Raw genomic sequence first — 56688 nt, 5'->3', positions numbered from 1 at the left:
TTGCAGGTTTCTTCACAATTGGCAAAAAAAGATCATAAAGTTCTATACGTTTCAGGTGAAGAGTCCCAAAAACAAATTAAGCTTCGAGCGGAACGCTTAGGCGTTGTAACCCAAAACCTATATGTACTATCTGAAACAGATTTATCTTACATAGCTAGATATATGGACGAAATGGCTCCAGATTTCGTTGTAATTGATTCGATTCAAACGATTTATTTACAAGAAGTAACTTCCGCACCGGGAAGTGTTACTCAGGTACGAGAATGTACTTCTGAATTAATGAAAATTGCTAAAACAAAAGGTATTCCAATCTTCATAGTAGGTCATGTTACGAAAGAGGGAGCGATTGCTGGACCTCGTTTATTAGAACATATGGTAGATGCTGTATTATATTTTGAAGGTGAACGACATCATACATATCGTATACTAAGAGCGGTCAAAAATCGTTTCGGTTCTACAAATGAGACAGGGATATTTGAAATGAAGGAGCTAGGGTTAGTAGAAGTTTTAAATCCTTCTGAGATATTCTTAGAGGAACGTCCATTTGGCGTTGCTGGTTCTACTGTCGTTTCTTCAATGGAAGGTACAAGACCTGTATTAGTTGAATTACAAGCACTTGTATCACCAACAAGCTTTGGAAATGCTAGAAGAATGGCGACTGGAATAGACCATAATCGTGTTTCATTAATCATGGCTGTTTTAGAAAAAAGAGTTGGTTTATTACTTCAAAATCAAGATGCATATTTAAAAGTTGCGGGTGGTTTAAAATTAGACGAGCCAGCAGTTGATTTAGCAGTTGCTGTAAGTATAGCTTCAAGTTTTCAAGATAAGCCGACCAAACCAACAGATGTTGTAATAGGTGAAATAGGCCTTACAGGAGAAGTTCGAAGGGTATCCAGAATAGAACAAAGAGTTCAGGAAGCGGCGAAACTTGGATTTAAACGTGCAATTATTCCTTCAAAAAATATCGGAGGCTGGAGTTTTCCTGAAGGAATGGAAATAATAGGTATTAATACGGTTCAAGAGGCATTAAAGCATGTGTTAGGAGGTTAGAAATGGAAGATCTAAAACAAAGGGCTAAGTTAATGCTGCCAGTGCTAGAGATGATTGCGCCAGGAACGCCATTAAGAGATGGCATTGATAACGTATTAAGAGCGCAAACTGGTGGTTTAATCGTACTTGGCTTCAATGATCAAACAAAGGAAATGGTCGATGGGGGATTTCATATTAATGATCCTTTTTCACCAGCAAGTTTATACGAGTTAGCGAAGATGGATGGAGCAATCATATTAAATGAAAATGGTTCGAAAATTCTCTTGGCTAATGCACAATTAATTCCAGATCAATCTATTTTTACAAAAGAAACTGGTATGCGTCATCGAACAGCGGAACGCGTTGCAAGACAAACTGGAAATTTAGTTGTTGCTATTTCACAAAGAAGAAATGTTATTACATTATATAAAGGGGTGTTTCGCTATACCCTTCGAGACATTGGCGTTATTTTAACGAAAGCAAACCAGGCAATTCAAACACTTGAAAAATATAAAAGTGTCTGGAATCAAGGGATTACTTCACTGAGTATTCTAGAATTCGAAGAGTTGGTTACTTTATTTGAAGTGGTCAATGTTTTACATAGCGTAGAAATGGTGCTTCGTATCAAAAATGAAATAAATAATTATGTAATCGAGCTCGGAGACGAGGGAAGATTAATCGAATTACAATTAATTGAAATTATTTCGGACCTTGAGGAGGAGGCATTACTCTTAATAAAAGATTATCATTATAATAAGGAACAGGATCCTAGACAGATATTGCAAAAACTTCAAGAATTAGCAAATGAGGAACTTTTAGAGGATCATGTCATTATAAAATTACTAGGTTTCCCAAATCACACGAATCTAGAAGAGATGGTAGAACCTAGAGGTTATCGAATGTTAATGAAAATTTCTAGATTACCTCCACTAGTTATCGAAAACTTAACACAACGTTTCAAACACTTAAAAGGTATCTATAGGGCTTCACTAGGTGAGTTAGATGATGTTGATGGAATTGGTGAAATACGTGCTAAAAAAATAAAAGAGGGTCTTAAGCGTATTCAAGAACAATTGTATATAAATAGACATAATTGAGTTCTATCGACTAAGATAGAATTAATTACAATTAAACTAGCTAATATTTGTAATTATATTTATGACAGGAGGTGGCGAAGTGATAAAAAGGATTGTACAGGTTGTTTACATCTTTGTAGGGAGTACACTTGGTTTAGTCTTATTTCCACTTTTAGATAATATCTTTAAAACTGAGATGCCTAGCATTTTATCTAGCTCTTACGTTCAAGCTTTAAGTGGGGCAGTGATCTTTTTCGTTTTATCGCTTTGGTTAGTTGATCCAACAGTAGCATTTATTAGATATATTGAGGAAAAATTATTAAAGGCTCCAATATCAATGATTTTATTCGGTAGTTTAGGACTTGTTTTTGGACTTATTCTTGCATATCTTATTTCCTATCCGCTTGATTTAATTAGATTACATTCTGTTTCATCAATCATTCAAATTGTTATTACGATTTTTTGTGGTTACTTAGGTTTACAAATTGGTGTTAAAAAGCGAGAAGAACTAATTGCTTTATTTACATTATCTTCGCGTTCATCAAAAAGAAAAACATCTGAAGATCAAGAGTCATTAGATATTCCTGTGAAAATATTAGATACGAGTGTAATCATAGACGGCCGTATTGCAGATATTTGTCAAACAGGATTTATAGAAGGAACAATTGTCATTCCACAATTTGTATTAGCAGAATTGCAATACATAGCAGATTCATCTGATACGTTAAAACGTAATAGAGGAAGAAGAGGGTTGGATATTTTAAATCGAATTCAAAAAGAACTAGCTATGAAAGTAGAAATTTATGAAGGTGATTTTGAAGATGTTCCTGAAGTTGATGCGAAGTTAGTAAAGCTAGCTAAGCTTAGAAATGGAATTTTAGTAACAAATGATTTTAATTTGAATAAAGTAAGTGAACTACAACAAATTAAAGTATGGAATATAAATGATTTAGCTAATGCAATCAAGCCTGTAGTACTACCAGGTGAAGTAATTACTGCATTTGTTGTAAAAGAAGGTAAGGAAAAGTTACAAGGTGTTGCGTATCTTGATGACGGAACAATGATTGTTGTTGAAGATGGAAAAGAATCGATTGGAAAGCGCGTTGAGACAATCGTAACGAGTGTACTACAAACTTCTGCTGGTCGAATGATTTTTGCGAAAGTAAAGTAATAAAGGGGCATTCATGACATGCAATATAAGGTCATCATCCCTGCGGCGGGATCAGGCTCTCGAATGGGAGCAGGCTTTAATAAATTATTTCTTAAAATAAAAAATACGCCTATTATTGAATTAACGATACGAGTATTTGGTGAAGATAAAGCCTGTAATGAAATCATTTTATCGATTAAGGATGATGAAAGGCAGTTATTTGATTCATTAAATTTGCCTAGCCATATTAAACAAAAAATCACTTTTGTACAAGGTGGTTCGGAGAGACAAGAGAGTGTCTATAATGGCTTATTGGCAATAAAGGACGAAAATAGTTATATTCTTGTACATGATGGAGCAAGACCGTTTGTCACAGAAGCGGTAATAGAGCGGATTCTTGAAAAAATGAATGAACAAAATGCGGTTATATGCGCTGTTCCAATGAAAGATACAATTAAAAAAGTGGTCGATCAAGTTGTTGTTCAAACAATTGATCGTTCCACACTGTGGGGAGTACAAACTCCACAGGCATTCTCGTACCAATGTTTACTTGATGCTCATAGTAAGGCTAAAGCAAAAGGTTTCTTAGGTACTGATGATGCAAGTTTAGTTGAATGGAATGGCAGTAAGGTTTTAGTAGTAAACGGAGACTATAATAATATTAAAGTAACAACAAAAGAAGATCTGTTTTTTGCTGAAACAATTTATGAACAATATCGAGATTAGAAGGTGTTAACATGTTTAGAGTTGGACAAGGGTTTGATGTTCATGCATTTGCAGAAAATCGCCCATTAATTATAGGGGGAATTGAAATCCCTTATGAGCTCGGTTTATTAGGGCATTCTGATGCCGATGTGCTTCTTCATACAATTTCTGACGCATTGTTAGGTGCTATCGGTGAAGGGGATATAGGTAGACATTTCCCCGATACTGATCCTGCTTTTAAGGACGCTGATTCTGCAAAATTGCTAGAACATGTTTATCAGTTAGTTAAAGACAAAGGCTATGAGTTGGTAAACGCAGATTGTACAATCATTGCGCAAGCACCAAAAATGGCACCGTATATCCAATCAATGAGAAATAGAATAGCAGAATTACTAGAGACATCGTCTGATCGAATCAATGTAAAAGCAACTACAACTGAAAAATTAGGTTTCACAGGAAGAAAAGAAGGAATTGCTTCTCAAGCAGTTGTATTGTTACAGAAGAAGGCTTAAACTAATAAAGTATAATTAATTATTCAGTGGAGAGTGTCTTAAATGTCAAATAGAGTAAGAGTTCGTTATGCGCCTAGTCCTACAGGGCATTTACATATTGGAAACGCACGTACAGCACTATATGTTTATTTATTTGCTAAACATTTTGATGGAGATATGGTTTTGCGTATTGAAGATACAGATATCGAGCGAAATGTTGAAGGCGGAGAAGAGAGCCAAGCAAAGTATCTACATTGGCTAGGTATTGATTGGAATGAAGGTCCAGATAAAGGTGGAGAATATGGCCCTTATCGTCAATTAGAAAGATTAGACTTATATAAGCAACACGCTTATGACCTTATTGAAAAAGGCCATGCTTATAAATGTTATTGTACGGAAGAAGAGCTTACAGCTGAACGCGAAGCTCAATTAGCTTCTGGACTTCCAACTACTCGTTATAGTGGTAAGTGTCGTCATTTAACAGCCGAGGAAAGAGCTACAAAAGAAGTAAATGGAGCGGAATATACGATTCGCTTCGCCGTACCAGCAAATGAAACATATGAGTGGGAAGACATTGTACGTTCAAACATCAAGTTCGAATCAAAAGATATTGGTGATTGGGTACTAGTGAAAAAGAATGGCATTGCTACTTATAACTATGCTGTAGTAGTAGATGATGCATTAATGAAGATTAGTCATGTTCTTCGTGGAGAAGAGCATATTTCAAATACACCTAAGCAATTAATGGTATATCGCGCGTTAAATTGGGATGCTCCTGAGTTTGGTCATATGGCAGTTATCGTTAATGAAAACCGTAAAAAACTTTCAAAACGCGATGAATCTGTATTACAATTTATTGAGCAATATCAAAACCTTGGGTACTTACCAGAAGCATTATTTAACTTTATTGCACTTCTTGGTTGGTCACCAGTTGGTGAAGAAGAAATTTTCAGTAAGGAAGAATTTATTAAAATTTTCGATCCTAGCCGTTTAAGTTCTGCTCCAGCGATGTTTGATAAGCAAAAATTAACGTGGATTAATAACCGATACATTAAAGAACAACCATTAGAAAAAGTTGTAGAAATTTCATTACCACATTTAATTAAAGCTGGTTATGTAAATGAAGAGCGATCTGCAGAAGAAAATCTTTGGGTTACTAATCTTGTTGCTTTATATCAAGACCAAATGAGTTTTGGTGCTGAAATTGTAGAGCTTTCAGGTTTATTCTTCAAAGATGAATTAACTTTTGGAGAAGAAGAACAAGCAGTAATTTCAGAAGAACAAGTGAAGGAAGTGCTTTCTGCATTAGTTGAAGAACTTAACGCTTCTGATGAGTTTACAGTTGATTCAATTAAAGCTTCTATGAAGAATGTACAGAAATCAACTGGACAAAAAGGTAAAAAATTATTTATGCCAATTCGTGTAGCTACAACAGGTCAATGTCATGGACCAGAACTTCCAGCTGCGATGACTTTATTAGGGAAAGAAAAAGTTATTTCACGTTTACAGCAAATAATTGGTTAACATTTTTTTAATAACGTAATATATATAAATAACATTCATATAGGTAAAATGTTGATAGGGAAAAGTAAATGTTCAAACGTTATACAGAGAGAATCACATTGCTGAAAGTGATTTTAACGTTCAACATGGAAGTGCCCCCTTGAGTCCTTAACCGAACGATATCGTTTTAGTAGGTTAAGGCGGTGGAAACCGTTATATTACTTGAGTTGAGATAATTTTTATTATCTAAACAGAGTGGAACCGCGCAAATAAGCGTCTCTGTGTATTAATTACACAGGGGCGTTTTTTATTTTCTGCATAATTAAAAATGAATAAAAAGTAATATCTTAATAAATTCTTTAAGGGGAAATGAAGGATGCTAAACTACATGAAGGAAGATGTAGCGACGATATTCGAACGTGATCCAGCCGCTACTGGCTATTTAGAAGTTATTCTTACGTATGCTGGTCTACATGCAATATGGCTTTATCGATTTGCACATTATTTCTATCGTAGAAGATGGTACTTTATTGCGAGAAGTATTTCACAGTTTGCTCGATTCTTAACAGGAATCGAAATTCATCCAGGCGCAAAGATAGGAAGACGGTTCTTTATCGATCACGGTGCTGGAGTTGTAATTGGAGAAACTTGTGAAATAGGTGATGATGTTACTTTGTATCAAGGGGTAACACTAGGAGGAACAGGTAAAGAAAAAGGTAAACGACACCCAACATTATTAAATGGAGTGCTTGTTGCTACTGGAGCGAAAGTATTGGGTTCAATAACAATTGGAGAAAATGCGAAGATTGGTGCTAACTCAGTTGTTTTGAAAGATGTTCCAAATAATACAACAGTCGTTGGTATACCTGGAAAGATTGTTGTTCAAGATGGAATTAGAGTGAATAACCAGTTTGATCACTGCGATTTACCGGACCCGGTTGCGGATAGATTGCTTCAACTAGAAGCGGAGATACAAGAATTAAAAAGTTTAATGAGTATATCTGAAAGGAAGTAGAATAAAATGGCTATTCAAATTTATAATACATTATCAAGGAAAAAGGAAGATTTCAAACCTTTAGAAGAAGGAAAAGTGAAAATGTATGTATGTGGGCCGACCGTATATAATTACATTCACATTGGTAATGCAAGGCCTGCAATCGTGTTTGATACGGTTAGACGTTATCTTGAGTATCGTGGATATGAAGTAAACTATGTATCAAATTTCACTGATGTTGACGATAAGTTAATAAAAGCTGCAAATGAACTAGGATCGGATGTACCAACGATTGCTGATAAATTTATTAATGCTTATTTCGAGGATGTTCAAGCGTTAGGTTGCAAAACGGCTACAAATCACCCACGTGTAATGGACAATATGGATAACATTATCGAGTTTATTGATGAACTAATCAAAAAAGGATATGCATATGAATCCGAGGGCGATGTGTATTTCAAAACAAAAGAATTTGATGGATACGGAAAGCTATCTCACCAGTCGATTGATGACCTTCGCATCGGAGAAAGAATTGAAATTGGTGAAAAGAAAGAAGATCCTTTAGACTTTGCTCTTTGGAAAGCAGCTAAACCAGGAGAAATTTCTTGGGAAAGTCCATGGGGGAAAGGTAGACCAGGTTGGCATATCGAGTGCTCTGCAATGGCTAAAAAGTATTTAGGTGAGACGATAGATATTCATGCAGGGGGCCAAGACTTATCATTCCCACATCATGAAAATGAAATTGCGCAGTCAGAAGCACTTAGTGGCAAAACATTCTCAAATTACTGGATGCATAATGGTTATATAAATATTGATAATGAAAAGATGTCTAAATCACTTGGTAATTTTGTGTTAGTACACGACATTATTAAATTAATTGATCCGATGTTATTACGTTTCTTTATGTTATCTGTGCATTATCGTCATCCAATTAACTATAGCGAAGAGTTATTACAAGAAGCGAAAAATGGTTTTGAGCGTATACAAACCGCTTATCAAAACCTTAAACATCGTTTAGAAAGTAGTACGAATTTAACTGAAGAAAATGAGAAATGGTTAAAAGAAATTTCTGATGAAAAGCAAGTGTTTAATAAGGTGATGGATGATGATTTTAACACAGCAAATGCTATTTCAGTATTATATCAGTTAGCAAAATTATCAAACCAATATTTAATGGAATCACACACTTCTAAAGAAGTTATAAATGAGTTTTTACGTACTTTTGATGAATTATCTTCAGTTCTTGGAATTAATTTAGTAAAAGATGAAGCAATTTTAGATGAAGAAATTGAAGCTTTAATTCAAAAACGTACGGATGCTCGCAAAAACCGTGATTTTGCTTTAGCTGATCAAATTCGTGACCAATTAAAAGAATTAAACATTATCATTGAAGATACTCCTCAAGGTATTCGTTGGAAAAGAGGATAACTTCATGATTGAAAGTAGTAATATTGATGTGAAACAGTTAAACAGTTTAGCACTTGCTTACATTGGTGATGCTGTATATGAAATTTATGTGCGCCATCACCTCCTTGAGAAAGGATCTGTTCGCCCTAATCAACTTCACAGGGCAGCAACTAGTTTTGTATCTGCGAAGGGACAAGCAAAAGTAATAAGAGAAATGTTATCAACTGAGTTCCTGTCTGAGGAAGAGATTGCAGTTGTTAAAAGAGGCCGTAATGCAAAATCAGGTACGGTTCCAAAAAATACAGATGTTCAAACATATCGATATGCAACTGCTATTGAGGCATTAATTGGATATCATTACTTATTAAAAAACGAAGAAAGACTCAAGACAATTGTTCAATTTTCTATTGAATTTATCGAGAGTGAAAAAGGAGTATAATATGTCAGAAGAATTTATAATTGGGCGTAATCCAGTAATGGAAGCTATTCGTTCAGGTAGAGATATTAATAAAATTTGGGTTAGTGAGGGAGCAAATAAAGGACAAATTCATAAGCTTTTAGAATTAGCTAATGAAAATAAAGTAATCGTTCAAACTGCTCCGAATAAAAAGCTGGATGGCATGGTCCAAGGAAATCATCAAGGAGTTGTAGCTCAGGTTGCTGCATATGAATATGTGGAGATCGATGATTTATTTGAAGTTGCAAGTAGTCGTAATGAACAACCCTTCTTTTTAATCCTAGATGAAATAGAAGATCCTCATAATTTAGGCTCGATCATGCGTACTGCCGATGCAGTTGGAGCGCATGGAATTATCATTCCAAAACGAAGAGCGGTAGGATTAACAGCAGCGGTTGCGAAATCTTCTACTGGTGCAATTGAATACATCCCGGTAGCTAGAGTAACAAACTTAGCAAGAACTGTGGATGATTTAAAGCAAAGAGGAGTCTGGATTTTTGGTACGGATGCAAAAGGTGCTGATGACTATCGGAACATGGATGGCGAAATCTCACTTGGATTAATTATTGGCAGTGAAGGTAAAGGCATGAGTAGGATTTTAAAAGAAAAATGTGATTTCCTAATTAAACTGCCAATGGTAGGTAAGGTTACGTCGTTAAATGCTTCTGTTGCGGCAAGTTTATTAATGTACGAAATTCACCGTAAGAGACATCCACTTGGATCATAAAAAGAAAGAAATATTAATTGTTGATGGTTACAACATGATTGGAGCTTGGCCAAATTTAAGAAAACTTCGGGACATAGATTTTGATAAGTCCCGAGATCATCTAATTACTTTACTTGCAGAGTATAAAGCGTCCACTGGTATGTATATTATTGTCGTTTTCGATGCTCACTTTGTAAACGGGATTGAAAAAGTAGACAAGCATTCCAAAGTAGAAGTAATTTTTACGCGCAAAAATCAATCTGCTGATGAAAAAATAGAAAAAATGGCGATCGAACTCCGTCATGTTAACCATCAAATCTATGTCGCAACATCTGACTTTACAGAGCAAGGGCAAATATTTGGACAAGGTGCACTTCGAATACCAGCAATGGAACTTTATCTTTCGGTTACTCAAAATAAAAAAATGATAAGTAGCCAAATTAACGAAATACCTGATCAAAGACTGACAATTAGCACAAAATTAAATTCAAAACAAACAGAAATTTTAGAAAAATGGCGAAGAGGGGAACGATGACTTATTGTTTCCTTCTTCTTTGTGCTGTATAATTAAGAAAAATTGTACGGTCGGAGGTGCTAATTTTGAACGTTGAACAGGAATTGAAGCTAATGGTAGAATATGGTCCTTTAGAAGATGAGGCAATACTCGAATATGTTCGAGAGGGAGACCAAGATGCACTAACCTTTTTAATCCAAAAATACCGTAATTTTGTTAAAGCAAAATCCAGATCTTATTTTTTAATCGGTGCTGACCGTGAGGATATCATTCAAGAAGGAATGATAGGTTTATACAAAGCAATTCGTGATTACAAAGAAGACAAGCTTTCGTCCTTTAAGGCGTTTGCAGAATTATGCATTACTAGACAAATTATTACAGCTATCAAAACGGCAACTAGACAAAAGCACATCCCACTTAACTCTTATGTTTCGTTGGACAAGCCAATTTATGATGAAGAGTCTGATCGCACATTATTAGATGTCTTAACTGAGACAAAAAACATGGATCCAGAAGAACTTGTTATTAACCAAGAAGAGAATATAGACATAGAACTTAAAATGTCAGAATTATTAAGCGATTTAGAAAGAAAAGTATTATCACTCTATTTAGATGGTCGTTCTTATCAAGAGATTTCAGAAGAGTTAAATAGACATGTGAAGTCGATAGATAATGCCTTACAACGAGTGAAAAGAAAGCTTGAACGATACATGGAAATTCGAGAGTTATCTGTGTAAAGCGTTTTGATAATTCAGTTTGACAGTTTTGAGGACACATGTTACATTTTTAATGGATAATTATATAAACTAGGTGGGTGTCATCATGAGAAAAAAAGTTGTCCTGTCGTGCACTACTTGCAATAATAGAAACTACTCCACGATGAAAAATTCTACTTCAGTAGAACGCTTGGAGATGAAAAAATTCTGCAAAACGTGTAATGAACACACCACACATAAAGAAACAAAATAAATGAATAATTGCGGGTGTCCTTGATCGGTTTATCATCATTGCTTTTCTGTATACAGTATTGTAAAAACGCTTTATTTGTACGGACAAGCGGGACGTTTACGCATTTCTCTAAACAAGTATATATTGGGGGTTGCGTCAATGGGTCGTATCGGTAAGTTTTTTCGCGAAATAAAAAGCGAAATGAAAAAAGTTTCTTGGCCTAAAAGAAAAGAAATAGTTAATTCAACGATTACAGTTTTAGCTACAGTGATCTTCTTTGTTTTATTCTTCTCTGTAATCGATACTGGTATTTCTAAGTTAATTCGACTTATTCTTGAATAAGTTAAAACTAATTGTGCTATAATGAATGATAATGTTTAACGAAAAGCCCGGAAACGGGTTTTTTAATTTGCAAAGAAAGTTGACCGGGGAGGGAAGGACAGTAGTCCTCTAACATGGAAAAAAGTTGGTATGTAGTTCATACTTATTCGGGATATGAGAATAAAGTAAAAGCAAATCTAGAAAAACGTGTAGAAACTATGGGAATGCAAGATAAAATTTTCAGAGTAATTGTTCCAGAAGAAACAGAAGTAGAAATGAAGAACGGTAAAGAAAAAGTTACAAAACGTAAGGTGTTTCCTGGTTATGTATTAGTTGAAATCGTTATGACGGATGATTCTTGGTATGTAGTACGTAATACTCCGGGTGTAACTGGCTTCGTAGGATCTGCAGGATCAGGCTCTAAGCCAACGCCTCTTTTAGAGGAAGAAATTACACATATTCTAAAACATATGGGTCTTGATGAACAAGTAATTGATATCGATTTAGAAATTAATGAAGTTGTTCGTCTGAAAGAGGGTCCATTTGCTAACTACACAGGCTCAATTAAAGAAGTTGATTTCGAAAAGAAAAAAGTTACAGTACTTGTAGAATTCTTTAATAAAGAAACTCCAGTAGAACTGGATTTACATCTTGTTGAAAAATTATAATACTAAACCTTGCATTTTTAGAATGAAAGTGTTAGACTTTTAAAGGTCAATATGCATCGAAAAGATGATATTAACTTCTGTATAAGAATATGCATGAGAATGCAAACGATATGAGTGGGAGGGTGAATCCCTATTACCACATCACGGACTTAAGGAGGTGTGTCTCGTGGCTAAAAAAGTAATTAAAATGGTAAAATTGCAAATTCCTGCAGGGAAAGCAAACCCAGCACCGCCAGTTGGTCCTGCATTAGGACAAGCAGGTGTTAACATCATGGGATTCTGTAAAGAGTTCAACGCTCGTACAGCTGACCAAGCTGGTCTAATTATCCCTGTTGAAATCACTGTATTCGAAGATCGTTCGTTTACATTTATTACGAAAACTCCTCCTGCTGCTGTTCTTCTTAAAGTAGCGGCTGGTATTGAGTCTGGTTCAGGTGAACCAAATCGTAAAAAAGTAGCAACAGTAAAACGCGATAAAGTACGTGAGATTGCTGAAACTAAAATGCCTGACTTAAACGCTGCTTCTGTAGAAGCTGCTATGCGTATGGTTGAAGGTACTGCACGTAGTATGGGTATCGTTATTGAAGACTAATCCCATCTTCAATAAGGTGTGATTGAGGAGGTTGCGAGCATCGCTTTTGGTGTAATATCGCAACCTTTATTCGTGGGAGGTAAAACCGTTAAAACCACATTAGGAGGAAATAAACATGGCTAACAAAGGTAAAAAGTACCAAGAAGCTATTAAATTAGTAGATCGTACAGCTGCTTACCCTGTAAGTGAAGCTGTAGAACTTGTTAAAAAAACAACAACAGTTAACTTCGATGCAACTGTTGAAGTGGCATTCCGTTTAGGAGTTGACCCTAAGAAAGCTGACCAACAAATTCGTGGTGCAGTAGTTCTTCCACACGGTACTGGTAAAGTACAACGTGTATTAGTATTTGCTAAAGGCGAAAAAGCAAAAGAAGCTGAAGCTGCTGGTGCTGATTTCGTAGGCGATGCAGAAATGATCGCTAAAATCCAAAAAGGTTGGTTCGACTTTGATGTAATCGTTGCTACTCCAGACATGATGGCTGAAGTTGGTAAATTAGGACGTGTATTAGGACCTAAAGGTTTAATGCCAAACCCTAAAACAGGTACTGTTACATTTGATGTAACAAAAGCTGTTAACGAAATCAAAGCTGGTAAAGTTGAATACCGTGTTGATAAAGCGGGTAACATTCACGTTCCAATCGGTAAAGTTTCATTCGAAAACGAAAAGTTAGTAGAAAACTTTACAACAATCTTTGAAACAATGGTAAAAGTTAAACCTGCAGCAGCTAAAGGAACATACATGAAGAATGTAGCAATCACTTCTACTATGGGCCCTGGTGTTAAGGTTGACCCTGCTAGTTTCTAAGAAAAACTAAGTTGACAATTCGTCGAGAGCTCTCTATAATGGAGATTGTCTTGCTAATTAAATAGACTACCGTAGACAGTAGGTGCTTATGCTTAAATATCCTACCGAGGTGTATAACTGATAAATTCGTGCATATACAACCTCCATGTCTTTTTTGAAAATTCGTGGAGGTTTTGCTATGGGTTACACTTTTGCGGTAAACACACTAAAATCCACAGGAGGTGTAATAAATGAGCGCAGTATTAGAAGCTAAAAAACAAGTTGTTACTGAAATTGCAGCTAAATTACGTGACAGTAAATCAACAATCGTTGTTGACTACCGTGGTTTAAATGTTTCTGAAGTAACTGAATTACGTAAGCAATTACGTGAAGCTGGCGTTGAGTTCAAAGTTTACAAAAACACATTAACTCGTCGTGCTGCTGAAGAAGCTGGCTTAGCTGGTATAAATGAAGCATTAACTGGTCCAAACGCAATCGCGTTTAGTATGGAGGATGTAATTGCTCCTGCTAAAGTAATCAACGATTTCGCTAAAAAACACGAAGCTTTAGAAATTAAAGCTGGTGTAATCGAAGGAAACGTTGCTACAGCTGGTGAAGTGAAAGCTCTTGCCGAACTTCCATCTCGCGAAGGTTTACTTTCTATGTTGCTTAGCGTGCTACAAGCACCAATCCGCAACCTTGCTCTTGCAACAAAAGCAGTTGCAGAACAAAAAGAAGAACAAGGCGCATAATGCCAAAATTTCATAAAAAATTATTGAAGGTATAAATAAGGAGGAAATTACAATGACTAAAGAACAAATCATTGAAGCAGTTAAAAACATGACTGTATTAGAATTAAATGACTTAGTAAAAGCTATCGAAGAAGAGTTTGGCGTAACTGCTGCTGCTCCTATGGCTATGATGGCTGGTGGCGGTGCTGAAGCTGCTGCTGAACAAACTGAATTTGATCTTGTATTAGCTGGCGCTGGCGACCAAAAAATCAAGGTTATCAAAGTAGTTCGTGAATTAACTGGTTTAGGATTAAAAGAAGCTAAAGAATTAGTTGATAACACTCCTAAAGCTATTAAAGAAGGAATCAGTAAAGAAGAAGCTGAAGAAATGAAAGCTAAACTTGAAGAAGTTGGCGCTTCTGTTGAAGTTAAATAATTTCTAATAGTTTTTACAAAAGCTCGCATTTATGCGAGCTTTTTTTGTACATATAGAGTTGTTTTTGGAAAGACTATTAGATAAGAATTTAAATGGAAGAAGGATTTAAATGGCGGATCATTATTTTACAAACAAACCAAGTAGTAAAACTGATAAAAAAGTATTTTCATTTACTTTAAAAGGGAACGATTTGAAATTCCAATCGGATTCCGGTGTGTTTTCACGAAATGAAGTTGATTTTGGTTCGCGTGTATTAATCGAAACATATACCCCGCCTGCAATTGAAGGGAATATCCTAGATGTGGGTTGCGGATACGGACCGATCGGGCTTTCGATTGCAAAAAGTGAACCGAATCGGATCATTGAAATGGTAGATGTAAACTTAAGAGCGATTGAATTAGCTGAAAGTAATGCGAAAGAAAATAATATTGAAAATGTTCGAATCTATGAAAGTAGTATTTATGAAAACGTAAATGGACAATACGCTGCAATTTTAACAAACCCACCTATTAGAGCTGGGAAAGAAGTAGTTCATGGGATTTTAAAAGGCGCATATGAAAAATTACTTTCACGTGGTGAGCTATGGGTAGTCATCCAAAAGAAACAAGGAGCGCCTTCAGCGTTAGAATTATTAAAAACTCTTTTTAATGAAGTAGAAGTGGTAAAAAAAGAAAAAGGGTATTATATCATACAATGTAAAAAAGATTGACTCTAATTTTTGTTTGTGATAGCATTATTAAATGCCAATATATATTTATTTTTGAAAATGAATTTTTGAAAGTAAGTATATTTCTATATTCTTTGGAAATGATAGTAAAATGACTGTCGTTGAGTTTAATAAATGGTTTTCATTTTTGAAACCATTTTATTTTTTGTTTAACAAGTAAGGGTTTTTGTGCTTATTTGTTACTATTTTTTTGTTTTAAATACTCTTAATTTAAGGGGTGAATATGTTGACAGGTCAACTAGTTCAATATGGACGACACCGCCAACGCAGAAGTTATGCTCGTATCAGTGAAGTTTTAGAGTTACCTAACTTAATTGAAATCCAAACAGCATCTTACCAATGGTTTTTAGATGAAGGTTTGAGAGAAATGTTCCAAGATATTTCTCCAATTGAGGATTTCACAGGTAATCTATCATTAGAATTCATTGATTACAGCCTAGGTGAGCCGAAGTATGTTGTAGAAGAATCGAAAGAGCGTGATGTAAACTACGCAGCTCCACTTCGCGTAAAAGTTCGCCTATTAAATAAGGAAACTGGCGAAGTTAAAGAGCAAGATGTTTTTATGGGAGATTTCCCATTAATGACGGACACGGGCACATTTATTATTAATGGTGCTGAGCGTGTTATCGTTTCACAGTTAGTACGTTCTCCAAGTGTGTACTACAGTGGAAAGATAGACAAGAATGGTAAAAAAGGTTACACAGCTACTGTAATTCCAAACCGTGGTGCTTGGTTAGAGTACGAAACGGATGCGAAAGACGTAGTTTATGTACGTATTGACCGCACTAGAAAATTACCTGTTACTGTCTTACTTCGTTCGCTTGGATTTGGTACAGACCAAGAGATTCTGGACTTGTTAGGCGAAAATGAATACCTGCGTAATACGTTAGAAAAAGATAACACAGATAGCGTTGAAAAAGCGCTTCTTGAAATCTATGAAAGATTACGTCCAGGTGAACCACCTACTGTAGAAAACGCTAAAAATTTATTAATTACTCGCTTCTTTGATCCGAAGCGTTATGATTTAGCTAGCGTAGGACGCTACAAAATCAATAAAAAATTACACATTAAAAACCGATTATTTAATCAACGTATCGCTGAAACATTAGTGGATCCAGAAACTGGTGAAATTATTGTAGAAAAAGGGACAACTCTCGATCGCCGTACGTTAGATCGTATTATTCCGTTCTTAGAGAAGAATATCGGTGAAAAAGTTGCTCAACCTGCTGGTGGTGTATTAGCAGATGAGATTTCTTTACAATCTATCAAAATTTACGCACCGGTTGAAGGTGATGGCGAACAAGTAATTCAAGTGATTGGAAATGCTAATGTAAGTAAAAGTGTGAAAAATATTTCACCAGCTGACATTATCGCTTCGATATCTTACTTCTTTAACCTGCTACATAACGTAGGTGACACTGACGACATCGACCATTTAGGTAACCGTCGTTTACGTTCAGTTGGAGAATTACTTCAAAACCAGTTCCGTATCGGTTTATCTCGTATGGAACGTGTTGTTCGTGAACGTATGTCAATACAAGATACAAATGCAGTTACTCCACAGGCGTTAATTAATATCCGCCCTGTAATTGCTTCAATAAAAGAATTCTTTGGTAGCTCACAGCTATCTCAATTCATGGACCAAACAAACCCACTAGCAGAATTAACTCACAAACGAAGACTATCAGCACTAGGACCAGGTGGTTTAACACGTGAACGTGCAGGCTTTGAAGTTCGTGACGTTCATTACTCACACTATGGTCGTATGTGTCCGATTGAGACGCCTGAGGGACCGAACATCGGATTAATTAACTCACTTTCTTCTTATGCAAAAGTAAACCAATTTGGTTTCATTGAAACTCCATATCGTCGAGTAGACCCTGAAACTGGCCGTCTAATTGATAAAATTGATTACTTAACTGCTGATGAAGAGGATCTCTACGTTGTAGCCCAAGCGAATGCTCGTTTAGGTGAAGATGGTAGTTTCTTAGATGAAGATATAGTTGCTCGTTTCCGTGGAGACAATACCGTTATTAAACGTGAACGTATCGACTATATGGACGTATCTCCAAAACAAGTAGTATCAGCTGCGACAGCATGTATACCTTTCTTAGAAAACGACGATTCAAACCGTGCGTTAATGGGAGCAAACATGCAACGTCAAGCAGTTCCATTATTAAACCCTGAATCTCCAATTGTAGGTACAGGTATGGAATACGTTTCAGCGAAAGACTCAGGTGCTGCAGTAATTTGTAAACACCCAGGTATCGTAGAACGTGTTGAAGCGAAAGAAGTTTGGGTTCGTAGATATTCAGAAGTTGATGGACAAAAAGTAAAAGGTGACCTTGATAAATACCGTATGTTAAAATTCGTACGTTCAAACCAAGGTACTTGTTATAACCAACGCCCAATCGTAAGTGTTGGTGATGAAGTAGTAAGAGGCGAAATTCTTGCAGATGGACCTTCTATGGAAAAAGGTGAATTAGCTCTAGGACGTAACGTGTTAGTAGCATTCATGACATGGGATGGTTATAACTACGAGGATGCGATCATTATGAGTCGCCGTCTTGTTAAAGAAGATGTTTATACTTCAGTTCATATTGAAGAATATGAATCAGAAGCTCGTGACACGAAGTTAGGACCTGAAGAAATCACTCGTGATATTCCAAACGTTGGTGAAGATGCTCTTAAGAATCTTGATGAACGCGGAATTATCCGAATTGGTGCAGAAGTAAAAGATGGAGATTTATTAGTTGGTAAAGTAACACCTAAAGGGGTTACTGAGTTAACTGCTGAAGAACGTCTTCTACATGCTATCTTCGGTGAAAAAGCTCGTGAAGTTCGTGATACATCTTTACGTGTTCCACATGGTGGAGGCGGAATTATTCTTGATGTGAAAGTATTCACTCGTGAGAACGGTGATGAATTACCACCAGGAGTAAATCAACTTGTACGTGTTTATATCGTTCAGAAACGTAAGATTTCTGAAGGGGATAAAATGGCTGGACGACATGGTAATAAAGGGGTTATTTCTCGTATTTTACCAGAAGAGGATATGCCGTTCTTACCTGATGGAACACCAGTTGACATCATGTTAAATCCATTAGGTGTACCTTCTCGTATGAACATCGGTCAGGTTTTAGAGCTACACTTAGGTATGGCTGCTAGATATCTTGGCGTTCATGTTGCTTCACCAGTATTTGACGGAGCACGTGAGGAAGATGTTTGGGGAACAATTGAAGAAGCTGGTATGGCGCGTGATGCTAAAACAGTTTTATATGATGGACGCTCAGGTGAGCCATTCGATAACCGTGTATCTGTAGGTGTAATGTACATGATTAAACTTGCGCACATGGTTGACGATAAGCTACATGCTCGTTCAACAGGACCATACTCACTTGTAACGCAACAACCACTTGGTGGTAAAGCACAATTTGGTGGACAACGTTTTGGTGAGATGGAAGTTTGGGCACTTGAAGCTTACGGTGCTGCTTATACGCTACAAGAAATCTTAACAGTTAAATCTGATGACGTTGTTGGTCGTGTAAAAACATACGAAGCAATCGTTAAAGGTGAAAATGTACCAGAACCAGGTGTGCCTGAATCATTCAAAGTATTAATTAAAGAATTACAGTCACTTGGTATGGATGTTAAGATGATGTCTGCTACAGATCAAGAAATCGAAATGCGTGATACTGAAGATGATGATGATCAAGCTTCAGAACATTTAGCGATGGATATGGAATACGTTAAGGAATAAGGATTATATAGGGTAAAACCTTAGGACAGAAAGGGAGGTAGGCCCCTTGATAGATGTAAACAATTTCGAGTATATGAAGATCGGACTTGCATCGCCTGACAAAATTCGCTCGTGGTCATACGGGGAAATTAAAAAACCTGAAACAATTAACTACCGTACATTAAAACCTGAAAAAGATGGTCTTTTTTGTGAACGTATTTTTGGACCTACAAAAGATTGGGAATGTCATTGCGGTAAATACAAGCGTGTACGTTATAAAGGTGTAGTATGTGATCGTTGTGGAGTTGAAGTAACTCGCGCAAAAGTACGTCGTGAGCGTATGGGTCATATTGAATTAGCTGCTCCAGTATCACATATTTGGTATTTCAAAGGTATTCCAAGCCGAATGGGACTTGTTTTAGACATGTCCCCTCGTGCTCTGGAAGAAGTTATCTACTTTGCTTCTTACGTTGTAACAGAAGCGGGAGATACTCCTTTAGAAAAGAAACAATTACTTTCTGAGAAAGAATTCCGTGCTTATCGTGAGCGCTACGGTCAATCTTTCCAAGCATCTATGGGTGCTGAAGCAATTAAAAAGCTTTTAAGCGACATTAATCTTGAAAAAGATGTTGATTCTTTAAAAGAAGAATTAAAAACTGCTCAAGGTCAACGTCGTACTAGAGCAATTAAACGTTTAGAAGTGTTAGAAGCATTCCGTAATTCTGGTAATGAGCCATCATGGATGATCCTTGATGTACTACCAGTAATTCCACCTGAATTACGTCCAATGGTTCAATTGGATGGTGGACGTTTTGCAACTTCGGATCTAAATGATTTATATCGTCGTGTAATTAACCGTAACAACCGTTTAAAACGTTTATTAGATCTAGGTGCACCAAGCATCATCGTTCAAAACGAAAAACGTATGCTTCAAGAGGCTGTTGATGCGTTAATAGACAATGGTCGTCGTGGCCGTCCAGTTACTGGACCTGGTAACCGTCCATTAAAATCTCTTTCTCACATGCTTAAAGGTAAGCAAGGACGTTTCCGTCAAAACTTACTTGGTAAACGTGTTGACTACTCTGGTCGTTCGGTAATCGTAGTAGGACCCAACTTACAGATGTATCAATGTGGACTACCAAAAGAAATGGCGATTGAGTTATTCAAGCCATTCGTGATGAAAGAATTAGTTGAACGTGGGTTAGCACATAACATTAAGAGTGCAAAACGTAAAATTGAACGTTTACATCCAGAGATTTGGGATGTATTAGAATCAGTTATCCGTGAGCATCCGGTGTTATTAAACCGTGCCCCGACTCTTCACAGACTTGGTATTCAAGCGTTCGAACCTACTTTAGTAGAAGGCCGTGCGATTCGTCTACATCCGCTTGTATGTACAGCATACAATGCCGATTTTGACGGTGACCAAATGGCTGTTCACGTTCCATTATCAAGTGAAGCTCAAGCAGAAGCTCGTATCCTGATGCTTGCAGCACAAAACATCCTTAACCCGAAAGATGGTAAACCAGTAGTTACACCATCTCAAGATATGGTATTAGGAAACTATTACTTAACTCTTGAGCGTGCAGGCGCTGTCGGTGAAGGTATGGTATTTAAAGATATCAATGAAGCATTAGTTGCATACCAAAACGGTTATGTACATTTACATTCTCGTGTTGCTGTTGCAGCTGGTACGTTAAATAACGAAACATTTACTGAAGAACAAAATAACTCATTATTAATCACAACTGTTGGTAAGCTTATCTTCAATGAAATCTTACCTACATCGTTCCCGTTTATTAATGAACCAACTCAGAGTAACCTTGAAAAGGAAACTCCGCAGATGTATTTTGCTTCTAAAGGCGCAAATATTAAAGAAATTATTGAAAGTAGAGAAGAAATTGCTCCTTTCAAAAAGAAAATCCTTGGAAATATCATTGCTGAAGTATTTAAACGTTTCAAAATTACTGAAACATCAAAAATGCTTGACCGCATGAAGGATCTTGGATTTAGATATTCTACTAAAGCTGGTATTACTGTTGGTGTTTCCGATATCATCGTATTACCTGAAAAGCAATTAATTATTGCTGAAGCTCAAGAAAAAGTAGATAAAGTTCTGAAACAATTCCGTCGTGGTTTAATCACTGAAGAAGAGCGTTATGATCGTGTAATCGCAATTTGGAGTGATGCGAAGGATGTAATTCAAGGAAAACTGATGGCTTCATTAAATAAACGTAACCCAATCTTTATGATGAGTGACTCTGGTGCCCGTGGTAACGCGTCGAACTTCACTCAGCTTGCAGGTATGCGTGGTCTGATGGCCAACCCGGCTGGTCGTATTATCGAGTTACCAATTAAATCTTCATTCCGTGAAGGTTTAACAGTACTTGAATACTTCATCTCAACACATGGTGCTCGTAAAGGTCTTGCTGATACAGCGCTTAAAACAGCCGATTCTGGTTACTTAACTCGTCGTCTAGTTGACGTTGCACAAGATGTAATTGTTCGTCAAGATGACTGTGGTACAGATCGCGGATTACATGTTAAAGCTATTAAAGAAGGTAACGAAATTATCGAATCTCTTTACGATCGTTTAGTAGGTCGTCATTTACGTGCTACTTTACGTCACCCAGAAACAGGTGTATTAATGGCTCAAGAGAACGATTTAATTACTGAAGACTTAGCTCGCGAAATTATCGACGCTGGTATTGAAGAAGTTAATATCCGTTCTGCGTTCACATGTAATACTAACCATGGAGTATGTAAAAAATGTTATGGTCGCAACTTAGCTACAGGTGCTGAAGTAGAAGTTGGTGAGGCAGTAGGTATTATCGCTGCTCAATCAATCGGTGAACCAGGTACTCAGTTAACGATGCGTACATTCCATACAGGTGGTGTAGCAGGGGACGATATCACTCAAGGTTTACCTCGTATTCAAGAGTTATTTGAAGCGCGTAATCCTAAAGGTCAAGCAGTTATTTCTGAAATTGATGGTATTATCTCGATTCAAACAGATGCGAAAGATAAACAAGAAATTGTTGTTCAAGGTACTGTTGAATCTAGAAGCTATCCAGTTCCTTATGGCGCTAGACTTAAAGTTCAAGATGGTGAATCAATCGAACGTGGTCAAGTAATGACTGAAGGTTCAATTGATCCAAAAGAACTTTTAAAAGTAAAAGGTACAAATGCTGTTCAAGAATACTTACTGCGTGAAGTTCAAAAAGTATACCGTATGCAAGGGGTAGAAATTGGTGATAAACACGTAGAAGTAATGGTTCGTCAAATGCTGAAGAAAGTTCGTGTAATGGATGCTGGTGAAACAGAATTATTACCTGGAACATTACTAGAATTACATCAGTTTACTGAAGCGAATAAAGAAGCTTTATTTGCAGGTAAACAACCAGCGACTGCTCGTCCGTTACTACTAGGTATTACAAAAGCATCATTAGAAACAGACTCATTCTTATCAGCCGCATCATTCCAAGAAACAACGCGTGTATTAACTGACGCTGCGATTAAAGGAAAACGTGATGAGTTGCTAGGATTAAAAGAGAATGTTATTATAGGTAAGTTGGTTCCAGCTGGAACAGGTATGAATAGATACCGCAGAGTAGATCTTGTTAAAGAGCTACATGCATCAGTTGAAACGAATGAAGAAGTATTAGTTGAAAAATAAACTTAAAATATTTTAAAACTTGAGTTGACATCATTTGATGAAAAATGATAAGATATTCAAGGTTGCTCCTAGACAATAGCACTGCTAATCTTAGCAGGTTAGACCCGGGGCTAATTTAGGAATATACAGTTAAAACTGTTTTTGTGAGAAGGAAGGCTTCTTCCTTCTTGCAAAAACTTTGTTTTCAACTAATTATGAACCACCTGGATGTGTGGTCTTATAAATATGTGAAGGGAGGAAAACTCATGCCTACTATTAACCAGTTAGTGCGTAATGGACGTACTTCTAAAGTATGGAAATCAAAATCACCAGCATTAAACAAAGGTTTCAACTCATTAAAGAAAAAATCAACTGATTTATCAGCTCCACAAAAACGTGGTGTTTGTACTCGTGTTGGTACAATGACTCCAAAGAAACCGAACTCAGCATTACGTAAATATGCTCGTGTACGTTTAACTAACCAAATCGAGGTTACTGCTTATATCCCAGGTATCGGACACAACTTACAAGAGCACAGTGTTGTTCTTATTCGTGGAGGACGTGTAAAAGATTTACCGGGGGTACGTTACCACATCGTTCGTGGAGCGTTAGATACTGCAGGTGTTAACAACCGTATGCAAGGTCGTTCTAAATACGGAACTAAGAGACCAAAAGCAGCTAAGAAGTAATAAATATCAACTAGTTGAAAGGAGGAAATAACATGCCACGTAAAGGTCCTGTTGCAAAAAGAGATGTATTGCCAGATCCACTTTATAATTCAAAATTAGTTTCTCGTTTAATCAATAAAATGATGATTGACGGAAAAAGAGGGAAATCTCAAGCTATCTTATACGGAGCATTCGAATTAATCCAAGAACGTTCTGGTAAAGAACCAATGGAAGTATTCGAAGCAGCTCTTAAAAATATCATGCCGGTTCTAGAAGTTAGAGCTCGTCGTGTTGGTGGTTCTAACTACCAAGTACCAGTTGAGGTACGTCCAGAGCGTCGTACAACTTTAGGTCTTCGTTGGTTAGTAAACTATTCTCGTCTTCGTGGAGAAAAAACGATGGAAGAGCGTTTAGCTAACGAAATTCTTGATGCAGCTAACAACTCAGGTTCTGCAGTTAAGAAACGTGAAGATACACACAAAATGGCAGAAGCGAACAAAGCGTTTGCTCACTACCGTTGGTAAGATTAAAAGCAATTTAGTTATTTCTGCACATAATGAATGTTGGTTAAGTCGTTCACCTATTTTCAAACTAGCTACCCTAGTTTAAATAGGTGAACGTCGGATTACATAACTTAGGATGACATGAAAGTTCTTTGCTTGTAGTACTTAACTCTATAACATGAAATATGTATAGGAATAACTTTTTCTTATACTAAAAAAAATCCTACTTACAATTGGAAGGGAGAAAGAACCCTTATGTCAAGAGAGTTCTCCTTAAATAATACTCGTAATATCGGGATCATGGCTCATATCGATGCTGGTAAAACAACAACAACTGAGCGTATCCTTTATTACACTGGTCGTATTCACAAAATCGGTGAAACTCATGAAGGAGCTTCACAAATGGACTGGATGGAGCAAGAGCAAGAGCGTGGTATCACTATCACTTCTGCTGCTACAACAGCTCAATGGAACAACCACCGTGTAAATATCATTGATACTCCAGGTCACGTAGACTTCACTGTAGAAGTTGAACGTTCTTTACGTGTACTTGATGGCGCAGTAGCAGTTCTTGATGCTCAATCAGGTGTTGAGCCTCAAACTGAAACAGTATGGCGTCAAGCAACTACTTACGGAGTTCCACGTGTAGTATTCGTTAACAAAATGGATAAAATCGGCGCGGATTTCTTATACTCTGTAGGAACATTGCATGATCGTTTACAAGCTAACGCACACCCAATTCAATTAGCAATGGGTGCTGAAGATAATTTCTGGGGTATTGTTGACCTTGTTGAAATGAAAGCTATTAAGTACAACAACGACTTAGGAACTGACATTGAAACAATCGAAATCCCTGAAGAATATCAAGAACTAGCTGAAGAATACCGCGGAAGATTAATCGAAGCAGTAGCTGAGCTAGATGAAGAATTAATGATTAAATATTTAGAAGGCGAAGAAATTACTATTCCAGAATTAAAAGCTGCAATTCGTACAGCGACTTGTTCAGTTCAATTCTACCCAGTAGTATGTGGATCTGCTTTCAAAAATAAAGGTGTTCAATTAATGCTTGATGCAGTAATTGACTACTTACCATCACCATTAGATGTACCTGCAATTATGGGAACTATTCCTGATTCTGATGAAGAAAAAGTTGTTCCTTCAAGTGACGACGAGCCTTTCGCTGCATTAGCATTCAAAATCATGACTGACCCTTATGTAGGTAAATTAACGTTCTTCCGTGTTTACGCAGGTACGTTAGAATCTGGTTCTTACGTTCAAAACTCTACGAAAGGTAAGCGTGAGCGTGTAGGACGTATCCTACAAATGCATGCTAACTCTCGTCAAGAGATTTCGAAAGTATATGCTGGAGACATCGCTGCTGCTGTAGGTCTTAAAGACACTACAACTGGAGATACTCTATGTGATGAAAAGAATTTAGTTATTCTTGAGTCTATGGAATTCCCTGAGCCAGTTATTCACATTGCAATCGAACCAAAATCTAAAGCTGACCAAGATAAAATGGGTCAAGCATTAGTTAAATTAACAGAAGAAGATCCAACTTTCCGTGCACATACTGATCAAGAAACTGGTCAAGTAATCATCGGTGGTATGGGTGAACTTCACCTTGATATCATTGTTGACCGTATGCGTCGTGAATTCAAAGTTGAAGCTAACGTTGGTGCTCCTCAAGTAGCATACCGTGAAACTTTCCGTTCTTCTGCACAAGTAGAAGGTAAATTCGTTCGTCAATCTGGTGGACGTGGACAATTCGGACACGTTTGGATTGAATTCTCTCCAAACGAAGAAGGAAAAGGCTTTGAGTTTGAAAACGGTATCGTTGGTGGTGTTGTTCCTCGTGAATACATCCCAGCAGTTGCTGCAGGTCTTGAAGATTCTCTTAAAAATGGTGTATTAGCTGGATTCCCACTAATCGACATTAAAGCTCGTCTATTTGACGGTTCTTACCATGATGTTGACTCGAATGAGATGGCGTTTAAAGTAGCAGCTTCATTAGCTCTTAAAAATGCTGTTAAGAAATGTAACCCAGTTCTACTTGAACCACTTATGAAAGTAGAAGTTGTTATCCCTGAGGAATACTTAGGAGATATCATGGGTGATATTACTTCTCGTCGTGGACGCGTTGAAGGTATGGAAGCTCGCGGTAACGCACAAGTAGTACGTGCAATGGTACCTCTTTCTGAGATGTTTGGTTATGCAACTTCATTACGTTCTAACACTCAAGGACGTGGAACGTTCTCAATGGTATTTGACCATTACGAAGATGTACCAAAATCAATCTCTGAAGAAATTATCAAAAAATATAAAGGTGAGTAATTGATTATTTAGTTCTCATCATGTATAACTATTTATGTTAGCTATAAAGGGGAATTGCCCCTTTATGGCATAATAATAAAACTAAAATTAATTTTCTTAATTATAAGGAGGATTTTTACAATGGGTAAAGCTAAATTTGAACGTGTAAAACCACACGTTAACATTGGTACAATCGGACACGTTGACCATGGTAAAACTACATTAACTGCTGCTATTACAACTGTATTAGCTAAAGTAGGTGGAGCAGAAGCTCGTGCTTACGATCAAATCGATGGTGCTCCAGAAGAAAGAGAACGTGGAATCACAATCTCTACTGCACACGTTGAGTATGAAACTGAAACTCGTCACTATGCACACGTTGACTGCCCGGGTCACGCTGACTATGTTAAAAACATGATCACTGGTGCTGCTCAAATGGACGGTGGTATCTTAGTAGTATCTGCTGCTGATGGTCCAATGCCTCAAACTCGTGAGCACATTCTTTTATCTCGTCAAGTAGGTGTACCATACCTAGTTGTATTCATGAACAAATGTGACATGGTTGACGACGAAGAATTACTTGAATTAGTTGAAATGGAAATTCGTGATCTTTTATCTGAATATGAATTCCCTGGCGATGACATTCCTGTAATCAAAGGTTCTGCACTTAAAGCTCTTGAAGGTGATGAAGCTTGGGAAGCTAAAATCCATGAATTAATGGCTGAAGTTGATTCTTATATCCCAACACCAGTTCGTCAAACTGACAAGCCTTTCTTAATGCCAGTTGAGGACGTATTCTCAATCACTGGTCGTGGAACAGTTGCTACTGGACGTGTTGAGCGTGGTGTAGTTAAAGTCGGTGAAGTAATCGAAATCATCGGTTTCACTGAAGAGCCAAAATCAACTACTGTAACAGGTGTTGAAATGTTCCGTAAACTTCTTGATCAAGCAGAAGCTGGAGACAACATCGGTGCACTTCTTCGTGGGGTTGCTCGTGACGATATCCAACGTGGTCAAGTTTTAGCTAAACCAGGTTCAGTTAAACAACACACAAAGTTCAAAGCTGAAGTTTACGTTTTATCAAAAGAAGAAGGTGGACGTCACACTCCATTCTTCGCTAACTACCGTCCACAATTCTACTTCCGTACAACTGACGTAACTGGAATCATCCAATTACCAGAAGGTACTGAAATGGTTATGCCTGGCGACAACATCGAAATGACAGTTGAGTTAATCAACCCAATCGCTGTTGAAGAAGGAACTAAGTTCTCTATCCGTGAGGGTGGACGTACTGTAGGCGCTGGCGTAGTTGCTACAATCGTTGAATAATTAAACTTACAAGCTTAGAAGATAATATCTTCTAAGCTTTTTTTATTTGTAAACTGGAAATATTTAATACAATAGAAGAAACTGATTCTTGCTTGATTTTCATTTGTAGAGATAATATAATAACAAAGTACAAAAGACGACAAAATCACTATCTAAATTAAACTTATAACTAATGCTTGCAAAGGCATTATTTTTTATGTATAATAGTTGATGTTGGTCTTTGACTGCGTAGAAATGGAAGGTTGCTGATACACCCGGCCGCTTTGCCATGGCGAGTGTAAGGAAATTTCCATGGAGTATGTCTATTATATAAATAGGCGAAAAAGGAGGGAAAATTATGGCAAAAGAAAAAATTCGTATTCGTTTAAAAGCTTACGATCACCGTATTTTAGATCAATCTGCTGAAAAAATCGTTGAAACTGCGAAACGTTCAGGTGCTTCTGTATCTGGTCCGATCCCATTACCAACTGAGAAATCAATTTACACGATTCTTCGTGCGGTTCATAAATACAAAGATTCTCGTGAGCAATTCGAAATGCGCACACACAAACGTTTAATCGATATCGTGAACCCAACACCACAAACTGTTGATTCACTAATGAGACTGGACTTACCGTCTGGCGTTGATATTGAAATCAAGCTTTAATAACAATATAGAAAATTCAGGAGGTGTGACTTATGACTAAAGGAATCTTAGGGAAAAAGATCGGTATGACACAAGTATTTGCTGAAAATGGTGAGTTAATTCCAGTAACTGTTATCGAAGCAGCTTCAAACGTGATTTTACAAAAGAAAACTGCTGAAACTGACGGATATGAAGCAATCCAAATCGGATTTGCTGATAAACGTGATAAAATCGCTAACAAACCTGAAAAAGGCCACGCTGCTAAAGCAAACACTGCACCTAAGCGCTTCGTTCGTGAAATTCGTAATGCTGATATGTCAGCTTATGAAGTTGGTCAAGAAGTCAAGGTAGATATATTTGCAAATGGTGACATCGTTGATGTAACTGGTACTTCAAAAGGTAAAGGATTCCAAGGTAGCATTAAGCGCCACGGACAATCTCGTGGACCAATGTCTCACGGTTCTCGTTACCACCGTCGTCCAGGGTCAATGGGTCCTGTAGCTCCAAACCGCGTATTTAAAAACAAAGCATTACCAGGACGTATGGGTGGAGAAAAAGTAACTGTACAAAACTTACAAATTGTTAAAGTTGACGCTGAGCGTAACTTACTATTAGTAAAAGGTAATGTACCAGGTGCTAAAAAATCTTACGTAACAATCCGTTCTGCGGTTAAATCTAACTAATTAATTAGAAGAAAGGAGGAAACCAAATGCCTAAAGTTACTATGTTTAATCAAACTGGTGCTCAAGTAGGAGAAATCGAATTAGCAGATGCTGTTTTCGGAATCGCTCCAAACGAACACGTTTTATTTGACGCTGTAATGATGCAACGTGCGTCATTACGTCAAGGTACACACAAAGTAAAAACACGTTCTGAAGTACGTGGTGGTGGTCGTAAACCATGGAAACAAAAAGGAACTGGACGTGCTCGTCAAGGTTCTATCCGTTCTCCACAATGGCGTGGTGGTGGTATCGTATTCGGTCCAGCTCCAAGATCATACGCTTATAAATTACCTAAAAAGGTACGTCGCTTAGCAATTAAATCTGCTTTATCTACGAAAGTATTAGAGCAAAGCATGTTAGTGCTTGAAGATTTAGTGTTAAACGCGCCAAAAACAAAAGATATGGTTACTGTATTACAAGGCTTATCTGTACAAAAGAAAGTCTTAATCGTTACAGCTGACTTAAATGAAAACGTAGCTTTATCTGCTCGCAATATCCAAGGAATTACAGTACTTGCAGCAAATGAAGTTAATGTAATCGACGTTTTACATCATGATACTTTAATCATGACTAAAGCTGCGGTGGAAAAAGTAGAGGAGGTGCTTGCGTAATGAAGGATCCTCGTGATATTATCAAACGCCCGGTTGTCACTGAAGCTTCTATGGATGCTATATCAGAGAAAAAATACACTTTCGAAGTTGATGTAAGAGCTAATAAAACTGAAGTTAAAGATGCTGTTGAAGCAATCTTCGGTGTTAAAGTAGAAAAAGTTAACATTATGAACTACAAAGGTAAGTTTAAACGTATGGGTAAACATGCTGGTTTCACTAACCGTCGTAGAAAAGCAATCGTTAAATTAACTGCTGATAGCCAAGATATTCAATTATTCGAAGGCGTTTAAAACTAACTACTAGAAAAGGAGGGAACTTACGATGGGAATCAAAAAGTATAAACCAACCACAAACGGTCGTCGTGGAATGACTACTAATGACTTTGCTGAGATCACTACTGACAAACCAGAAAAATCATTACTAGCACCACTTAGTAAAAAAGCTGGCCGTAATAACCAAGGTAAAATTACTGTTCGTCACCAAGGTGGTGGACATAAACGTCAATACCGTATTATCGATTTCAAAAGAGATAAAGATGGTATACCAGGACGCGTTGCTACAATCGAGTATGATCCAAACCGTTCTGCTAACATTGCATTAATTAACTATGCTGATGGAGAAAAACGTTACATTCTTGCACCTAAAAACTTAGTTGTTGGAATGGAAATTATTTCAGGTCCTGAAGCTGATATTAAAGTAGGTAACGCTTTACCACTTGTAAACATTCCAGTTGGTACAACAATCCACAATATCGAATTAAAACCTGGTCGTGGAGGACAATTAGTACGTTCAGCTGGTACTTCTGCTCAAGTATTAGGTAAAGAAGATCGTTATGTACTTGTTCGCTTAAACTCTGGTGAAGTACGTATGGTATTAGCTACATGCCGCGCGACTGTAGGTCAAGTAGGTAATGAGCACCACGAACTTATTAACATCGGTAAAGCAGGTCGTTCTCGTTGGATGGGTAAACGCCCAACTGTACGTGGATCTGTAATGAACCCAGTTGATCACCCACACGGTGGTGGTGAAGGACGCTCTCCAATCGGACGTAAATCACCAATGTCTCCATGGGGTAAACCAACTCTTGGTTACAAAACTCGTAAGAAAAACAAAGCGTCAGACAAGTTTATCGTACGTCGTCGTAAAAAATAACGCGGTTGTGCTACGGTTCACTAGAACCGTAGGTCAATCACGAAGGGAGGTACCACAATGGGACGCAGCCTGAAAAAAGGTCCATTTATTGATGATCACTTATTAGCAAAAGTTGAGAAATTAAACGAAACTGACTCAAAGCAAGTTGTAAAAACTTGGTCACGTCGTTCGACTATTTTCCCACAATTTATCGGACATACTATAGCAGTGTACGATGGTCGTAAACACGTACCTGTATATGTATCAGAAGATATGGTAGGTCACAAACTTGGTGAATTTGCTCCAACTCGTACTTATAAAGGTCACGATGCGGATGACAAGAAAACTAGAAGATAATGAGAGGAGGCACTCCAATGCAAGCAAAAGCTGTACTGAGAACAGTTCGTATCGCTCCTCGTAAAGTTCGTCTAGTAGTCGATTTAATCCGAGGTAAACAAGTTGGCGAAGCGATCGCAATCCTTCGACACACACCAAAAACTGCTTCTCCTGTTGTAGAAAAATTATTAAAATCTGCTATTGCAAATGCAGAACATAACTATGATATGGATGTTAACAACTTATTCATCGAGAAAGTATTCGTTGATGAAGGTGCAACATTAAAACGTTTCCGCCCACGTGCACAAGGACGTGCTAGCGCGATCAATAAACGCACAAGCCACATTACAATCGTGGTATCAGAGAAGAAGGAGGGATAATCGATGGGTCAAAAGGTAAATCCAGTCGGACTTCGTGTCGGTATAATCAAAGATTGGGAATCTAAATGGTATGCAGAGAAAGATTACGCAGACTTTTTACATGAAGATATTAAAATTCGTGAATATATCAGCACTCGTTTAAAAGATTCTGCTGTTTCTAAAGTAGAAATCGAAAGAGCTGCTAACCGTGTAAACATCACTGTTCACACTGCTAAACCTGGTATGGTAATCGGTAAAGGTGGTTCTGAAGTTGAAGCACTTCGTAAAGCTTTAAACAACCTTACTGGTAAACGTGTTCATATCAACATCATTGAAATTAAAAGAGCAGATCTTGATGCTAAATTAGTAGCTGAAAACATCGCTCGTCAATTAGAAAACCGTGTTTCTTTCCGTCGTGCTCAAAAGCAAGTACTTCAACGTGCTATGCGTGCTGGTGCATTAGGTATCAAAACACAAGTTTCTGGTCGTCTTGGCGGAGCAGATATTGCTCGTTCTGAATCATATAGCGAAGGTACAGTGCCACTTCATACATTACGTGCAGATATCGATTATGCAACTGCAGAAGCAGATACAACATACGGTAAACTTGGCGTAAAAGTATGGATTTACAAAGGTGAAGTTCTTCCTACAAAAAAGAAAGCTTCTGAGGAAGGAGGAAATTAATTATGTTAATGCCTAAACGTGTTAAATATAGAAGAGAGCATCGTGGTAAAATGCGTGGACGTGCCAAAGGTGGTACTGAAATTGCATTCGGTGAATTCGGTTTACAATCAACTGAAGCTTCTTGGATTACTAACCGTCAAATTGAAGCAGCGCGTCGTGCAATGACTCGTTACATGAAACGTGGCGGTAAAGTATGGATTAAGATCTTCCCTTCTAAGCCTTACACAGCTAAACCTCTTGAGGTTCGTATGGGTAGCGGTAAAGGTGCTCCAGAGGGTTGGGTAGCAGTTGTTAAACCAGGTAAAATCATGTTTGAAATCGCTGGTGTATCTGAAGAGATCGCACGTGAAGCTCTACGCTTAGCAGCTCACAAATTACCAGTTAAATGTAAGTTTGTAAAACGCGAAATAAATGGTGGTGATTCTAATGAAAACTAATGAGATTCGCGATCTTACTACTGCTGAAATTGAATTAAAAGTGAAATCTCTTAAAGAAGAGTTATTTAACCTTCGTTTCCAATTAGCTACAGGACAATTAGAGAACACTGCTCGTATCCGCGAGGTTCGTAAAGGCATTGCTCGTATGAAAACTGTAGTACGTGAAAGAGAGATCAACTCTAACAACTAATCATGAGGGGAGGTTTGCACAGTGAGCGAACGTAACCAACGTAAAGTTTACACAGGACGTGTAGTTTCTGATAAAATGGATAAGACAATTACGGTTGTAGTTGAAACTTATAAAACACACAAGCTATACGGAAAACGCGTTAGATATTCTAAGAAATATAAAGCGCACGATGAGCTAAACCAAGCAAAAGTTGGCGATATCGTAAAAATCATGGAGACTCGTCCATTATCAGCTACAAAACGTTTCCGTTTAATTGAAATTGTAGAAGAAGCTGTTATTATCTAATAGATGATCGGATATTATTCCTAATCCGAAAGGAGGTCAATTTGACATGATCCAACAAGAAACTCGTTTAAAAGTTGCTGACAATTCAGGTGCTCGTGAATTACTTACTATTAAAGTATTAGGTGGTTCAGGCCGTAAAACTGCCAACATCGGTGATATCATCGTATGTACAGTGAAACAAGCAACACCAGGTGGCGTTGTTAAAAAAGGTGATGTAGTTAAAGCCGTTATCGTTCGTACGAAGCGCGGTGTTCGTCGTCCAGACGGTACTTACATTCGTTTTGATGAAAACGCAGCTGTTATCATTAAAGATGATAAGAGCCCACGTGGTACTCGTATTTTCGGACCAGTTGCACGTGAATTACGTGATAGCAACTTCATGAAAATCGTATCATTAGCTCCAGAAGTACTATAATTAATGAACTACAATAAATACTTCAGAAAGCCTTATTAAGGAGGTGCACGAAGAAGATGCATGTAAAAAAAGGTGATAAAGTTCAAGTTATCTCTGGCAAAGACAAAGGAAAACAAGGCGTTATCCTTGCTTCATTTCCAAAGAATAACCGCGTACTAGTTGAAGGTGTTAACATCATTAAAAAACACTCAAAACCTACTCAAGCTAACCCACAAGGTGGCATCATCGAGAAAGAAGCACCAATCCATGTTTCTAATGTTATGGCATTAGATCCAAAAACTGGAGTACCTACACGTGTAGGTTACCAATTAGTGGATGGTAAAAAAGTACGTATTGCTAAAAAATCAGGCGAATTACTTGATAAATAATAGAAATTTATGAAAGGAGGTCAACTGAATGAACCGCCTAGTCGAGAAATATCAAAAAGAAATTACTCCTGCTCTAATGAGTAAGTTTAACTATAAATCAGTTATGGAAGTACCTAAAATTGAAAAGATCGTTATCAACATGGGTGTTGGTGAGGCTGTTTCTAACTCAAAAGCATTAGATACTGCTGTTGAAGAATTAACTTTAATCGCAGGTCAAAAACCTGTTGTTACTAAAGCTAAAAAATCAATCGCTCAATTCCGTCTTCGTGAAGGAATGCCTATCGGTGCTAAAGTTACATTACGTGGTGAGCGTATGTACGAATTCTTTGAGAAATTAGTATCTGTAACATTACCTCGTGTACGTGACTTCCGTGGAATCTCTAAAAAAGCATTCGATGGCCGTGGAAACTACACTTTAGGTGTTAAAGAACAATTAATCTTCCCAGAGATCGATTATGATAAAGTAAATAAAGTACGTGGTATGGACATCGTTATTGTAACTACTGCAAATACTGATGAAGAAGCTCGTGAAATGCTAACATTATTTGGAATGCCTTTTCAAAAATAATGAAAGCCAGCGCTAAAGAAGAGGAGGCGAAAACGTGGCTAAAAAATCAATGATTGCGAAACAAAAACGTGCTCAAAAATTTAAAGTACAAGAGTATACACGTTGCGAACGTTGCGGACGTCCACACTCAGTATTACGTAAATTTAAACTTTGCCGTATTTGTTTCCGTGAACTTGCTTATAAAGGACAAATCCCTGGCGTTAAAAAAGCTAGTTGGTAATTCAATAGATATTAGGAAGGAGGTTATCTGAACATGGTCATGACAGATCCTATTGCAGATATGCTTACTCGCATTCGTAATGCGAACATGGTACGTCACGAGAAATTAGAATTCCCAGGTTCTAACCTAAAGAAAGAAGTTGCTGAAATTCTAAAACGTGAAGGTTTTATCCGTGACGTTGAGTACATTGAAGACGAAAAACAAGGTATCATCCGTATTTTCTTAAAATATGGTGTGAACAACGAACGTGTTATCACTGGATTAAAAAGAATCTCTAAGCCTGGCTTACGTGTTTACGCTAAAGCTGATGAAGTACCACGTGTACTTAATGGTTTAGGTGTTGCAATTCTTTCAACTTCAAAAGGTGTAATGACAGATAAAGAAGCTCGCCAAGCTAAAACTGGTGGCGAAATCTTAGCATACGTTTGGTAATAAACGACAGAGAGAATGGAGGTGTAGTGAATGTCTCGTGTTGGTAAAAAAGAACTTGTAATTCCTGCAGGAGTTACTCTTACTAATAACAACAATACTATTACAGTAAAAGGACCTAAAGGCGAGTTAACTCGTACTTTTAGTTCTGATATGCAAATCGAATTAAACGAGAACGTATTAACAGTTGTACGTCCAACTGATAACAAAGAGCACCGTGCTCTTCATGGTACAACTCGTGCCCTTTTAGGGAACATGGTTGAAGGTGTAACTAATGGTTATACTCGTAACCTTGAACTAGTTGGGGTAGGTTACCGTGCTACTAAAACAGGTGACAAACTTGTTCTTAGCGTTGGTTATTCTCACCCAGTTGAAATCACTCCTGAAAATGGTGTTGAAATCGAAGTACCTTCAAATACTAAAATCAGTATCAAAGGTATCGACAAAGAACGTGTAGGTGCACTTGCTGCTTACATTCGTCAAGTACGTCCACCAGAGCCTTATAAAGGTAAAGGTATTCGTTACGAAGGCGAAATGGTTCGTCGTAAAGAAGGTAAAACTGCGAAGTAATCTAACTAGATAAGAGAAAGGAGTGACCAAGATGATCTTTAAGGCTGATAAAAATGCAGTACGTAAAAAGAGACATGCTCGTGTTCGTACTAAATTATCTGGTACTCAAGAACGTCCACGTTTAAACGTTTATCGTTCAAACAACCATATCTATGCTCAAATCATTGATGATGTTAATGGTGTAACATTAGCAAGTGCATCAACTTTAGATAAAGAATTAACTTTAAATGGTACTGGTAATATCGATGCAGCAAAATTAGTTGGTGGTTTAGTTGCTAAACGCGCTACTGATAAAGGTGTTACTGAAGTTGTATTCGACCGCGGTGGTTACTTATATCATGGTCGCGTAAAAGCTTTAGCTGAAGCTGCTCGTGAAGCTGGTTTACAATTTTAATAAAAGAAGGAGGGACATACATGCGTCGCATTGATCCTAATAAATTAGAGCTTGAAGAACGCCTAGTTACGATCAACCGTGTTGCAAAGGTTGTAAAAGGTGGTCGTCGTTTCCGTTTTGCAGCATTAGTTGTCGTTGGTGACAAAAACGGTCATGTAGGTTTTGGTACTGGTAAAGCTCAAGAAGTACCTGATGCAATCCGTAAAGCTGTTGAAGATGCTAAGAAAAATCTAATTAATGTACCAATCGTTGGAACTACAATTCCTCACGTAATTACAGGTCGTTTTGGAGCTGGTGAAGTATTCTTAAAACCTGCTTCTGCCGGTACTGGAGTTATCGCAGGAGGTCCTGTTCGTGCGGTATTAGAACTTGCTGGAGTACATGATATCTTATCTAAATCTCTTGGTTCTAACACACCAGTAAACATTGTACGTGCTACAATCGAAGGTTTAAGTAACCTTAAACGTGCGGATGAAGTTGCAAAATTACGCGGTAAATCTGTAGAAGAATTACTAGGTTAATAAGGAGGGATAACGATGGCTAAAAAGTTAGAAATTACCCTTACTCGTAGTGTTATTGGTCGTAAACAAGATCAAATCGCAACAGTTCGTGCTTTAGGTATTACTAAAACGAATCAAACTGTTGTAAAAGAAGATAACGCTGCAATGCGTGGGATGATTAACAAAGTTTCTCACCTTGTAACTGTAAAAGAAATTTAATGAAACATGAATAAGTAAGGAGGTGCCCTAATGAAACTTCATGAATTAAAACCTACAGAAGGTTCTCGTAAAGTATCGAAACGTATCGGTCGTGGTATCGGTTCTGGTACTGGTAAGACTGCTGGTAAAGGTCATAAAGGACAAAACGCTCGTTCAGGTGGCGGTGTTCGTCTTGGATTTGAAGGTGGTCAAACTCCTTTATTCCGTCGTTTACCAAAACGTGGTTTCACTAACATCAACCGTAAAGAATACGCAATTGTTAATGTTGAAACGTTAAACCGCTTCGAAAACGGAACTGAAGTAACTCCTGAGTTACTGATTGAATCTGGTATAGTTCGTAAAGAATTAGCTGGTATTAAAATTTTAGGTAAAGGTAAGTTAGAAGTTAAACTTACAGTAAAAGCTCATAAGTTCTCATCTACTGCAGTAGAGGCAATCGAAGCAGCTGGTGGAAAAACTGAGGTGATCTAATAATGTTCCGGACAATCTCCAACTTTATGCGCGTTGCAGATATTAGAAGAAAGATTTTCTTCACGTTATTAATGTTAATTGTATTTCGTATTGGAACGTTTATACCTGTTCCAAGCGTCAACGCTGATGTACTTGCTTCTCAAGATAGCTCACTGAGCGTCTTTGGAGTGTTAAATACATTCGGTGGAGGAGCCCTTAAACAGTTCTCGATTTTTGCAATGGGTATAATGCCTTACATTACTGCTTCAATCATAATTCAGTTACTTCAAATGGACGTTGTTCCAAAATTAACTGAATGGTCGAAGCAAGGTGAGATTGGTAGACGTAAATTAACTCAACTGACTAGATATATCACAATTATTCTTGGTTTTATTGAAGCAATTGGTTTGTCGATCAGTATGAACAACGTTACTGGCGGAATGTTAATTGAAAATCCAGGTTGGTCAACCTATCTATATATAGCAACTGTACTAACAGCTGGTACAGCTTTCTTATTGTGGTTAGGTGAGCAGATTACCGCTAAAGGTGTTGGGAACGGAATTTCAATCATCATCTTTGGTGGTATCGTTGCTGCTGTACCTAATACGATTTCACAAGTCTATCAGCAACAATTTAAAGGTGCTGGAGATGCGCTATTTTTAAACATTGTTAAAGTTGGTTTAGTGGCATTGGTTTTACTATTAGTTATTGTTGCTGTAATTTACATTCAACAAGCTACTCGTAAAATTCCAATCCAGTATGCGAAACGTAGCAATGGTAACGGGAATAGCTATGTCGGAGGACAATCAACTCACTTGCCATTAAAAGTAAATGGTGCTGGGGTTATTCCGGTAATCTTCGCTGTTTCATTTTTAATCACTCCATCAACAATTGCATCGTTCCTACCAAGTAACAATGTAACTGATTGGATTAAAACGCATTTTACGTATAATAATCCATGGGGAATGGCATTTTATTTAGTTTTAATTATTGCTTTCTCATATTTTTATACTTTTGTTCAGGCTAATCCTGAGCAAATGGCTGAAAATTTACAGAAGCAAGGTGGCTACATCCCAGGTATTCGCCCAGGTAAGAGCACACAAGAATATATAATCAAAGTCTTATATCGCTTAACGTTTGTGGGATCAATTTTCTTAGCTTTCATTGCATTATTACCAATTGCTTTTGGTAAAATTGCAAACTTACCTCCTTCAGCTCAAATTGGAGGAACAAGTTTACTAATCGTTGTCGGCGTAGCATTAGAAACAATGAAGCAATTAGAAAGTCAGCTTGTAAAGAGAAACTACAAAGGCTTTATAAAATAACGAGCGTTAGGGAAGTAAAAAATTTCCCTCTTGCTCACCTAATTTTGAGGAGGATCAACCATGAATTTAATATTAATGGGACTTCCTGGTGCAGGCAAAGGCACACAAGCTGAGAAAATAGTAGAGAAATACGATATTCCTCATATTTCTACCGGTGATATGTTCCGTGCAGCTATTAAAGAAGGTACAGAACTAGGTCTTAAAGCAAAATCGTTTATGGATCAAGGTCATCTTGTTCCTGATGAAGTAACAATTGGAATTGTACGTGAACGATTAGCTAAAGATGATTGCCAAAACGGTTTTTTATTGGATGGCTTTCCTAGAACAGTTGCGCAGGCTGAAGCACTAGAAGAGACACTGAAATTAATGAATCGTAAATTAGACTTCGTGTTAAACATTCATGTAGACCAACAGCTATTAATTGATCGTTTAACAGGACGTCGTATTTGCAAAGAGTGTGGAGCGACTTATCACTTAATTTTCAATCCACCTGCCGAAGAAGGTATCTGCTCTAAATGTGGTGGAGAACTTTATCAGCGTGCAGATGATAATGAAGAAACAGTTGCAAACCGCCTTGAAGTAAATGTCAAACAAACTCAACCTTTACTTGATTTTTACAATAACCTTGGTTATGTTAAAACAATTGAAGGTGACCAAGAGATTAGCAAGGTTTTTGAAGACATTGATAATCTTTTAAAAGAGTTAGTTTAATAAACGAACGAGATGATCGTCGTTTCATGGGTATGACGTTTTGTCGTTTCGTCAAAACTTATACTGTAATGAATGCTAAACATAGCTTCGCTTGGAACGATTGATATTAAATAAGATATACTTGTACAATTTTGGTGATAGGTTAATTCCTATACTACTAAAGGCAAGATTTTCTTACTTAGTAGGCCAATAAATCTCCAACATATCAGAGCACTTTGGCTTAATGTTCCTATGCGTATGTTTGCCTAAAAGCAAGCTACTGATTTGAAGAAAGGAGAATGCCCTAATGGCGAAAGATGATGTAATTGAAATTGAAGGTACCGTTACGGAAACACTTCCGAATGCGATGTTCAAAGTTGAATTAGAAAATGGTCATGTTGTTCTAGCACACGTTTCTGGTAAAATTCGTATGAACTTCATTCGTATTCTTCCAGGTGACAAAGTAACTGTTGAACTATCTCCATATGATTTAACTCGTGGGCGTATTACGTACCGCTTTAAATAATAAATATGCACTCCGTAATCTACAAGGAGGTTGAAATCATGAAAGTGAGACCATCAGTAAAGCCAATCTGTGAGAAATGTAAAGTTATTCGCAGACGTGGTAAAGTAATGGTAATTTGTGAAAATCCAAAACATAAACAAAAACAAGGTTAATAAAGAAGGAGGTGCACCTAAATGGCTCGTATTGCTGGTGTAGATATTCCTCGCGAAAAACGCGTGGTTATTTCTTTAACTTATGTATTCGGTATCGGTCGTCCAACTTCTGAAAAAATCTTAGCTGAAGCTGGTATTTCAGAAGACACTCGTGTACGTGATTTAACGGAAGAAGAATTAGGTAAAATTCGTGAATTAGTTGACAAGTTAAAAGTTGAAGGAGATCTTCGTCGTGAAGTTTCTTTAAACATTAAACGTCTTATCGAAATCGGTTCATATCGTGGTATCCGCCACCGTCGTAACTTACCTGTTCGTGGTCAAAACACTAAAAACAATGCTCGTACTCGTAAAGGCCCACGCCGTACGGTAGCGAACAAGAAGAAATAATAAATATTAAGTAAAGGAGGGTATTCAACATGGCACGTAAAACAAATGTACGTAAACGTCGTGTGAAAAAGAATATTGAAGCTGGTACAGCTCATATTCGTTCAACTTTCAATAACACAATCGTAACAATTACTGATGTTCATGGTAACGCAATTTCTTGGTCAAGTGCTGGATCATTAGGTTTCAGAGGTTCTCGTAAATCTACACCTTTTGCTGCACAAATGGCTGCTGAAACTGCTGCTAAAGCATCTATGGAACATGGTTTAAAAACTCTTGACGTAACGGTTAAAGGTCCTGGCGCTGGTCGTGAGGCTGCTATCCGTGCTCTTCAAGCTGCTGGTCTTGAAGTAACTGCTATCAGAGACGTTACTCCAGTTCCACATAACGGATGCCGTCCACCAAAACGTCGTCGTGTATAATTTGTCTGTATAAATTTTCAAAAATTGTCTATAATGGATTATGATATATGTTTGGCAAATATTAACAGACATCTCTTGTTGTGCACAATTAGGAACTGCCTAATGGGGACTTTCGGTTAGCAATTCGTCTAACCGAGGGTTTCGACGTTTTGAAGGAGGGTTTATAAAATGATTGAAATCGAAAAGCCGAAAATCGAAACGGTTGAGATCAGTGACGATTCCAAGTACGGTAAATTCGTTATTGAACCACTTGAGCGTGGATATGGTACAACGCTAGGTAACTCCTTACGTCGTATCCTTTTATCCTCACTTCCTGGTGCCGCTGTAACTGCTATCCAAATTGATGGTGTGTTACATGAGTTTTCTACAGTTGAAGGAGTTGTAGAAGACGTTACAACAATTATTCTTAATGTTAAAAAGCTTGCTCTTAAGATTTATTCTGAGGAAGACAAAACATTAGAAATTGATGTACGCGGTGAAGGGCCGATTACTGCAGCTGATATTACGCATGATAGCGATGTTGAAGTTCTGAATCCAGATCTTCATATTGCGACTCTAGCTAAAGATGCTCATCTTCGTATCCGTCTAATTGCTAGACGTGGTCGTGGATACATCCCTGCAGATGGTAATAAAAGAGAGGATCAAGCAATAGGTGTTATTCCTATCGACTCGATTTATACTCCAGTGTCTCGTGTCACATACCAAGTAGAAAATACACGTGTGGGACAGGTTTCAAATTTCGATAAGTTAACACTTGATGTTTGGACTGATGGAAGCATTGGACCTAAAGATGCAATTGCTCTTGGTTCAAAAATTCTAACTGAACACTTAAACATTTTTGTAGGTTTAACTGACGAAGCAAAGAATGCTGAAATCATGGTCGAAAAAGAAGAAGATCAAAAAGATAAAGTTCTTGAAATGACGATTGAAGAACTTGATCTTTCTGTTCGTTCATATAACTGCTTAAAGCGAGCTGGTATTAATACAGTACAAGAACTTGCTAATAAGACAGAAGAAGACATGATGAAAGTACGTAACTTAGGTCGTAAGTCTTTAGAAGAAGTGAAACACAAGTTAGAAGAATTAGGTTTAGGCCTACGTAAAGAAGACTGACTGTTGCTTTGATAAAGGGAGAGGCGTTCTCTTCATCTAGTCTATATGACCCAATTTTGATACTACCTACAAAGGAGGGAACTAGAAATGGGATACAGAAAATTAGGACGTACTAGTTCACAACGTAAAGCTATGCTACGTGATTTAACTACTGACTTAATCATCAACGAGCGTATTCAAACTACTGAAACTCGTGCGAAAGAATTACGTTCTGTAGTTGAAAAAATGATTACTTTAGGTAAACGTGGAGACTTACACGCTCGTCGTCTAGCTGCTGCTTACATCCGTAATGAAGTTGCTAACGCTGAGACTGGTCAAGACGCATTACAAAAATTATTCGCTGACATTGCTCCTCGTTACACTGAGCGCCAAGGTGGATACACTCGTATCGCTAAAATTGGTCCTCGTCGTGGAGACGCAGCACCAATGGTTGTTATCGAATTAGTTTAATATTCGTTACTAAAGGGCTCGACGTTTATTGTAAACATGTCGTTGCCCTTTTTTTATATTTACTTTTAGACTATTATATATCTATAAACAATCAAGAATTATAGGTGAAATGATGAGAAAAGATAGTATTAAAGTAGATAATATATCCTTTAAATATCCAAACGCACAAACAAATGCAGTTCACACCGTATCTTTTGATATAAAAGAAAACGAATGGATTGCTATAGTGGGGCGAAATGGTTCAGGAAAATCAACTTTAGCAAAGCTTTTAAATGGATTGATTCTTCCTGAAGAAGGCCAAATCGAAATTGACAATGAAGTAATCCTTTCTGAAGAAACGATATGGGAAGTGCGAAAAAAGATAGCGATGGTTTTCCAAAATCCCGATAATCAATTTGTAGGAACAACGGTAATTGATGATATCGCTTTTGGTCTTGAGAACCATGGGATTGAAAAAGAAGAAATGGATCGTAGAGTACAAGAAGTTTTAAATATTGTTAATATGAATGAGTTTAAATTACATGAACCTCATTCTCTTTCTGGTGGACAAAAACAGAGAGTGGCTATTGCAGGTGCTCTTGCAATCCAGCCAAGTATCTTAATACTTGATGAAGCTACGTCAATGTTAGATCCTTTTGGTAGGAAAGAAGTAATTGAAACAATCCGAAATTTACATAAAGATATTAATATGACAGTAATATCAATTACACATGATATTGAAGAAGCAATACATGCCGATCGAATATTGATTATGCATGATGGTCATCTAATTCAAAGTGTAACACCTAAGGAGCTTCTTACAACGGAATATTCTCTAGAATCGCTTGGATTAGCGTCTCCTTTTACAAATAACCTTTCAAAGCTTCTCATAGAAAAGGGTTTACCCTTGAAGCAGGACCATTTAGAGCAAGAAAGCTTGGTGAACGAATTATGCAAATTACTTTCGAAAAAGTAGGATATACATATCAGCCAAATACACCATTTTCATATCGTGCCTTACATGATATTGATGTAACGATACCAGAAGGCTCTTATTATGCTGTAATTGGTCACACAGGCTCAGGTAAATCAACTTTTCTACAACATTTAAATGGCCTCTTACAACCAACTGAAGGAATCGCAAAAATTGATGATATTACGCTTGTATCGGATAAAAAGAATAAGAAGTTAAAAACTTTAAGAAAAAAAGTAGGATTAGTCTTTCAGTTTCCTGAGCAACAATTATTTGAAGAAACAGTAGAAAAAGATATTTGTTTTGGGCCAATGAATTTTGGCGTTTCTGAAGAAGAAGCAACAAAACGAGCAAAAGTTTTAATTGAACAAGTAGGATTAACTGAGGAATACCTTATGAAATCACCATTTGAATTAAGTGGTGGGCAAATGAGACGGGTTGCTATAGCAGGGGTATTGGCAATGGAGCCTGAAGTTCTAGTTTTGGATGAACCTACTGCTGGACTTGATCCTAGTGGACAGAAAGCTTTAATGGATATGTTTTATCAACTTCATAAAGAAAAGGGCTTAACGATCATTCTAGTAACACACAGTATGGAAGACGCTGCAAGATACGCAGATACGATTCATGTACTTCAAAAAGGAACAACTTACCTTAAAGGAAGTCCTTTAGAAGTATTTTCATATGAGAAGGAATTAGAAGCGATTGGATTGCAAATTCCACTATCCTTAAAATTTCATCAAGAATTACTACAAAAATTAGGTAGAAAAGAAAAAGCTACTAGTTTAACACTCGAACAACTCGCAGAAACTATCGCGAGACTTTACAATGGGGAAACAATATGAATGGTTTAATAATAGGCAAATATATACCGATTGAGTCGCTTATCCATCGTTTAGATGCGAGGGCGAAACTTTTAACGATGTTTTTATTTATCTTTATCGTTTTTTTTGCAAATAATCTAGTGACATATAGCATATTATTTCTCTTTGTAATTGTAACGGTTCTATTATCTAAAGTTCCTCTCAATTATTATTTTAATGGATTGAAAACGGTGTGGTGGCTAGTATTATTTACATTTATTTTGCATGTTTTTACAAATAAGGAAGGTCCATTACTATACCAATTTGGATGGGTGGAAATTCACAAAGAAGGAATTGTACAAGGTATTTTTATTTCAATACGATTTTTCCTTCTAGTATCAATTACGACACTTTTAACACTCACAACAAACCCGATTGAAATAACTGATGGGTTAGAATCACTTTTTCATCCCTTTAAGAAACTCGGCTTACCTGTTCATGAAATGGCACTTATGATGTCAATTTCATTACGCTTTATACCTACTCTAATGGAGGAAACAGAGAAAATAATGAAAGCTCAATCGTCTAGAGGAGTCGATTTTTCATCTGGCCCTTTAAAAGAAAGATTAAAGGCTATTGTTTCATTATTAGTTCCATTATTTATACACTCCTTTAAACGAGCAGAGGACTTAGCTATTGCGATGGAAGCAAGAGGGTACCAAGGAGGAGAAGGAAGAACAAAGTTTCGAATTATGAATTGGAAACTTCGTGATACACTATGTCTTATCATTTTACTTATACTATTTTTATTATTATTGTTTTTACGTAAATAATGGAGAATTGAAATGAATCGAATTAAATGTATAATTGCATATGATGGTACACTTTTTAATGGTTACCAAGTTCAGCCGAATCAACGTACTGTACAAACAGATATTGAGAACGTTCTAACAAGAATGCATAAAGGAAAACCAATCCGAATACATGCTTCGGGAAGAACAGATACTGGTGTACATGCTGTCGGACAAGTTATTCATTTTGATAGTGAATATAACCTTGAAGCAGAACAATGGAAGAAGGCTTTAAATGCTCAATTGCCAAAAGATATCTATATAAAATCTGTTGAACTAGTTGAACCGGATTTTCATGCTCGATTTGATGTTGTTCAAAAAGAATACCGTTATGTAATATGGAATGAAAAAGATGAAGATGTGTTTTCAAGAAGTCAGCATTATTTCTTTCCATTTGAGTTAAATATTGAGAAAATGCAAGAAGCACTTCAATTACTAATGGGTACTCACGATTTTAGTTCTTTTTGTGCATCAAATACAGATATAAAGGACAAAGTTCGTACGATTTATAAAGGAACCATCACCAAAGAAAATAATGGTATTGTTATCGCTCTTGTAGGAAATGGATTCCTATATAATATGGTACGAATAATTGTGGGCACTTTGATTGAAGTTGGCCAAGGAAAACGTGAAATTTTAAGTTTGAAAAATGCTCTAACTGCCCGTGATCGAGGCACTGCTGGAAAGACTGCACCGGCCAATGGCTTGTTTTTATGGAAAGTAGATTATAACAACTAATCCTGGTGTAACATTTGCTTGACATTAGAAGGTAGATTGTTTAATATTAAATACGGTATTGTTTTAAGAACCACGATTAGCCCCGGAACCAATCGTGTTAAGATAAACAATAAAAACAATTTTACTTTATGTATATTGTATTAGGAGGAAAATAGAATGCGCACAACTTATATGGCAAAAGCTAGCGAAGTTGAACGTAAGTGGTTCGTTGTAGACGCTGAAGGTAAAACATTAGGTCGTCTTGCAACTGAAGTAGCTACTTTACTTCGTGGTAAACACAAACCAACTTTCACACCACACGTTGATTCAGGTGATAACGTAATCATCATCAACGCTGAGAAGGTTGAATTAACAGGAAATAAATTAAACAACAAAATTTACTACCGTCACACAATGTATGCTGGTGGTTTAAAAGAGCGTACTGCTTTAGAAATGCGTACTAACTACCCAGTTAAAATGCTTGAATTAGCTGTTAAAGGTATGCTTCCAAAAGGACGTCTTGGACGTGCTCAAGTTAAAAAATTACACGTGTATGCTGGTAACGAGCATCCACACCAAGCACAAAAACCAGAAGTTTACGAACTTCGCGGATAATAATAAAAGGAGGGCATTCACATGGCACAAGTACAATACTATGGCACAGGACGTCGTAAAAGCTCAGTAGCTCGTGTACGTTTAGTTCCTGGCGAAGGACGCGTTATCATTAACGGTCGTGATTTTGAAGATTACATCCCATTCGCTGCATTAAGAGAAGTTGTTAAACAACCACTTGTTGCAACTGAAACTTTAGGTAGCTATGATATTCTAGTAAACGTTAACGGCGGTGGATACACTGGTCAAGCTGGTGCAATTCGTCACGGTATCTCTAGAGCATTATTACAAGTTGATCCTGAATACCGCGGAACTTTAAAACGCGCTGGATTATTAACTCGTGATGCACGTATGAAAGAGCGTAAAAAATACGGTCTTAAAGGTGCACGTAGAGCTCCTCAGTTCTCAAAACGTTAATTTATATACGTTCAAAACTCCTTTCCACTTTGTGGGGAGGAGTTTTTTTGTTTAGGAAACATGTTTTTTTAATATGAAACTTACTGCATAATTTCCTGAGCAGATGTATAATACAAATGTCGTATATGAAACTGCTTAGATTATAATTTTCCTCATACTGACTTCAAAAGGTATGGCGGAGTATTATGCGCATCGTTCATTATTATGCTGGCAACAATAGGTTTAATGAGGCTCCTTTTTAAGGAAGTCACATTAATCACAAGTATTAACTTTAGATCTGTTCTGTGGCCGGTGTAGTAGGGAATTCATCTTCAGCTATCTCAATAGCGGAATTGGAAAGCGAATTTGATAAAGACAAAGCGCAACAGTACATGGATTTTTTAAAAGAATGTAAAGTTGCGTAAGAGATAGGAGAAAAATGAAATGACAGCTACTGAAAAGAAAGTAAACATACGAATTGAAAAAGATTTTTTAGGGGAAAAAGAGTTACCCGTAGATGCTTATTACGGTATACAAACTTTACGTGCTGTTGAGAACTTTCCTATTACAGGATATAAAATACACGAGGAACTAATTAAAAGCTTGGCAATTGTAAAGAAAGCGGCAGCACTTGCAAATATGGAAACAAAGCGCTTGTATGAAGGAAATGCCATGGCAATTGCGCGTGCCGCTCAAGAAATCATTGATGGAAAATGGCATGACCAGTTCATAGTCGACCCAATTCAAGGTGGAGCAGGGACATCAATGAACATGAATGCAAATGAAGTTATCGCTAATCGTGCGCTTGAGTTAATTGGTAAAGAAAGAGGGGACTATTTCTGTATAAGTCCTAACAGTCATGTGAATATGTCGCAGTCAACAAATGATGCATTCCCTACTGCTATTCACATTGCAACGTTAAATATGTTAGAAAAATTATTGAATACAATGGAAAATATGTATGGTGTTTTCGAGACGAAAGCAAAAGAATTTGATCATGTGATCAAAATGGGGCGAACTCACTTACAGGATGCTGTTCCGATTCGTTTAGGTCAAGAGTTTAAAGCTTACTCTCGTGTGCTTTCTCGAGACATTAAGCGTATTAAACAATCTCGCCAGCACTTATATGAAGTAAATATGGGTGCGACTGCCGTGGGAACTGGCTTGAACGCTGATCCTCGCTACATCGAACTTGTAGTCAAGCATCTTGCTGACATTAGTGGTTTATCACTTGTTGGTGCTGAGGACCTTATTGATGCAACTCAAAACACAGATGCGTACACGGAAGTGTCAGCTTCACTTAAAGTTTGTATGATGAATATGTCTAAGATAGCCAATGATTTACGTTTAATGGCTTCTGGACCTCGTGCGGGACTTGGTGAGATTACATTGCCTGCACGCCAACCTGGTTCTTCTATTATGCCTGGTAAGGTTAATCCTGTTATGGCTGAAGTTATTAATCAAGTGGCATTCCAAGTAATTGGAAACGATCATACAATTTGCCTAGCATCTGAAGCTGGACAGCTAGAACTAAATGTTATGGAGCCTGTACTCGTATTTAATTTACTTCAATCAATCAACATTATGAATAATGCATTCCGTGCATTTACAGATTACTGCTTAAAGGGTATCGAAGCAAATGAAGAAAGAATGAAGGAATATGTTGAAAAAAGCGCTGGTATTATTACAGCTGTTAATCCGCATATAGGCTATGAGGTTGCAGCAAGAATTGCGAGAGAAGCAATTTTAACAGGTCAGCCAATTCGCGAATTATGCTTAAAATATGACGTATTATCAGAAGAAGAGCTTGATTTAATTTTGGATCCTTATGAAATGACTCACCCTGGAATTGCTGGTGCAGTTCTTTTAGAAAGACAATAAGTTGTTCATGTTAAGCAAAAAATTGTCGTAGAAGCCAGTTCTTGCTTAAATGTGCCTCAAGTAGAGCTCTTTCGTTCTAAAAAATTAATTTTGTTTAAAAGACTCTCAACCATTTTTGGTTGGGAGTCTTTTTGGATTGCACGAAGAGGAACGAATAATATGATATTCATTTTCATATTATTTATAATGAAAATTAAAATTTTTTAATAAATTAACAAGATATAAATACTTAATATTTAAGCCTCTTAACTTCTCACTTATTTTATTATGTTGGGAGTGATCTCAGTTGGGTTTGATTGAAAGGATATTTGGTAAAAAGAATATCCAGGATACTTCGCAAAAAATTGAGTTACTTAACGATGCGGGAGATGGTCTTTTTACTCTTGGAGAAAAATTATTTAGAAGTGATGTTATTCGAGCTTGTATTAGACCAAAAGCTAGAGCGATTGGAAAACTTATACCAAAGCATATAAGAGAAAACCTAACTGAATGCAAAATTAATCCAGATCCATGGATTCGAATGCTATTTAATGAACCTAATCAATTCATGTCAGGTCAAATGCTTCAAGAAAAACTCACCACGCAATTAGAGCTAAATAATAATGCTTTCGCCTATATAAAACGAAATGAATATGGTTATCCAATAGAAATTTATCCGATTCCGTGTACAAAAGTAGAGGTGCTTGAAAGTAAGCAAGGAGAAATATTATTAAAATTTACTTTTAGAACCGGTAAAGTAGTTACTCTACCTTATGAAGACATTATCCATTTAAGGCAAGATTTTAATGATAATGATATTTTTGGAGACAGTCCTTACAAAGCTTTATTGCCACTTCTAGAAATGATTGATGTAGTTGATGACAGTGTGATTGAAAAGACGAATAGTAACAACTTAATAAAGTGGCTATTAAATTTTAATGAAGTACTTGATCAAGAAGAAATGGAAAAAAATGCAGATGATTTTGTTACTAATTATATGAAATATACTGGTGAAGGGGTTAAAGTAGGATTATCACAGCCTTCTTATGACTTAGAACAAGTAGATTCGGATAGTTATGTTCCGGAAGAAGAGCGATCGATTGAAGCAATTAACCGCATATATAGTTTTTTTAATACAAATGAGAAAATCGTCAGAAGTACTTATAATGAAGAGGAGTGGAATACGTATTACGAAGGTGTAATCGATCCGCTTGCAATCCAGTTAGGAAATGAATATACGAGGAAATTCTTTAACAGAAGAGATAGAAGTAATGGGAATCGTATTGTATTTGAAACATCCAATCTGGAGTTCGCTTCGTTAACCACGAAATTAAATCTTTCAGCAATGGTTGACCGTGGTTCATTAACACCGAATGAATGGCGAACAATCATGGCACTTGGACCTATTATTCAAGGGAATACGCCTATTCGAAAAATAGACACTGAACCAATTGATCAGAAACAAAAAGATAGAGAATGGGAGTTAGAACGTGAGCGAGAAAAGAAGCGAGAAGAAGAAAGAGAGAAGCGTATGGAAGAGTGTAAGGCAGAAAGAGAGAGGTTTAGGCAAGAATGTAAGGAGGAAAGAGAGAGATGTAGGGAAGAATGTAAGGAATTCTGTAAGGAAGTCTGGAAGCTTCCTGAGAAAGAGGAAAAAGAAAAATGAGTTCAATATTGTATAAGAAAGGCTGTTAACAGTACTTTGTTAATGGTCTTTTTTATTAGTGAAAAAGTCCAAAATTAAACTGTTCCTTCAAATCAAGATTCTTGTCCAAACAAAATTGTCCAAGTATTCATAAACTAAGTAATGTAATGTACTAAAAGAAATGATGGAGTTGTTTATATGAATAAGGATGCAGTAATTACGCTTTTAGGTAGCTCTGGAGGAGTAGCCAAGGCGGTACTTTCAATTTTTAATAAGGTGATCCAAGATCAAGATGACCCTATACATCATGTATTAATAAAAACGCGTTTCCATTTAATTGATATAAAACAAAAGGAACTTTCTTATTTTGAAAGCTTTTTACCTCAATTAATTGATCGTATAACTTTTCACGAGATGAATCTTAATGACCTTAAATTATTTAAGAATCATCTTGAACAAACGAATACAGAATTAGTAATCGATGTCTCGAGGGCAGATTCAGTTGAAATCTTAAGCTGCTGTAATGAATATGGGATAAAGTATATCAGTACTGCCTTAGAAAGTTCTCTATCGGACGAAGCTGAGGGTCTTAATGATGGCTTTCTTTTGAAAGAACGGTTGAGAGTATATGAAGAAAATAAAAATACATTTAAAAACACCTCTGCCATTATTGGATCAGGAATGAATCCAGGTATTGTACAATGGATGGCAATCGATTTAATGAATCAATTCCCCTTTGAAAACCCTCTAGCATGTTATATCGTTGAGCACGATAATTCTTTTTATGAAAACCCTACACTCGCTCAAAAAAATACTGTCTATACAACTTGGTCACCTGACTGTTTTCTTGAAGAAGCAGTTACAAGCTATCCTATGTTTGTAAAAGAAAATATCCCTATCTTTTTGTATAATGACGTTTATTCAGTAGAATTTAAAGTTACATTAGGTAAAAAAATATTTTACGGTTGTCTTATGCCCCATGAAGAAGTTTTTATAATAGGGAGATTATTTAATCTTGAGAGCGGGTTTCTGTATCGAGTAAACGACCATACGACAAATTTGATTCGAAATCATTTGAACAACAGTGCAGAAATATTGGATTTTGATAAAAAGCTTTTAGATCCCTCAACAGCTCCTCTAATCGGTGAAGATTTAGTTGGTGTTTTATTAGTTTATCCTGATAAAGAAAGATTTGTTTATAATGTCATGAACAATCAAGATGCTTATGCTGAATATGGAACAAATGCTACTTATCTCCAGGTGGCATGTGGAGTATACGCTGGTGTTGCTAGCTTACTTTTAGATTCCATTGATAATGGAGCGTATTTTGTAGATGAGTTACTTTTAAATACAAATAGTCAATATGGTACGTATTTAAAAAGCCATATGCCGCATTTTATATATGGAGAGAATGCAAAAAGTGATGGAACACTGCTACAAAGAATGAAACCATATAATCAAAATTAATCGGTCACAGTCAATTAGATGAATAATTTAATTGGCTTTTATTTATTTACATATCTAAGTTTAGTAAGAAAATTATTATTTTTTTATGGAAGAAATTAAGTTTGTAGTTTTTGAATGAACCGAGGCCTTTCGTCTTAGACTATGGCTACGGGGAGGTTTCAAAATGAATGTTATTATGAATTTCCGAGAAAAAAGAAGAGAAAAACAAATTACCTTTGAAAAATGTTTACTTAAAGAGCTTAAAATAATGCACTTAAGATCACAATTAAAGGAATCCTTTTCCTATTGTATAGAAGCTGAAGGCCAGCAAAGAAAAGCGAGAGAAGATTATTGTCTTGAGTTAGCGGTAGAAACGTATTTACTCGGTGCAAGATATAGTCGATTTGGATTTTATGGCGAAACAATTGATGATGTTAAAAATCGATCTGCAAAAGAGGCAGAATGGTTAGTATACCTTTTTTACTCATCTGTCTTTGGTCGAAAGGATGATATACAAACTGAACCGTTTAATCAATGTAAATCCTTTTTACAAAATTGGTGGTTAGACGGATATGTAAAAGGTGAAAGAAGACATAGACTTCGCTTATCAAAGTAAGTCATATTCTCTCTAGTTGTCCCATATATTTTATATAGGACAATCAGGGGGAGAAAAAATGAAAAGATGGCAATTAATTGTTATTATTATCACTTTTGTTTGTTTGATTTTGTGCGTACCTTTATTACAAAAAACATCAAAGACATGGAAATTAAAAGGGTTACCATTAGATGGAAAAGTAATCGTATTAGATGCTGGACATGGTGGTCCTGATGGTGGGGCTTCGGGTGGAGATGTCATCGAAAAAATAGTCGCACTATCTATTACAAATAAGTTAAGGGATTATTTGCAAGAGCAAGGTGCTACTGTCATTATGACAAGAGATGGTGACTATGATTTAGCTGAAGATGGTATGAAGGGTTATAGTAGACGGAAAAGTGTTGATTTAAGAAAAAGGGTAGAAATGATTAATAATTCAAATGCTGATTTGTATTTATCAATACATTTAAACTCTTTGCCAGGTACTTCTTCTAAAGGTGCACAAACATTTTACTATGGTTCATTAATTGAAAATGAACGGTTTGCGAAATATGTCCAAGCAGAACTTCGCGAAAGTTTAAACAATACACATCGTTTAGCAAAAACAATCAATCATGTTTATTTAATGAAATATTCAAAAGTTCCAGGTGCGTTAGTGGAAGTTGGTTTTTTATCTAATTATGAAGAAAGCCAACAATTGAGAGAAGAAGAGTATCAAGATCAGCTCGCTGCAGCTATTTATAGAGGGGTCATACGGTACTATACAGACAAAAATGAACCGCCGAATTAATCGGTGGTTTTCATTTTGAGAATTAAATAATGTTACTTAGGACTATCTAAGTTTCATGTGTTATACTATTTAGTATATTAAGATAACGAGGTGTGAATATGCTTACTAACGAACAAGTATTATCACTTTTAGGAACGATCAACGAACCTTTTTTAAATAAATCATTAGCTGAAGTTAACTCAGTTAAAGAAATTTCAATAAAAGAAGAAAAAAGACATGTAAGTGTTAAAATTGCTTTGTTAAAAACTGGTTCAGCTGAACAGATGCAAATTCAAACACAAATCGTTCAACTATTAAAACAAAATGGCGCTGAAACAGTTGGTATTCGTTTCACTGAATTTACTGAAGAAGAGAAAAGTCAGTTCAATCAGAACGAAGAAGGGCAAGATGTATCTGGTCTTTCACTACTAGACAATAAAAAAGTTCAATTCCTAGCGATTGCAAGTGGTAAAGGTGGAGTTGGTAAATCAACTGTATCTGTAAACCTTGCTGTTTCGTTAGCTAGATTAGGTAAAAAAGTTGGGATAATTGACGCAGATATTTATGGATTTAGTGTACCTGATATGATGGGGATCGAAACAAGACCTGTAATTCGAGGAGAACGTATTATTCCTGTAGAACGATTTGGCGTGAAAGTTATTTCAATGGGATTCTTTGTAGAAGATAACTCACCAATCATTTGGAGAGGTCCAATGCTTGGAAAAATGCTACAACAGTTTTTTACTGAAGTTGAATGGGGAGATCTAGACTATTTATTACTTGATCTACCACCTGGAACTGGAGATGTAGCATTAGATGTACATAGCATGCTGCCTTCGTGTAAAGAAATTATTGTTACTACACCTCATCCCACTGCATCAATTGTGGCTGCGAGAGCGGGCGTAATGGCATTAAAAACAAACCATGAAATAATTGGTGTTGTAGAAAACATGAGTTATTTCGAAAGTGAAAAAACTGGTGAAAAAGAGTATGTGTTTGGAAAAGGCGGAGGAGAAAGGCTTGCTAAAGAGCTTCAAACAACTCTTTTAGGTCAATTACCATTAAAGCAACCTGACTGGGATGAAGCGGACTTTGCACCATCAATCTATGATAAAGACCATCCGACAGGTAAAATTTATACTACGATCGCAAAACAAGTAGTAGAAAAAATTGCCCTAAATAAATAAGTCTAATCAATACCCTTTCTATTTGTTAAGCATGTTTTTTATGATAGTATTGGTTATGGATTGTTCATTAACCAATATAAAACATGACAACGATTCAAAGGGTATTTTTATTTTGTTTAAAAAGCGACTGGGAAGTTAATAAACAATTTATATATGGCATTTTTAGATTAAGTGTAATGCGAATAATGCTTTGTGGATATGGGGGAGCAGAAATAGAATGACGAGTCGGAAATGGGTTCGATTATTTTTAACAACATTACTTGTTGGAGCAATTAGTACAATTATCACGGGTATTCTTTACGGCTATAAGGAGTATTTTAATTACTTACAAGATAGTCACTTCACTAAGTTACTTATTGAAGTATCGTTTTTGTTTATTTTAGGACTAGTTTTTAGTGCTGTAAGTCAAATGGGATTTTTCGCTTATTTAACCATTCATAGATTTGGATTGGGATTTTTCAAATCCAGCCAATTATGGAATACAGTCCAAATTGTTTTAATATTATTTTCACTATTTGATTTAGCATATCTCCGTTTTGTTAAATTTGGCGAAGGTAAATCATTTGTAGGTTATCTAATATTTCCACTTGTTTTAATCGTGTGTAGTCTCGTTGTTGCATATATAAAAAGTAAAGAAACGAATAAAGGTGCTTTTATTCCCGCGTTATTTTTTATGATCGTAGTAACAATTGTTGAATGGTTCCCTGCATTAAGACAAAATGATCTTTCATGGTTAATATTAATGCTAGTACCATTATTTGTTTGTAATACGTATCAATTAATAACATTACACAGAACGTTAAAAAGCTAAGAGGAAATTCTCTTAGCTTTTTTTATTAGGAGTTTTTGTAAATTTTATTTTCTATAAAAATTGAGATTTGAAAATTTCCACTTTAGAATGCTGTTTTTTTAAGGGGCGGGTGGAGAGTCTCAATCTCGTAAAATCGACTGGGCTCAATTATCCCACATCTCCAGTTTCAATCACTCTTTTTATTGAATGCTTGATCTAGCAATACCTTTTTAAAAACAACAATCTCTTTAGAAAAAACAATAGTCTATATTTAATTAACAATTTTTGTGCTTGTCTTTGTATTTGAAATCATTTCTGACACGGAAACATTCTTATATCCTTTACTCTTTAAATAGGACCAAATTAAAGGGATGGCTTTTGGTGTTTGCAATGCTGAGTCACTAGCATGAAGTAAAATAATGTCACCTGGGTCAGTATCTTTTTTTACCTTTTTAAATATTTGATTCGTCCCTGGATTTCGCCAGTCTTCTGTATTGACGCTCCAATGTATAACTGAAAGATTATTTCTAGATGCTAAATTTATAACATCTTTATTATATTCACCATTAGGCGGTCTAAATAATTTAACGTTTTTTACCCCTAATCGTTTAAATACTTCTGCTGAATTATTTAAATCTCGTTGCATCTCTGTTTGGGTTAATTGCGTGTAACTCTTATATCGATAACCTAGTGTCCCGATTTCATGACCTTGTTTGAGAATCGTTTCGACTATTTCTGGGTGTCGTTCTGCCCAAGAAGCGGATAAGAAGAACGTCGCGTTTTTAATTCCTTGATTTTGTAAGACATCTAATACTTTAACTACGTTTTCATCTCCCCAGCTAATATCGAAAGTTAGTGCCACATTGTTTCGAGAAACATCGCCCTTATAAATTGCCACTGGACCTTTATTTGTTGAAAATGTTGAGAACGTTTTAGGAGCTTGTATATAAACTAAGCAAGCTGTGAAAAATGCAATAATAGTAATTAATGATAATTGCTTTAGCTTTTTTTTAGAGGTGATATAAAAATAAAATAGCATTAGTCTCCCTTCTTTCTTGTCCAAGTTCTTATTTAAAGGATATGAGTTTTTACATGCTTGTATGCTTAAAACAAAATATAAAAAAATGTGTTTTGGCGATTGAAACCGAGTTTGTTCTAAGAGAGAAGACACTAAAAACGAAGGAGTATCATAATGTTTGGCATTCTTTTAGGTAAGGAACATGTATTAGAAATTGAATCACTTATCCTGAAGTCACTCAATGAATTAGAAAATGAATTGGCAACTGATAATTTAAATGGAAGATTAAAAACGGAGCTATTGAATAAAAGGACAATACTTAAAGAGGTTTATATAAGACTTCCTTTATAAAAAGCTTTGTTAAAGGTTAATCTAGATTTGTATCGGCGAGACCCCTGTAAAAAAACGGATTAGCTGAAACCAAAGAGTGAGGTATGAGCTAGGTGAATCAGTGGTTTATCCGTGGAAAGGGGAGAGGATTTTATCGAATATCAACTATGTTTTTATTTAATGTAAAAAAAAGTCGGAATTTATGTTGACTTTAACTTTCGATACGTGATATATTATTCTACGTCGTCAACGAGACAAACGAATTCTTTTCGAAAGAATAAAGTTTTGAAATTGTGTTGACAAGCTCTTATATGAAATGTTAATATAAGAAAGTCGCTTACGAGCGATGAGTGATCTTTGAAAACTAAACAAAACATGAAGTAAAACGTCAATTATTAGTTTTAGAGCAAAACAAGATTTAAACTTAACTATTATGGAGAGTTTGATCCTGGCTCAGGACGAACGCTGGCGGCGTGCCTAATACATGCAAGTCGAGCGGACTTGTAGGAGCTTGCTCCTGCAGGTTAGCGGCGGACGGGTGAGTAACACGTGGGCAACCTACCTATAAGACTGGGATAACTTCGGGAAACCGGAGCTAATACCGGATGACACAAAGGAACTCCTGTTCCTTTGTTGAAAGATGGCTTCGGCTATCACTTATAGATGGGCCCGCGGCGCATTAGCTAGTTGGTG

70 protein-coding genes, 1 rRNA gene and 2 other annotated features (1 of these 73 only partly in view) are annotated in these 56688 nt (G+C 36.6%); of the genes, 70 read left to right on the top strand and 1 reads right to left on the bottom strand.

Annotation, left to right across the window (positions count from 1 at the left end):
- The 68 genes from radA to B7R65_RS19615 form a co-directional block, all read left to right on the top strand.
- A protein-coding gene (gene radA, locus B7R65_RS19950) for a DNA repair protein RadA (RefSeq protein WP_088044583.1) crosses the window boundary here: on the top strand, positions 1–1053 show its 3' portion. 324 nt of this gene lie to the left of the window's left edge; 1053 of the gene's 1377 nt are visible here — the last part of the coding sequence; the start codon falls outside the window, past its left edge; the stop codon is at positions 1051–1053.
- Positions 1054–1055: 2 nt separating this feature from the next.
- Positions 1056–2129: a DNA integrity scanning diadenylate cyclase DisA gene (gene disA, locus B7R65_RS19945; protein ID WP_088044582.1), complete on the top strand. Its 1074-nt coding sequence runs from the start codon at positions 1056–1058 to the stop codon at positions 2127–2129.
- A gap of 79 nt (positions 2130–2208) precedes the next feature.
- Positions 2209–3279, top strand: a complete 1071-nt coding sequence (locus B7R65_RS19940) for a PIN/TRAM domain-containing protein (protein WP_088044581.1) — start codon at positions 2209–2211, stop codon at positions 3277–3279.
- 18 nt (positions 3280–3297) lie between these two features.
- Entirely contained in the window at positions 3298–3984 is a 687-nt protein-coding gene (gene ispD / locus B7R65_RS19935) for a 2-C-methyl-D-erythritol 4-phosphate cytidylyltransferase (protein WP_088044580.1), read from the top strand.
- Between the two features lie 11 nt (positions 3985–3995).
- On the top strand, positions 3996–4475 hold the full coding sequence (ispF, locus tag B7R65_RS19930) for a 2-C-methyl-D-erythritol 2,4-cyclodiphosphate synthase (protein WP_088044579.1): 480 nt from the start codon (positions 3996–3998) through the stop codon (positions 4473–4475).
- A 42-nt stretch (positions 4476–4517) separates the two neighbouring features.
- Positions 4518–5978, top strand: a complete 1461-nt coding sequence (gene gltX, locus B7R65_RS19925) for a glutamate--tRNA ligase (protein WP_088044578.1) — start codon at positions 4518–4520, stop codon at positions 5976–5978.
- 42 nt (positions 5979–6020) lie between these two features.
- Positions 6021–6241, top strand: a binding site (T-box leader).
- Between the two features lie 92 nt (positions 6242–6333).
- On the top strand, positions 6334–6972 hold the full coding sequence (gene cysE / locus B7R65_RS19920) for a serine O-acetyltransferase (protein WP_088044577.1): 639 nt from the start codon (positions 6334–6336) through the stop codon (positions 6970–6972).
- Positions 6973–6978: 6 nt separating this feature from the next.
- The gene (gene cysS / locus B7R65_RS19915; RefSeq protein ID WP_088044576.1) at positions 6979–8379 is read left to right on the top strand and encodes a cysteine--tRNA ligase; all 1401 of its coding nucleotides are present in this window, start codon (positions 6979–6981) and stop codon (positions 8377–8379) included.
- A gap of 4 nt (positions 8380–8383) precedes the next feature.
- Positions 8384–8797: a Mini-ribonuclease 3 gene (locus B7R65_RS19910; RefSeq protein WP_088044575.1), complete on the top strand. Its 414-nt coding sequence runs from the start codon at positions 8384–8386 to the stop codon at positions 8795–8797.
- Between the two features lies 1 nt (position 8798).
- Complete coding sequence (rlmB, locus tag B7R65_RS19905) at positions 8799–9542, top strand: 23S rRNA (guanosine(2251)-2'-O)-methyltransferase RlmB (RefSeq protein ID WP_088044574.1); 744 nt, start codon at positions 8799–8801, stop codon at positions 9540–9542.
- 34 nt (positions 9543–9576) lie between these two features.
- Positions 9577–10056 carry an NYN domain-containing protein gene (locus tag B7R65_RS19900; RefSeq protein WP_088044589.1) on the top strand — a complete coding sequence of 160 codons (480 nt, stop codon included), beginning with the start codon at positions 9577–9579 and terminating at the stop codon, positions 10054–10056.
- A 65-nt stretch (positions 10057–10121) separates the two neighbouring features.
- A complete protein-coding gene (gene sigH, locus B7R65_RS19895; RefSeq protein WP_256941423.1) occupies positions 10122–10772 on the top strand; it encodes an RNA polymerase sporulation sigma factor SigH in 651 nt (216 codons plus the stop codon).
- Positions 10773–10857: 85 nt separating this feature from the next.
- Positions 10858–11004: a 50S ribosomal protein L33 gene (gene rpmG, locus B7R65_RS19890; RefSeq protein WP_088044573.1), complete on the top strand. Its 147-nt coding sequence runs from the start codon at positions 10858–10860 to the stop codon at positions 11002–11004.
- Positions 11005–11142: 138 nt separating this feature from the next.
- Positions 11143–11325 (top strand): preprotein translocase subunit SecE, encoded by a 183-nt coding sequence (gene secE / locus B7R65_RS19885; protein WP_088044572.1) that lies wholly within the window; start codon positions 11143–11145, stop codon positions 11323–11325.
- A 113-nt stretch (positions 11326–11438) separates the two neighbouring features.
- Positions 11439–11972 (top strand): transcription termination/antitermination protein NusG, encoded by a 534-nt coding sequence (gene nusG / locus B7R65_RS19880; RefSeq protein ID WP_088044571.1) that lies wholly within the window; start codon positions 11439–11441, stop codon positions 11970–11972.
- Positions 11973–12138: 166 nt separating this feature from the next.
- Complete coding sequence (gene rplK / locus B7R65_RS19875) at positions 12139–12564, top strand: 50S ribosomal protein L11 (RefSeq protein ID WP_142283142.1); 426 nt, start codon at positions 12139–12141, stop codon at positions 12562–12564.
- Positions 12565–12679: 115 nt separating this feature from the next.
- Entirely contained in the window at positions 12680–13369 is a 690-nt protein-coding gene (gene rplA, locus B7R65_RS19870; RefSeq protein WP_088044570.1) for a 50S ribosomal protein L1, read from the top strand.
- A gap of 51 nt (positions 13370–13420) precedes the next feature.
- Positions 13421–13555: a sequence feature (ribosomal protein L10 leader region), on the top strand.
- Between the two features lie 44 nt (positions 13556–13599).
- Positions 13600–14100, top strand: coding sequence for a 50S ribosomal protein L10 (gene rplJ, locus B7R65_RS19865; RefSeq protein WP_088044569.1), 501 nt, complete (start codon positions 13600–13602; stop codon positions 14098–14100).
- A 52-nt stretch (positions 14101–14152) separates the two neighbouring features.
- Complete coding sequence (gene rplL / locus B7R65_RS19860) at positions 14153–14515, top strand: 50S ribosomal protein L7/L12 (RefSeq protein ID WP_088044568.1); 363 nt, start codon at positions 14153–14155, stop codon at positions 14513–14515.
- A gap of 109 nt (positions 14516–14624) precedes the next feature.
- Positions 14625–15224 carry a class I SAM-dependent methyltransferase gene (locus B7R65_RS19855; protein WP_088044567.1) on the top strand — a complete coding sequence of 200 codons (600 nt, stop codon included), beginning with the start codon at positions 14625–14627 and terminating at the stop codon, positions 15222–15224.
- Positions 15225–15468: 244 nt separating this feature from the next.
- Positions 15469–19002, top strand: a complete 3534-nt coding sequence (gene rpoB / locus B7R65_RS19850; protein ID WP_088044566.1) for a DNA-directed RNA polymerase subunit beta — start codon at positions 15469–15471, stop codon at positions 19000–19002.
- Positions 19003–19048: 46 nt separating this feature from the next.
- Positions 19049–22657 carry a DNA-directed RNA polymerase subunit beta' gene (gene rpoC, locus B7R65_RS19845; protein WP_088044565.1) on the top strand — a complete coding sequence of 1203 codons (3609 nt, stop codon included), beginning with the start codon at positions 19049–19051 and terminating at the stop codon, positions 22655–22657.
- A gap of 245 nt (positions 22658–22902) precedes the next feature.
- Positions 22903–23325 carry a 30S ribosomal protein S12 gene (gene rpsL / locus B7R65_RS19840; protein WP_088044564.1) on the top strand — a complete coding sequence of 141 codons (423 nt, stop codon included), beginning with the start codon at positions 22903–22905 and terminating at the stop codon, positions 23323–23325.
- 32 nt (positions 23326–23357) lie between these two features.
- Positions 23358–23828: a 30S ribosomal protein S7 gene (gene rpsG / locus B7R65_RS19835; RefSeq protein ID WP_088044563.1), complete on the top strand. Its 471-nt coding sequence runs from the start codon at positions 23358–23360 to the stop codon at positions 23826–23828.
- 234 nt (positions 23829–24062) lie between these two features.
- Entirely contained in the window at positions 24063–26141 is a 2079-nt protein-coding gene (gene fusA, locus B7R65_RS19830; protein WP_088044562.1) for an elongation factor G, read from the top strand.
- Between the two features lie 120 nt (positions 26142–26261).
- Positions 26262–27449 carry an elongation factor Tu gene (tuf, locus tag B7R65_RS19825; RefSeq protein ID WP_088044561.1) on the top strand — a complete coding sequence of 396 codons (1188 nt, stop codon included), beginning with the start codon at positions 26262–26264 and terminating at the stop codon, positions 27447–27449.
- A 337-nt stretch (positions 27450–27786) separates the two neighbouring features.
- Positions 27787–28095, top strand: coding sequence for a 30S ribosomal protein S10 (gene rpsJ, locus B7R65_RS19820; protein ID WP_088003795.1), 309 nt, complete (start codon positions 27787–27789; stop codon positions 28093–28095).
- Between the two features lie 32 nt (positions 28096–28127).
- On the top strand, positions 28128–28757 hold the full coding sequence (rplC, locus tag B7R65_RS19815) for a 50S ribosomal protein L3 (protein ID WP_088044560.1): 630 nt from the start codon (positions 28128–28130) through the stop codon (positions 28755–28757).
- A gap of 26 nt (positions 28758–28783) precedes the next feature.
- A complete protein-coding gene (gene rplD / locus B7R65_RS19810) occupies positions 28784–29407 on the top strand; it encodes a 50S ribosomal protein L4 (protein WP_088044559.1) in 624 nt (207 codons plus the stop codon).
- A complete protein-coding gene (gene rplW, locus B7R65_RS19805) occupies positions 29407–29697 on the top strand; it encodes a 50S ribosomal protein L23 (protein WP_088044558.1) in 291 nt (96 codons plus the stop codon). Before rplD ends, rplW begins: the two co-directional genes overlap by 1 nt.
- Before the next feature lie 31 nt (positions 29698–29728).
- On the top strand, positions 29729–30559 hold the full coding sequence (gene rplB / locus B7R65_RS19800; protein ID WP_088044557.1) for a 50S ribosomal protein L2: 831 nt from the start codon (positions 29729–29731) through the stop codon (positions 30557–30559).
- A gap of 57 nt (positions 30560–30616) precedes the next feature.
- Positions 30617–30895 carry a 30S ribosomal protein S19 gene (gene rpsS, locus B7R65_RS19795; RefSeq protein WP_069033610.1) on the top strand — a complete coding sequence of 93 codons (279 nt, stop codon included), beginning with the start codon at positions 30617–30619 and terminating at the stop codon, positions 30893–30895.
- Between the two features lie 17 nt (positions 30896–30912).
- On the top strand, positions 30913–31254 hold the full coding sequence (rplV, locus tag B7R65_RS19790; protein ID WP_088044556.1) for a 50S ribosomal protein L22: 342 nt from the start codon (positions 30913–30915) through the stop codon (positions 31252–31254).
- A gap of 3 nt (positions 31255–31257) precedes the next feature.
- Positions 31258–31917 (top strand): 30S ribosomal protein S3, encoded by a 660-nt coding sequence (gene rpsC / locus B7R65_RS19785; protein WP_088044555.1) that lies wholly within the window; start codon positions 31258–31260, stop codon positions 31915–31917.
- A 2-nt stretch (positions 31918–31919) separates the two neighbouring features.
- Positions 31920–32354, top strand: a complete 435-nt coding sequence (gene rplP, locus B7R65_RS19780) for a 50S ribosomal protein L16 (RefSeq protein WP_088044554.1) — start codon at positions 31920–31922, stop codon at positions 32352–32354.
- The gene (gene rpmC / locus B7R65_RS19775; RefSeq protein WP_088044553.1) at positions 32344–32544 is read left to right on the top strand and encodes a 50S ribosomal protein L29; all 201 of its coding nucleotides are present in this window, start codon (positions 32344–32346) and stop codon (positions 32542–32544) included. The genes rplP and rpmC overlap by 11 nt, the downstream gene beginning before the upstream one ends.
- A gap of 21 nt (positions 32545–32565) precedes the next feature.
- Positions 32566–32829 carry a 30S ribosomal protein S17 gene (rpsQ, locus tag B7R65_RS19770; RefSeq protein WP_088044552.1) on the top strand — a complete coding sequence of 88 codons (264 nt, stop codon included), beginning with the start codon at positions 32566–32568 and terminating at the stop codon, positions 32827–32829.
- 46 nt (positions 32830–32875) lie between these two features.
- Positions 32876–33244 (top strand): 50S ribosomal protein L14, encoded by a 369-nt coding sequence (gene rplN / locus B7R65_RS19765; protein WP_088003815.1) that lies wholly within the window; start codon positions 32876–32878, stop codon positions 33242–33244.
- Between the two features lie 56 nt (positions 33245–33300).
- Positions 33301–33612 carry a 50S ribosomal protein L24 gene (rplX, locus tag B7R65_RS19760; protein ID WP_088044551.1) on the top strand — a complete coding sequence of 104 codons (312 nt, stop codon included), beginning with the start codon at positions 33301–33303 and terminating at the stop codon, positions 33610–33612.
- A 28-nt stretch (positions 33613–33640) separates the two neighbouring features.
- On the top strand, positions 33641–34180 hold the full coding sequence (gene rplE, locus B7R65_RS19755; protein WP_088044550.1) for a 50S ribosomal protein L5: 540 nt from the start codon (positions 33641–33643) through the stop codon (positions 34178–34180).
- Between the two features lie 34 nt (positions 34181–34214).
- The gene (locus B7R65_RS19750; protein WP_056467450.1) at positions 34215–34400 is read left to right on the top strand and encodes a type Z 30S ribosomal protein S14; all 186 of its coding nucleotides are present in this window, start codon (positions 34215–34217) and stop codon (positions 34398–34400) included.
- A gap of 33 nt (positions 34401–34433) precedes the next feature.
- Positions 34434–34832: a 30S ribosomal protein S8 gene (gene rpsH / locus B7R65_RS19745; protein WP_088044549.1), complete on the top strand. Its 399-nt coding sequence runs from the start codon at positions 34434–34436 to the stop codon at positions 34830–34832.
- A 30-nt stretch (positions 34833–34862) separates the two neighbouring features.
- On the top strand, positions 34863–35399 hold the full coding sequence (gene rplF / locus B7R65_RS19740; RefSeq protein ID WP_088044548.1) for a 50S ribosomal protein L6: 537 nt from the start codon (positions 34863–34865) through the stop codon (positions 35397–35399).
- A gap of 31 nt (positions 35400–35430) precedes the next feature.
- Entirely contained in the window at positions 35431–35793 is a 363-nt protein-coding gene (gene rplR, locus B7R65_RS19735) for a 50S ribosomal protein L18 (protein WP_088044547.1), read from the top strand.
- Between the two features lie 20 nt (positions 35794–35813).
- Complete coding sequence (gene rpsE / locus B7R65_RS19730) at positions 35814–36314, top strand: 30S ribosomal protein S5 (protein WP_088044546.1); 501 nt, start codon at positions 35814–35816, stop codon at positions 36312–36314.
- A gap of 15 nt (positions 36315–36329) precedes the next feature.
- Positions 36330–36512, top strand: coding sequence for a 50S ribosomal protein L30 (rpmD, locus tag B7R65_RS19725; RefSeq protein WP_088044545.1), 183 nt, complete (start codon positions 36330–36332; stop codon positions 36510–36512).
- A gap of 30 nt (positions 36513–36542) precedes the next feature.
- Positions 36543–36983 (top strand): 50S ribosomal protein L15, encoded by a 441-nt coding sequence (gene rplO, locus B7R65_RS19720; RefSeq protein ID WP_088044544.1) that lies wholly within the window; start codon positions 36543–36545, stop codon positions 36981–36983.
- A gap of 2 nt (positions 36984–36985) precedes the next feature.
- Positions 36986–38287 (top strand): preprotein translocase subunit SecY, encoded by a 1302-nt coding sequence (gene secY / locus B7R65_RS19715; protein ID WP_088044543.1) that lies wholly within the window; start codon positions 36986–36988, stop codon positions 38285–38287.
- Positions 38288–38347: 60 nt separating this feature from the next.
- Positions 38348–38998 (top strand): adenylate kinase, encoded by a 651-nt coding sequence (locus tag B7R65_RS19710; RefSeq protein WP_088044542.1) that lies wholly within the window; start codon positions 38348–38350, stop codon positions 38996–38998.
- 286 nt (positions 38999–39284) lie between these two features.
- Complete coding sequence (gene infA, locus B7R65_RS19705; RefSeq protein WP_056467475.1) at positions 39285–39503, top strand: translation initiation factor IF-1; 219 nt, start codon at positions 39285–39287, stop codon at positions 39501–39503.
- Positions 39504–39541: 38 nt separating this feature from the next.
- Positions 39542–39655, top strand: a complete 114-nt coding sequence (rpmJ, locus tag B7R65_RS19700; protein ID WP_000868344.1) for a 50S ribosomal protein L36 — start codon at positions 39542–39544, stop codon at positions 39653–39655.
- Positions 39656–39676: 21 nt separating this feature from the next.
- Positions 39677–40042 (top strand): 30S ribosomal protein S13, encoded by a 366-nt coding sequence (gene rpsM / locus B7R65_RS19695; RefSeq protein ID WP_088044541.1) that lies wholly within the window; start codon positions 39677–39679, stop codon positions 40040–40042.
- A 29-nt stretch (positions 40043–40071) separates the two neighbouring features.
- Positions 40072–40461, top strand: a complete 390-nt coding sequence (gene rpsK / locus B7R65_RS19690; protein ID WP_088044540.1) for a 30S ribosomal protein S11 — start codon at positions 40072–40074, stop codon at positions 40459–40461.
- 168 nt (positions 40462–40629) lie between these two features.
- Positions 40630–41574, top strand: a complete 945-nt coding sequence (locus B7R65_RS19685) for a DNA-directed RNA polymerase subunit alpha (RefSeq protein ID WP_088044539.1) — start codon at positions 40630–40632, stop codon at positions 41572–41574.
- A gap of 87 nt (positions 41575–41661) precedes the next feature.
- A complete protein-coding gene (gene rplQ, locus B7R65_RS19680; RefSeq protein WP_088044538.1) occupies positions 41662–42024 on the top strand; it encodes a 50S ribosomal protein L17 in 363 nt (120 codons plus the stop codon).
- A 112-nt stretch (positions 42025–42136) separates the two neighbouring features.
- A complete protein-coding gene (locus tag B7R65_RS19675; RefSeq protein WP_088044537.1) occupies positions 42137–42979 on the top strand; it encodes an energy-coupling factor ABC transporter ATP-binding protein in 843 nt (280 codons plus the stop codon).
- Positions 42955–43821, top strand: coding sequence for an energy-coupling factor ABC transporter ATP-binding protein (locus tag B7R65_RS19670; protein WP_088044536.1), 867 nt, complete (start codon positions 42955–42957; stop codon positions 43819–43821). Before B7R65_RS19675 ends, B7R65_RS19670 begins: the two co-directional genes overlap by 25 nt.
- A complete protein-coding gene (locus tag B7R65_RS19665; protein ID WP_088044535.1) occupies positions 43818–44612 on the top strand; it encodes an energy-coupling factor transporter transmembrane component T family protein in 795 nt (264 codons plus the stop codon). The genes B7R65_RS19670 and B7R65_RS19665 overlap by 4 nt, the downstream gene beginning before the upstream one ends.
- Before the next feature lie 12 nt (positions 44613–44624).
- Positions 44625–45368, top strand: a complete 744-nt coding sequence (gene truA / locus B7R65_RS19660) for a tRNA pseudouridine(38-40) synthase TruA (protein WP_088044534.1) — start codon at positions 44625–44627, stop codon at positions 45366–45368.
- Between the two features lie 156 nt (positions 45369–45524).
- Positions 45525–45962, top strand: coding sequence for a 50S ribosomal protein L13 (rplM, locus tag B7R65_RS19655; RefSeq protein WP_088044533.1), 438 nt, complete (start codon positions 45525–45527; stop codon positions 45960–45962).
- A gap of 21 nt (positions 45963–45983) precedes the next feature.
- Complete coding sequence (gene rpsI, locus B7R65_RS19650; protein ID WP_056467505.1) at positions 45984–46376, top strand: 30S ribosomal protein S9; 393 nt, start codon at positions 45984–45986, stop codon at positions 46374–46376.
- Between the two features lie 423 nt (positions 46377–46799).
- Positions 46800–48236 carry an aspartate ammonia-lyase gene (gene aspA, locus B7R65_RS19645; RefSeq protein WP_088044532.1) on the top strand — a complete coding sequence of 479 codons (1437 nt, stop codon included), beginning with the start codon at positions 46800–46802 and terminating at the stop codon, positions 48234–48236.
- Between the two features lie 286 nt (positions 48237–48522).
- The gene (locus tag B7R65_RS19640; RefSeq protein WP_088044531.1) at positions 48523–49881 is read left to right on the top strand and encodes a phage portal protein; all 1359 of its coding nucleotides are present in this window, start codon (positions 48523–48525) and stop codon (positions 49879–49881) included.
- Positions 49882–50058: 177 nt separating this feature from the next.
- The gene (locus B7R65_RS19635) at positions 50059–51327 is read left to right on the top strand and encodes an S-adenosylmethionine decarboxylase related protein (RefSeq protein WP_088044530.1); all 1269 of its coding nucleotides are present in this window, start codon (positions 50059–50061) and stop codon (positions 51325–51327) included.
- Positions 51328–51490: 163 nt separating this feature from the next.
- A complete protein-coding gene (locus B7R65_RS19630) occupies positions 51491–51922 on the top strand; it encodes a DUF2521 family protein (RefSeq protein ID WP_088044529.1) in 432 nt (143 codons plus the stop codon).
- Between the two features lie 58 nt (positions 51923–51980).
- Positions 51981–52691 carry an N-acetylmuramoyl-L-alanine amidase CwlD gene (gene cwlD / locus B7R65_RS19625; RefSeq protein WP_088044528.1) on the top strand — a complete coding sequence of 237 codons (711 nt, stop codon included), beginning with the start codon at positions 51981–51983 and terminating at the stop codon, positions 52689–52691.
- 98 nt (positions 52692–52789) lie between these two features.
- On the top strand, positions 52790–53857 hold the full coding sequence (locus B7R65_RS19620) for an Mrp/NBP35 family ATP-binding protein (RefSeq protein WP_088044527.1): 1068 nt from the start codon (positions 52790–52792) through the stop codon (positions 53855–53857).
- A gap of 217 nt (positions 53858–54074) precedes the next feature.
- Complete coding sequence (locus tag B7R65_RS19615) at positions 54075–54668, top strand: KinB-signaling pathway activation protein (protein ID WP_088044526.1); 594 nt, start codon at positions 54075–54077, stop codon at positions 54666–54668.
- Positions 54669–54918: 250 nt separating this feature from the next.
- Here B7R65_RS19615 and pdaB read toward each other — a convergent pair whose 3' ends face one another.
- Positions 54919–55686 carry a polysaccharide deacetylase family sporulation protein PdaB gene (gene pdaB / locus B7R65_RS19610; RefSeq protein WP_088044525.1) on the bottom strand — a complete coding sequence of 256 codons (768 nt, stop codon included), beginning with the start codon at positions 55684–55686 and terminating at the stop codon, positions 54919–54921.
- Positions 55687–55839: 153 nt separating this feature from the next.
- Here pdaB and B7R65_RS21440 point away from each other — a divergent pair, with 153 nt between their 5' ends.
- Both B7R65_RS21440 and B7R65_RS19605 read left to right on the top strand, forming a co-directional pair.
- Positions 55840–56016, top strand: a complete 177-nt coding sequence (locus B7R65_RS21440) for a hypothetical protein (protein ID WP_179194937.1) — start codon at positions 55840–55842, stop codon at positions 56014–56016.
- A gap of 409 nt (positions 56017–56425) precedes the next feature.
- Positions 56426–56688 (top strand): 16S ribosomal RNA (locus B7R65_RS19605); the annotation flags it as partial.

This window comes from Bacillus sp. EAC (genome assembly GCF_002156875.1).
Classification (GTDB): Bacteria; Bacillota; Bacilli; order Bacillales; family Bacillaceae_G; genus Gottfriedia.
This window is presented reverse-complemented; position numbering and strand designations above follow the sequence as displayed.

Bases quoted from the DNA above. Each gene is read 5' to 3' on its own strand.
- rpsM (WP_088044541.1), top strand. From the start codon at position 39,677: ATGGCTCGTATTGCTGGTGTAGATATTCCTCGCGAAAAACGCGTGGTT.
- rplV (WP_088044556.1), top strand. From the start codon at position 30,913: ATGCAAGCAAAAGCTGTACTGAGAACAGTTCGTATCGCTCCTCGTAAA.
- rpsC (WP_088044555.1), top strand. From the start codon at position 31,258: ATGGGTCAAAAGGTAAATCCAGTCGGACTTCGTGTCGGTATAATCAAA.
- disA (WP_088044582.1), top strand. From the start codon at position 1,056: ATGGAAGATCTAAAACAAAGGGCTAAGTTAATGCTGCCAGTGCTAGAG.
- secY (WP_088044543.1), top strand. From the start codon at position 36,986: ATGTTCCGGACAATCTCCAACTTTATGCGCGTTGCAGATATTAGAAGA.
- B7R65_RS19685 (WP_088044539.1), top strand. From the start codon at position 40,630: ATGATTGAAATCGAAAAGCCGAAAATCGAAACGGTTGAGATCAGTGAC.
- rplM (WP_088044533.1), top strand. From the start codon at position 45,525: ATGCGCACAACTTATATGGCAAAAGCTAGCGAAGTTGAACGTAAGTGG.
- secE (WP_088044572.1), top strand. From the start codon at position 11,143: ATGGGTCGTATCGGTAAGTTTTTTCGCGAAATAAAAAGCGAAATGAAA.
- cysS (WP_088044576.1), top strand. From the start codon at position 6,979: ATGGCTATTCAAATTTATAATACATTATCAAGGAAAAAGGAAGATTTC.
- B7R65_RS19675 (WP_088044537.1), top strand. From the start codon at position 42,137: ATGAGAAAAGATAGTATTAAAGTAGATAATATATCCTTTAAATATCCA.
- tuf (WP_088044561.1), top strand. From the start codon at position 26,262: ATGGGTAAAGCTAAATTTGAACGTGTAAAACCACACGTTAACATTGGT.
- rpmG (WP_088044573.1), top strand. From the start codon at position 10,858: ATGAGAAAAAAAGTTGTCCTGTCGTGCACTACTTGCAATAATAGAAAC.
- rplE (WP_088044550.1), top strand. From the start codon at position 33,641: ATGAACCGCCTAGTCGAGAAATATCAAAAAGAAATTACTCCTGCTCTA.
- B7R65_RS19710 (WP_088044542.1), top strand. From the start codon at position 38,348: ATGAATTTAATATTAATGGGACTTCCTGGTGCAGGCAAAGGCACACAA.
- rplL (WP_088044568.1), top strand. From the start codon at position 14,153: ATGACTAAAGAACAAATCATTGAAGCAGTTAAAAACATGACTGTATTA.
- rplR (WP_088044547.1), top strand. From the start codon at position 35,431: ATGATCTTTAAGGCTGATAAAAATGCAGTACGTAAAAAGAGACATGCT.
- ispD (WP_088044580.1), top strand. From the start codon at position 3,298: ATGCAATATAAGGTCATCATCCCTGCGGCGGGATCAGGCTCTCGAATG.
- truA (WP_088044534.1), top strand. From the start codon at position 44,625: ATGAATCGAATTAAATGTATAATTGCATATGATGGTACACTTTTTAAT.
- infA (WP_056467475.1), top strand. From the start codon at position 39,285: ATGGCGAAAGATGATGTAATTGAAATTGAAGGTACCGTTACGGAAACA.
- rpmC (WP_088044553.1), top strand. From the start codon at position 32,344: ATGAAAACTAATGAGATTCGCGATCTTACTACTGCTGAAATTGAATTA.
- B7R65_RS19665 (WP_088044535.1), top strand. From the start codon at position 43,818: ATGAATGGTTTAATAATAGGCAAATATATACCGATTGAGTCGCTTATC.
- fusA (WP_088044562.1), top strand. From the start codon at position 24,063: ATGTCAAGAGAGTTCTCCTTAAATAATACTCGTAATATCGGGATCATG.
- gltX (WP_088044578.1), top strand. From the start codon at position 4,518: ATGTCAAATAGAGTAAGAGTTCGTTATGCGCCTAGTCCTACAGGGCAT.
- rplB (WP_088044557.1), top strand. From the start codon at position 29,729: ATGGGAATCAAAAAGTATAAACCAACCACAAACGGTCGTCGTGGAATG.
- B7R65_RS19615 (WP_088044526.1), top strand. From the start codon at position 54,075: ATGACGAGTCGGAAATGGGTTCGATTATTTTTAACAACATTACTTGTT.
- cysE (WP_088044577.1), top strand. From the start codon at position 6,334: ATGCTAAACTACATGAAGGAAGATGTAGCGACGATATTCGAACGTGAT.
- rpsJ (WP_088003795.1), top strand. From the start codon at position 27,787: ATGGCAAAAGAAAAAATTCGTATTCGTTTAAAAGCTTACGATCACCGT.
- ispF (WP_088044579.1), top strand. From the start codon at position 3,996: ATGTTTAGAGTTGGACAAGGGTTTGATGTTCATGCATTTGCAGAAAAT.
- cwlD (WP_088044528.1), top strand. From the start codon at position 51,981: ATGAAAAGATGGCAATTAATTGTTATTATTATCACTTTTGTTTGTTTG.
- B7R65_RS19855 (WP_088044567.1), top strand. From the start codon at position 14,625: ATGGCGGATCATTATTTTACAAACAAACCAAGTAGTAAAACTGATAAA.
- aspA (WP_088044532.1), top strand. From the start codon at position 46,800: ATGACAGCTACTGAAAAGAAAGTAAACATACGAATTGAAAAAGATTTT.
- pdaB (WP_088044525.1), bottom strand. From the start codon at position 55,686: ATGCTATTTTATTTTTATATCACCTCTAAAAAAAAGCTAAAGCAATTA.
- rplC (WP_088044560.1), top strand. From the start codon at position 28,128: ATGACTAAAGGAATCTTAGGGAAAAAGATCGGTATGACACAAGTATTT.
- rpsH (WP_088044549.1), top strand. From the start codon at position 34,434: ATGGTCATGACAGATCCTATTGCAGATATGCTTACTCGCATTCGTAAT.
- rpsE (WP_088044546.1), top strand. From the start codon at position 35,814: ATGCGTCGCATTGATCCTAATAAATTAGAGCTTGAAGAACGCCTAGTT.
- B7R65_RS19900 (WP_088044589.1), top strand. From the start codon at position 9,577: ATGATTGGAGCTTGGCCAAATTTAAGAAAACTTCGGGACATAGATTTT.
- B7R65_RS19630 (WP_088044529.1), top strand. From the start codon at position 51,491: ATGAATGTTATTATGAATTTCCGAGAAAAAAGAAGAGAAAAACAAATT.
- rpmD (WP_088044545.1), top strand. From the start codon at position 36,330: ATGGCTAAAAAGTTAGAAATTACCCTTACTCGTAGTGTTATTGGTCGT.
- rpsL (WP_088044564.1), top strand. From the start codon at position 22,903: ATGCCTACTATTAACCAGTTAGTGCGTAATGGACGTACTTCTAAAGTA.
- B7R65_RS19620 (WP_088044527.1), top strand. From the start codon at position 52,790: ATGCTTACTAACGAACAAGTATTATCACTTTTAGGAACGATCAACGAA.
- rplW (WP_088044558.1), top strand. From the start codon at position 29,407: ATGAAGGATCCTCGTGATATTATCAAACGCCCGGTTGTCACTGAAGCT.
- rplA (WP_088044570.1), top strand. From the start codon at position 12,680: ATGGCTAACAAAGGTAAAAAGTACCAAGAAGCTATTAAATTAGTAGAT.
- rpmJ (WP_000868344.1), top strand. From the start codon at position 39,542: ATGAAAGTGAGACCATCAGTAAAGCCAATCTGTGAGAAATGTAAAGTT.
- rplQ (WP_088044538.1), top strand. From the start codon at position 41,662: ATGGGATACAGAAAATTAGGACGTACTAGTTCACAACGTAAAGCTATG.
- rpsS (WP_069033610.1), top strand. From the start codon at position 30,617: ATGGGACGCAGCCTGAAAAAAGGTCCATTTATTGATGATCACTTATTA.
- B7R65_RS21440 (WP_179194937.1), top strand. From the start codon at position 55,840: ATGTTTGGCATTCTTTTAGGTAAGGAACATGTATTAGAAATTGAATCA.
- B7R65_RS19910 (WP_088044575.1), top strand. From the start codon at position 8,384: ATGATTGAAAGTAGTAATATTGATGTGAAACAGTTAAACAGTTTAGCA.
- B7R65_RS19670 (WP_088044536.1), top strand. From the start codon at position 42,955: ATGCAAATTACTTTCGAAAAAGTAGGATATACATATCAGCCAAATACA.
- rplJ (WP_088044569.1), top strand. From the start codon at position 13,600: ATGAGCGCAGTATTAGAAGCTAAAAAACAAGTTGTTACTGAAATTGCA.
- nusG (WP_088044571.1), top strand. From the start codon at position 11,439: ATGGAAAAAAGTTGGTATGTAGTTCATACTTATTCGGGATATGAGAAT.
- rplF (WP_088044548.1), top strand. From the start codon at position 34,863: ATGTCTCGTGTTGGTAAAAAAGAACTTGTAATTCCTGCAGGAGTTACT.
- rpsK (WP_088044540.1), top strand. From the start codon at position 40,072: ATGGCACGTAAAACAAATGTACGTAAACGTCGTGTGAAAAAGAATATT.
- B7R65_RS19635 (WP_088044530.1), top strand. From the start codon at position 50,059: ATGAATAAGGATGCAGTAATTACGCTTTTAGGTAGCTCTGGAGGAGTA.
- rlmB (WP_088044574.1), top strand. From the start codon at position 8,799: ATGTCAGAAGAATTTATAATTGGGCGTAATCCAGTAATGGAAGCTATT.
- rplP (WP_088044554.1), top strand. From the start codon at position 31,920: ATGTTAATGCCTAAACGTGTTAAATATAGAAGAGAGCATCGTGGTAAA.
- rpsG (WP_088044563.1), top strand. From the start codon at position 23,358: ATGCCACGTAAAGGTCCTGTTGCAAAAAGAGATGTATTGCCAGATCCA.
- rpsI (WP_056467505.1), top strand. From the start codon at position 45,984: ATGGCACAAGTACAATACTATGGCACAGGACGTCGTAAAAGCTCAGTA.
- rplD (WP_088044559.1), top strand. From the start codon at position 28,784: ATGCCTAAAGTTACTATGTTTAATCAAACTGGTGCTCAAGTAGGAGAA.
- rplX (WP_088044551.1), top strand. From the start codon at position 33,301: ATGCATGTAAAAAAAGGTGATAAAGTTCAAGTTATCTCTGGCAAAGAC.
- rplO (WP_088044544.1), top strand. From the start codon at position 36,543: ATGAAACTTCATGAATTAAAACCTACAGAAGGTTCTCGTAAAGTATCG.
- rplN (WP_088003815.1), top strand. From the start codon at position 32,876: ATGATCCAACAAGAAACTCGTTTAAAAGTTGCTGACAATTCAGGTGCT.